Here is a 56,027-nt window from a genome sequence, read left to right as displayed (position 1 = left end):
GCGACTCATGGGGGGTTCACTCAGAATCAGATCTTGCATCTTTACCAGCATTATTGCTTCTTTTCTCGATCATGTCTTTTATTGCGAGTCCGATAGAACTTGCGGTTTCTCGGCATGCTGAGATGGAGGCAGATGAATATGCCATTGAAATGACCAGTGATGTGGATGCAGCGATTGGTTCCTTTCAAACACTGACGGTTAATAGTTTAAATGAAGTAAATCCGCCTTTCATTGTGAAATATTTTAAATATGGTCATCCAACGATGATGGAACGGTTGATTATGTTGAATGACTATGAAGAAGATGCCCCCACGGAGTGATGGGGCATCTTTTTTCATTGAATCATCTTTAGTTTGAGAGGGAATCCTGTTTCAAGATACATACCTTCACTTTTAACAGAACCTTCACTTTAAGAATGAGTGGAGATAGTATAGGATGAAGGTAGAAGTCAATGAAGCAAAGCAATTTACATGATGAGGTGGCAAACGTGAACGAAGATATTAAGAGAGTACTTGATGCTGGAATCTATGGTGCGCCAGAATTAAAACCGGCAGAAAAAGCGTTGTTCTTATCAACTTTTAGAGAGCGTGTATATGTTGCTCTTACAAAAAGGCAGGTTGCACAAAACAACGTATATCAAGAAGTGATTAATGAAATGAAGCGCATTCGGAATGGCATTCTATATTTAAATGGGGATTTATCTTACTCCATGCTTTCAAAATATATTAAAGAAGCGAGCAAAGCTTCTCTATCATTCACGATTGTGAATGATAAAGAAACAGATACTCCACTTGGACTTGTCCTAGCCTCAAAGCAGGATGCGATTGAACGAGAAGAGATCTTTGTTCATGATGATCGCTTTTCGTTGGACTAGAGCATGAATAAAAAAGATCGAATGAAAATGATTAAGAAGTTTGTGCTAATCGTTCTTGCTGTTGCTCTTCTATGGGGGATTTATAATACAGTTATCGCCGATCGAAGTGTAGGAACGGAAGTTGGCGATAAGGCAGCAGATTTTAACTTAGAAACCCTTGATGGGGAAGAAGTGAGTCTTTCAGATTATGAAGGGGAACCCGTTTTTCTCAATTTCTGGGCGACATGGTGTCCACCCTGTGAAGAAGAAATGCCGGATATTCAAAAATTTGCTGATGTGCATGGTGAAGAAGTAACGGTTCTATCCGTTAATTTCACTAAATACGAGCCAAAGAAAGAAGCGATTCCAAAATTTGTTGAATCACATGAGCTTCGCTTTCCAGTTCTTATGGATCAAGAAGGTAAAGTAGGTGAGAATCTCTACCAGGTTATTTCCATGCCAACTTCGTTTATGATTGATGAAGAAGGAATTATTCGTGAGAAACGAGTGGGACCTCTTACGCTGAAAGATATGGAAACATGGCTTGATCAAGTAAAATAATAGCAAAAAACGGTCTCTCTGGTGAGACCGTTTTTCTCATGCCGATTTCTAACGGGGCTATTCATGTGAGATCGGATGAAAAGCATCTTGAAAACCAGTTGCGTTCGCGAGTCGTTCAAGCTTTTCATTTATATAGCGATGATCGAACTTATCGAGCACTTTTGGATCAAATCCTCTAATTACAAATTGCCCGAATTCCCATATAGTTTCGTGCGTATCATGTTTATTTCCGTCTGCTGCTAATTCTAAAGAATGAAGAATCGAGCCAAGAACGGATACATCTTCTTTGGCATAATGCCTAATTTGATAGAAGCTTTTATAGAGGTACGTATCATACGTAATAGGTTTTGTGATCACGCGTAAGTTTTTCTTTTCATCATGATACAGGGGGTGTGGGATGTGTTTCTGGCCAAGACGTGATAAGACTCTCCCAAGTCGGTTGATGCAATTAATGGCTGTATTGGGATCATTAATTCCAGGTGAGATCGCTCTTAATGCAATTTCAACTAGTTTTTGGATGCCATATTCTATGTCTTGATCAGTTGTTCGTTCTGTTCCAAGAGATAACGTATTAAGAAGGATATGAGAATCAGGAGAAGAATCCATTGATGCCCAATAAGAAAAAATAACCGTACCTTCATCAATATATTCTCCGATATCTCTCTCGAGTCGAATGATAAAATCTTTGTTAGTGGCAACCGAAATCAAATCAGGTAAATCAATATTTTGTAAGTACCCTGATTTAGTGGATCGAATGGCAATAGGTTTTTTCATCTTAATTTCATCTAATTCCCAAGAATCCCAAGAGGCGATATCACCATGGTTGGCTTCTTCAAAATCTAAAAAGGTACGGTCGATTGTTGTTAACGTATTAGTAGTGATATGTTGTATCAAATTTCCAACGAGAATCCAATTCGATACGTGATGGATAAAGAAAACGAAATAGGCGACACAGACAATGGCATAGATCACAGCGAAAACAGGTGCAAGATAGACAACATCTTCTTGACTGCTTTGTTCAATTAGGAGAAGAAGAATAATAAAGTAAATAATTCCTCCAACAAAAATTCCAAGGACTCTTTTCGTAATACGATCGGTAATGAAATTCTGCAATGTTCGTGGTGAGAAGTTGGATAAATACGTTGTTAAGACAACCATAATTGTCGAAAAAGTAATGGTTGTCATTGTTAACATGGAAGATACGAGCGTACTTAAAATAGTGACGCTTGTTTCATAGGAAGCAAAGAAAAAATAGGGAAGAACCATCGCACTACCTTGGATGATCGTTCGGTCTATAATGAGCGTGATAATAGCTGCGAGAAAAGCGCCAACACCATAAAAAGTTGGAATAAACCAGAAGCTTGATCGGATTCGCTTGAATTTATTGTGCTCCATACCCCTTTTCCTCCAAAAAAGAATGATTTTGGATAGTATGTGAAGAAGGGGCAGTGTTTCATGCATCAACATTCTAAACGTGATAAAAGTAAAATAGGTAATTAGACATCATTTAAATAGGGTATAGTCATAGAAATGATACTAAGGAGGAAAAGCAGATGAAGATCGATCGGACGGGCATCATTGAAAATTTCTCCGAAAAGAGATATGAGTACTGGGTAGTTGAGAATGAAGAAGTTAAGGTTATGGCTTCATGGATTAGCTGGGACCTTCCTCAAGAACAAATAAATAAATGGATGGAAGAGATGCAGCTATCAGGAACATCTTCTTGAACGAATGATTCACATTGATGAGAATAGTGACTCGTTAGTTAATGTAGTCTAGAAACCTCCTTTTTAGGGAGGCATTTTTTTATGCTTTTTTAATAACTTCACTCAGTTTTCTTAGAAGAAGAATCATCCACCTTCTCTAGTGCTTTCTCTTTCTCCATTTTTTTCTTAACAATTTCTTTTGGTTCCCAACAGTTAAACTGGTAGGTAGGCTTCGTTTCAAAGCCGAGTCTTGCGCATCGATAGCTTGTTTTTTCTGCTTTCACCACTTCAAAATGAATGCAAGTAGCGCAACAGTGGAAACGAGAATAGAGTTGAGACATTACAATGGTTCCCCCGATAACTTAACGTTTTGAATGGATTCGATCGTATTATTATGAAAAGTAAGGCAGAAGACGTCTGGATTCCGAAGTTTCTTCCATGTGTTGAACTGATAATCTGTATTAAAATGATGCAGTATTAAGGTTAATAAATTCCCATGTGTCATGACAAGACAATATTCTTTCGTATAGAGAAGGGCGTCATTTAAGACCGCAATACTCCTTGAAATGGCTTGCTGGCTTGATTCTCCGCCTTCAATGGTGTAAGACAGATCTACAAATGTTTGCTCTAGTTCTTCTATCCAGTTTTCAATAGGCACAGCAGATAACTTTCTCTCTTCTAGCCGATCATCAATAGTAATTGGTTTATCTAATTGAAGAGCGAGTGGCTCGATCGATTGAAGGGCACGTCTATAAGGGGAACTATATAATTTATCAAATGGAATATGTCCAAGAGATTGTGCTAATTGAGTCGCTTGATCACGTCCTTCTGCCGTTAAGGAAGCTGTAGATTCTTGTCCTGAGGCGAGACAATGTCTGACTAAGTATATTTTTTTCTTCAATATGATCACTCCTAGAATCGTTTGAGCGTGCTTATGATCTATTTTACCATTCAGATAGAGTGAAGAAAATTATTCATAGAATATTGAAACTTTTAATAGCGCTGATTCGTTATAAGATAGACCCCTTTTTTAAAAGATGTTTTACCCCCTGATTGCTTAAAGAATGCCAGCCATTCTTTAAGCATTTTTTTATATGAAGTGTTATGAGGTGCAAATAATTCAAACGAGAAATAGGAGTGGATGGCATGGAGATGGAGAGTTTTCCAGAACTAACTACAAATAGCTTAAGATTAAGAGAATTAAGAGAAGATGATGCTCCTGTGTTATTGTCGATATTTTCGAATCCGCACACGATGAAATACTACGGAAGTGAGCAAATGAGCGGTCTTGAAGAAGTAGAAGGAATGTTGATGAGTTTTAAGAAAGGATTTGAGCAAAAGCAGGCGATGCGATTTGGAATAGAGGTGAGAGAGAGGGGAGAATTGATTGGTACTTGTGGCTTTCATAATTGGACTAAGCGAGTCAATCGTATTGAAATGGGTTATGAATTAAAACAAGCTGAAGAAGGAAAGGGGTATATGACGGAAGCTTTATCAGCCGTCATTCCCTTTGCCTTTCAGCAGTTAGATATGAATCGTATTGGTGCACTGATTCATCCAAACAATGCACCTTCGAGGAAACTTATAACCAAACTGGGATTCCAACAAGAAGGACTATTGCGTGATTATGTTCTCGCAGGTGGTGAGTATATGAATCTAATCATGTATTCTTTATTAAAAAGTGAATGGGGATCTTCTCGTCCGTAAAACCTGATTAAAATCATGCAGCCACAAAGTAATACAAATACCTCAGGTTGATGGTACCTTCTCGTTATAATACTGGTGAAAACAGTCGGGCGAAAGATTCTTTTGTGCGGTGCTTAAGTCCACGCTTACTATAAGAGTCTTTTGTCACGCTGACTGAATCATTCAAATCATTTTGATAAGCTTCTACAAGGTCATGAACCGTTTTTGATTGAAATAGAAACATATTCACTTCGAAATTTAAATTCAATGAGCGCATATCCATATTTGCTGTGCCGATTGTGGCCAGATCATCATCAACAATCATAATTTTTTGATGGAGAAATCCTTTTCGATACATATAGATTTCTACCCCATAATCAAGAAGCTCTGAGAAGTAGGATCTTGTTCCGTATTGGGTAAGAAAGCCGTCACTTACTTCAGGAACAATGAGTCTCACTTCAATACCTCTCATAGAAGCCATGGCTAGAGCAGTACGGATGGCTTTGTTTGGAACAAAGTAAGGAGTAGCAATCCAAACTCTATTTTTTGCAGAAGTAATCAGACTGAAATATAGATCTGACATAGCTCCTCGTTTTGTATCTGGCCCACTAGCCACAAGCTGAGAGCCACCATCACCTTCGACATCATATGTTTCGAGGTACTTACCATTTAGAAGTTCCTCACCACACATATAGGACCAATCCATTAAGAAAACGCCATGGAGGGCAGAAAGCACCTCTCCTTTAACAAGTAGGTGAGAATCACGCCAGAAACGCATTTGATTCATATCCCCAGCATACTCGTCACCGATATTTAAGCCACCTACAAAACCGACTTTTCCATCAATGACAATGATCTTGCGATGATTTCGAAAATTAATAGTTTGATTGACGAATCCATATTTAATGGGGAGAAATTGCTGTACACTTGCACCAGCTTCCCTTAGGGCTGTTTTAGAAGCTCTTGAAAGGTTATGGCTTCCGATTGAATCATAAAGTACCCTTACTTCAACGCCTTCTTTGGCTTTCTTAACGAGTAAGTCAATGATCGAGAGTCCTAGTTCATCAGAACGAAACGTATAATATTCCATATGTATGTACGTTTCAGCTTTTTGAATTTCATTTTTTATCGCCGTGAACGTCTCTCTACCATTTAGTAAGAGGTCCGTTGTGGATCGCATACTAATAGGACTTGCAACCATCGTGGCAATAAGGTTTGAGAAATTTTGGTTTCGCTCACTTAGGTCATGCCATTTTTCAGAAGCTGGAAAGTTTACGTACTTCTTGAAAAATTCAAGACCGTTAGTACGTTTCTCTTTAAATAAATGTCCCTTTACTTCCAGTTGACCAGAAAATAAAAAGAAAACATAACCTACAATGGGAAAGAAGATTAATACGTATATCCATAAAAGCGATTTGTATGGTGATCTACCTTCTAGTAAAAGTACGAATAAAATAGAAACTAGAATCGCTACATAAAGAATACCGGCAGCCCATTTCCATGTTGGTGATAGCGATGTGAACAAGATGATCGAAAGTGAAGTTGTCATAAGAAGAAAGAAAATGATTTGTCTTGCTTGTTTCATAATATAGCCCACCTCATTTGAATTTGACCAAAAAAAGTAAGGGCATAGCCCTTACTCCGCATGTTTTGATTTCCGTTTAAGACGATATCTTCCCAATAAGTCAACAAGTTGATCACCAATTTCAGTTAACTGTGAATCTCTTGCTTCACGCTGCGGATTTGGCGTGTTTTTAATTGATGAAACAAGGTTTTTAAAGGGTTCAGGTGTGCCTTTGGCAACTTGAATAACGCCTTGAACAGTTTCTTTTTTCGATTGGATGCCTTCAGAAATGGTTGTAGTGGTCGCTGTTAATTGATTTGTTTCCTCAGTAATTTTATCTACTTTTTCTTGAAACCTCGCTGCGGTCTCAGATAAATCATTTAAAGATTTTTTGGTTTCTTTGAAATTTTGAAGGGCTATGTATCCCAGGTAAATAAGTGAAAGAACTACGATTGCAATACTAATGTAAACGATAACCATATGATAACCTCCTACTCGCGATTATAGTTAATGTTACCTTACCCTTAACATGATATGTGCAAACAATTTGATGAAAAAGAGATGAGTATGAGCAGAATTTATTTTTTTGTTCATATAATACAAAAAAATCGAGTTGTAAGAGTTTGTATTTAACTGAAAATTAAGTAGAAAGTTGAAACGTTTTGCAGTACCTATTCGTAATAGTTAATTAGAAGGAGAGATGAAAATGAATCGATACTCAATAGAAGAATTTATTCAATCAACAGAACAACAAGATAAAGGGGAAGGATTTTTCGAGTTAGAAACGCCAAGAATGTTAGAAGTTAATCTCGCTGGGCGTGTGTGGGCGAAATCTGGTGCTATGATTACTTACAACGGTCAGATTAAATTCGAGAGAGAGGGAATTCTTGAACACGGCCTCGGGAAGATGTTTAAAAAAGCCCTTACAGGTGAGGGAGCTTCGTTAATGAAAGCTGAGGGAAATGGCAAGTTATATCTGGCGGATTCTGGGAAGAAGATTTCCATCCTACATTTGCAACATGGAGAATCAATTAGCGTAAATGGAAATGATCTACTCGCATTTGAAGATGGCATCCAGTGGGATATCAAAATGATGAAACGAATTACTGGAATGATGGCAGGTGGATTATTTAATGTCACTTGTCAGGGTCCGGGAATGGTTGCTATTACAAGCCATTATGAACCACTTACAATCCGAGTAACTCCGGGAAAACCAGTCATTACAGATCCTAATGCAACGGTTGCCTGGTCAGGTCAATTGCAGCCGAATTTTCAAACGGATGTGTCGCTGAAGTCCTTCTTTGGAAGAGGAAGTGGTGAATCGGTTCAAATGAGATTTGAAGGAGAAGGGTTTGTTGTCGTTCAACCATTTGAAGAAGTATATATGCAAAATAATCAGGGGTAACGTATGGTTTTCTCATTGAATGAACATGAAGAACAACTAGGTGTCAAATTACTTGATGGAAGACCTTACTATCTTTCAATCGAAGGTGTAGATAAACTCAAGCGTAGTCCTGAATTTGATTTGTTACTTGATCGATTGAGTGTTGCTCTAGAATCAAAAGAGGTTCTTCACTGTACGGTAACGGTAGAAGCATCCTCCGAATTAAAAATACAGGTGCTAGAAAATAATTTTTTTGCTTTAAAGTCTGAGTCCATCGAATATTATAAAAGTTTTCATATGGAAAAAATGCATTTTAATCACAATAGTAGTATTACTTATAAGCTAGTTGATGAGAGGGATATCAAACTCTTTCTTGAATTGTGGCAAGCATGTTCAGAGGGAACACTTAATGCTCCTTCCGCTCACCCTATCGAAATGCAGTATGAAGCGATGAAGCAAGAAATTGGTGAGCAGTACAAATCTAGCTGCTACTCTGTTTATTGGAATAAAAACCTCTTAGGCGTAGTTATTCCAATTATTGAACCGGGCACGGAAGAAGAAGGTAGACTATTTTACATGGGTGTATTGCCCCAGCAGCGTGGGAAAGGATTCGGAAAGCTATTACATCAGCTAGGTTTGTTTCTTTTGCAAGAAAAAGGCGCAACTTATTATATAGGTAGTACAGGTATAGAAAACAAACCAATGCAGCAAATATTTCAATATAATGACTGTCATCCAGTTTTTCATGCAGTTACGTATACAAAAGCGAGTTCAGAAGTGCGAAACTTATCATAATATGCTGAAGGAAGTAAAATATTCCTATTGAAATTAATAGAATTTTCATTATAATCATACAAAAGGGTTCTTTACGAAGGAGAGTGCATGTATGATTCGTTTTGAAAAAGGCAACCTTCTTAAAAGTGACTGTACTGTAATTGCACATCAATGCGACTGTTTTAATGCAATGGATGTTGGCATTGCAAAATCAGTAAAAGAAACGTACCCTGAAGCCGCTAAAGCAGATGAAGACTTTCCGTTTTCTCCGAAGAAGAAGTTAGGTAAATGCTCGTTTGCTTTAAGTCGAGATAATAAGCGTATTATTGCTAATCTGTATGGACAGTATAAGCCAGCTGGACTTCAAACCAATTATCCCGCCTGGTTGAAATCATTTGAACACATGATAAAGGAACTGAAACCGTTCGAGGAAAAAGGATTTAAAATCAAAATCGGCTGCGGCATAGATAAAGACGATTTGATCAATGTCAAAAAGTCTCTTGAGAAACTTTCAAAGAAATATGAGAAACCAATCCATGTTTACTATTCTTAATTTAAACGCTCCCAATTTTGGGAGCGTTTTTTGTCGGATAATAACTAGTATTAGTAAGATAGAATCAAAAATGTAAAAAGAAACCATTTTCCCGTTTATCAATTGAGGAAGGTGGAATACAACAAGTGTAGCGCAAGATGTAAAAAAATTACTAAAGGAGGATTTTTAAATGGCTAACAATAGTAATGACAAAATGAGCAGAGAAGAAGCAGGACGTAAAGGTGGCAAAAAAACATCAAGAGAACATAACAAAGAGTTTTATCAGGATATTGGAGAAAAAGGTGGAGAAAAAACAGCAAAAGAGCATGATCAAGAGTTCTATCAAGAGATAGGAGAAAAGGGCGGTAATAAAACGGCTCAAGAGCATGATAAAGAATTCTTCGAGGAAATTGGAGAAAAGGGTGGTAAGAAAACCGCTCGAGAACACGATAAAGAGTTTTATCAAGAAATTGGAGAAAAAGGTGGAAACCAAACATCTAAAAATCAAGATAAAGAATTCTATGAGGAAATTGGGAAAAAGGGTGGAAAAAAGAGCGGCGGAAACAAATAGAAACAGTAAAGAGCGAAGGGATTTCCCTTCGTTCTTTTTAATAAAATCCTTTTGAAAATAGATCTTGTGACGATTAGAAATAAAAATAAAGAAGCCCTCCGTAAGCTACGGAGGGCTTCTTTATGTAGATTAAAATGAGCGTTCTTCTTCAACTTCATGCTGTTCATTTAAAATCAATAGGCGACTTGGAGAATCTCCTTTAGCCATTTCCTCTGCTTTTTCAATAGCTGTTGAGCGCATATCGTAGAGGTCTGTTGGAGCGACGTCCTCAATTTTAACGTACCAACCTGTTACATCTTTATTTGGTGCTACTGTAAATTCCTTCATGAATAAATCCTCCTTTAAGCTGTGTATAAGGAACAATTCCCATCATATGTAGTGATAAAACCTGCTTTTAAGAGAATTAAAAAAACCAGCGCATTGACGCTGGTTTTACTGGGGACGTGAAATTATGTAGAAACCAATAACAAAAGCAATAGGAACGATCCAAACCATAAAGGCAAGTGCCCATACAGTAAAACGGTTCCATTCTTTTTCCTTAACAGCCAAGAGCAGACCCTCCACATCATAAGTTTAGTTTCATTATAACATGGACATACCTAAATTATGTGTAAACGCTTGAAATTCTTGAAAATTCAAGATACAAATCGAATGGTTAAGGGGTAGCGATATAAAGTGCCCTGATTCGACTTGACCGATGCAATCACAATAAAGATAAGGTGCATGACAAGTAGAATAGGGAGAAGGATAAGCCCTATAAGGACTAGACTTAAGATCCCAGCAATGACGAGATAGAGTGTCATACTTATTTGGAAGTTAATGGACTCTTTTCCTTGATCATCGATAAACGGTTCATCTTCTCTTTTAATTGACCAGAGGATGATTGGACCAATAATATGTCCCAGAGGAATTAAATAACCACTCAATGCAGAGAGATGAACATACATAGCCCATTGTCTTATTGTTTGATCAGGAACCGTTACGTCTTTATTATCCATCTCAATACCTCCCCATATAGCTCATTTATGATCAGCATATTACTCATTATTTTGAGATATGCCTTTAATAAAGTAGGCAACAAAAAAAGGAACCACCTTTGGTTCCTTTAATTGGAATTGTAGTTGATGTGATAAGATGCGCGTTCTGTAAGTACGATCAGCTCGTCTGAATGCTTTTTAACATCGTTTATATCTTCTAAAGGAATTTCAAAAGTGGAGTGTGGAAGAGGGGCTGTAGCTTCGTCTGAAATGACTTTACCTTCGCCTTTAAGTTGAAGGAGTGTCGAAGCCGTGTAATCATCGACGGTCTCCCCCCTGTGTTGAAATACAAAATCTTCGAGTTTCATGATGGTTTTATCGAGATCGTCTTGTTCTTTTTTCTCAATGATAAGATGTCCGCCTACCCATTCAGTAAGCGTGTTACGAACTTCTGTTAGCATAGTTGACGCATTCATTGTATCACCTCACTATCAAATTTCCCCATTTATACATTGGATAAACAGTACAAATGAACTTGGCAAAGAGATGATGATATACTTGTGCTATGTAAATATATAAAGGATGAGTGTCATGAAAACAATAACAATCGATGAAGTTTTGGAAAGAAAGATGCTCTTATTGGATGTTCGTACACCGGCAGAATATGAAAAGTTTCATATCCCAGGTGCTGTGAACCTACCTATTTTCTCTAATGAAGAAAGAGAAATTGTCGGAACAACATATAAGCAAAAAGGAACTGAAGCAGCGAAGGAATTAGGGATTTCTCTTGTTTCGCCCTTACTTCCTGAGTTTTATAAACGAGCGAAGGAAATAACAAAAGGTGAAGAAATTGCTATTTACTGCTGGCGAGGAGGAATGAGAAGTAAAAGTTTGACAGTTATTTTTGACATGATGGGACTGCCATGCCGACAGCTAGAAGGAGGTATTCGTTCCTACAGACAAAAAGTGACGGCTGGTTTAGAATACTTTGCGAATCAGACGACACCCTATCTTGTTTTGGAAGGACTAACCGGTACATCTAAAACTGAAATACTTAATGATTTAGAAGAGAAGGGTTATCCTGTTCTTGATCTTGAGGGACTTGCAGCTCATCGAGGTTCTGTATTTGGAAGAGTTGATTTGCCTGAAAGAAGTCAAAAAGAATTTGAAGCCATGCTGTACCATAGATTAGGAGAAATTGGAGAAACGTCTTATTACATCATTGAATCTGAAAGTAAGCGACTTGGAAATATTATCATTCCAGAGTTTATTTTAGAAGGCAAACAAAAAGGGACGCGTATACAAGTCCACGCCCCGCTTTCTTATCGAATTCGTACGATCTTAAATACGTATCATCCTGAACATCATCACGAAGAAATCACAGGAGCTATTAACAAAATTGAGAAGCGATTTTCGAATGAAGATAAAGAAGTAATTGCCGATGCTCTTGCTGAGAATGACTATGCCTTGATTGTTGAACGGCTCCTGATTTATTATTATGATCCTCGTTATGAATACAAAGCATATGAGAACGAAGGTAACATTATTAACCTAACGTATGATTCACTTGAGGAAGGAACTAAACTTGTCCAGAATGAAGTAGATCGCTTCGAGATTAAGCTTCGATCAGAAGGCGAGAAAGTTTCGCTTTAATGGATTTTCTTTCTTCAGGAAGCTGTTCATTGTTATACCGTTCAATAAGGTCATCAATGCGTTTAAAATACAAGTGACTTACCCACGCGACATAGCTTCTGTAAACGGGCGACTTTAGAAAATGAATCAACATATTGTCGTCGGGGCCAAAGTAGTATGTTTTATCATCAAAGAAGGTAGAAAAGCGTCTGAAAGATAATTTAGTGAATGAGTTGTCCAATTCAAATCGAAATTTGTTGAGGGCATCCGGAATCAAACGAATTGTGAACACATCATCATTATCAAACATTTCCTTAGGCGTGGGTAAGATTAAATATGGATATTCTCGATCATCAAGGGCAATGAAGAAATCCTCAGGCGTCTCGTGACAGCTAGGCACTCGTTTGACGGTTGTTTCAACAATCAATTGATAGACTGAATCATTCATAAGATATCCTCCCTTTGTAATCTATCATCATTGTTACCGTACTAGTAAACTTGTATACCCCTTTGTCGAAAAGTAGTTATTACAATCTATTATCCAATCTCTGAAAAAATTCCTCTATTTCAAATATTACAAATATTTTTAAGAACCTTATAGGAATGATATTTTCCTGAGTCGTTAATCAGTTAGAAAAAAATAAAATTTGGATGAGCAAAAGACTTGAAAGTCAAAGATAGTCAAATTATAATATAGTTACAAGGTCAAAGATAGTCAAAGTCAAAGCGAGTATCTTTTACCTTTTATCTTAATTTCATAAAATGTACGTTATATATATTATAAGGAGGCCATCATATGCTTTGTGATCATTGTCAACAAAATCAAGCATCGGTTCAACTTAATGTCCAGATGAATCAGAATAAGAAACAAGTACACCTTTGTAGTACGTGTTACGCAAAAGTGATGAATGGTCAAACTGCATCATCACCAAAAGGTCAAATGGATGAGTTCTTTCAATCCTTTATGAACCAATCAGGTCAACATGGATTTAACGCACAACAGGAGGGGCCGCAAACCGAGTTTGGAAATGGAAAAGGTGGCTTACTTGATGACTTGGGACGAAATCTTTCTGACGCCGCAAAAGCTGGATTAATTGATCCGGTTATCGGGAGAGAGAATGAAGTATCGAGAGTGATTGAGACGTTAAACCGCCGAAATAAAAACAACCCTGTCTTGATTGGGGAAGCTGGTGTCGGGAAGACAGCCATAGCGGAAGGCCTTGCTCTTCGGATAACAGAGGGCAATGTCCCTTCTAAGCTAAAAAACAAAGAAATTTATTTACTTGATGTAGCTTCACTCGTTTCAAACACAGGTGTTCGTGGCCAATTTGAAGAGCGGATGAAACAGTTAATTTCTGAGCTTCAAAGTAGAAAGAATGTTATTTTGTTCGTGGATGAACTACATCAAATCGTTGGAGCTGGATCTGCTGAAGGCTCAATGGATGCAGGTAACATTTTGAAACCAGCGTTAGCTAGAGGTGAACTTCAGTTAATTGGGGCAACGACTCTTAAAGAGTATCGCCAAATTGAGAAAGACGCAGCGCTTGAGCGTCGCTTCCAACCAGTTATGGTTAATGAGCCAACTGTAGATGAAGCCATTGAAATTCTGAAAGGTTTGCAGTCTAAGTATGAAGACTATCATGAAGTCAAGTACACAGATGAAGCCATTAAAGCATGTGTAACATTGTCTAATCGTTTCATTCAAGACCGTTTCTTACCAGATAAAGCGATCGACTTAATGGATGAAGCAGGAGCAAAATTGAACTTAACGTTTGCAGAGTCTAGCCACGATGAAATTCAGCAACGTCTAACAGAAATAGCTGCTGAAAAAAATAAAGCAGCCGAAGCAGAAGATTATGAGCGTGCTGCCAAGTTAAGAACTGAAGAATTACAGCTTGAGGAGCAGCTTGAGCAAACGCTGAAAAATAAATCAAGTGTGAATCATTTAGTGTCTCTTGAAGAGATTCAACACATTATAGAAGGAAAAACAGGTATTCCAGTACGGAAACTTCGCGAAGATGAACAAACGAAAATGAAAAATCTTGCGGATCGACTTAATGCGAAAGTAATTGGTCAGGAAGATGCCGTAAATAGAGTCGCTAAAGCGATTCGCAGAAGTCGTGCCGGATTGAAACGTCAAAATCGCCCAATAGGTTCCTTCTTATTCGTTGGACCAACAGGAGTCGGTAAAACAGAGCTATCCCGATCACTTGCAGAAGAAATGTTTGGTGATCGTGAAGCCATGATCCGTCTTGATATGAGTGAGTATATGGAAAAACACTCTGTATCTAAGTTAATCGGCTCGCCTCCTGGTTATGTTGGTCATGAAGAAGCTGGGCAATTAACCGAGCGAGTAAGACGTAAGCCATATAGCATCATATTAATTGATGAAGTTGAAAAAGCTCATCCTGATGTTCAAAATATGTTCTTACAAATTCTTGATGATGGACGTTTAACTGATAGTCAAGGTAGAACTGTTAGCTTTAAAGATACGGTTATTATTATGACAAGTAATGCTGGAACATCAGAGCGCAGAATTACAGTTGGTTTTGAATCAGCTGAAAGCTACACGGATGTGATGGAGAGTCTTGGTGGTTACTTTAGACCCGAGTTCTTGAATCGATTTGATGGAATTATTCCATTTAAATCACTCGAACAATCCAGCCTCGTTACAATCGTTGATTTAATGATTGAAGATTTGGATGAGAGTCTCGAGGAACAGAATATTTCTCTTACAATTAGCGATGAAGCGAAAGAGAAGTTAGCTTCACTTGGCTATAATCCGCAGTTTGGTGCGCGACCACTTCGCAGAGTGATCGAAGAACATGTTGAAGATGGTATTGCCGATATACTAGTGGATGAAGGAGACCTTCAGTCAGTTACAGTTGAAGTTGTAGAAGATAAACTCGTCGTATCAAAAGAAAAATAAATCACATTCTTGAAAGTCGTTCCAATGGAGCGGCTTTCTTTTTTATTAGCTATAGTAGCTTATATTGTTGATATCTCGATTTTTGGCTCATTCGCGAGTGAATTCAAAAAAAAGAAAAGAAAAAACTTTGTTTCTATGGATTTTTTTGTTACTTTTTTACAAAAAGAGGGAAGGTATAATTATGGTATCCTGACTGTACTTTTTCTATAGCGTTGTCGAATGGTAAAGTATTGTGACTTGTTTTGTATTTATAGGTCGAAAAGTCAGAATATTAGTTAAAATTAGTCTTCAAATCTGCTACGTTAGATAAGGAAGGTCAGGAAAGACTTCTCTACTATTTCATAAAGGAGCGAGAACAAAATGGAACTGGATCAACTAGAAATGAACCAGACGTTACAAGAAAGTCAGCCAGAAGGAAAGACAATTCCATATTTAACAGCATTGATTGGATGGAGTCTTCCCGCAATTGAGGCCTGTGACAAGTTGAATCGGCCTTTTGTAGTGGTTGGTCCTCCTGATTTTAAGGATTATGCCGAGAAGCATGACATCACTTTCGTAGGTTGGGAGTTTGATAGATTGAATGAAGGATCAGACAAACTCTATAAGCAACTTAAAGCTTTAGGCGCAGAGGTTGCTGTCCCCCTTTATGAAGAGTGTGTGGAATGGGCAGGAGCTCTGAATTCTCGCTTTAGAGAAGAGCCTAGATTATTTAACCGTTCTCTATTGTTAAGAGATAAAGGAATGATGAAACGAAAGGCACAGATGGCTGGTATTAAAGTAGGTGTTTTCGAAGAAGCAAGAGACAAGGAAGATGTAAAGCGCTTTCTTAAAAGAGTCAACGATGCTCTTTTGAAAGTGGATGGAGATAAATACGAGCCGATTCATTGCAAGCCTTTAGATAAGGCTGGTTCAGTAGGACATCGAGCCATCGATGATCCTGCAGATATTGATGCATTAACAGATACTGATTTTCCTTTATTAATGGAAAGTCATTTGGATGGGCAGGAATTCTCATGTGAGGTTTTTGTACATGGTGGGAAAATTCAATTTCTTAATATAACAGAATATGTAAAACTTGGGTACTCAAACTTTGTTCCCCCTTCTCCTTCTCTTGAAGAGAAGCGTCCCGTTATCCGGAAAGCGATTGAACAATTAATCGAAGCGTTCGAAGTGGAGAACGGCGTGATTCATCCTGAGTATTTCATTATGCCTGATGGCACACTTCACTTCGGAGAAGTAGCTGCTAGAGTACCAGGTGGCCATATTTTTGATCTAATTGAACGCGCTTACGGTTTTAGTGCTTATGAAGCTCAAATTCTATGTAGTGATCCAAATACGACTGAAGAAGAGTTAAGAAAATTCTTTCCTGGCGAAGATGAAGCTATGGGATATGCGGGTTGTTTAATGGTACATCCGCATGTGAATTACATTGAGGAATTAAATATTCCTGAAGAGCTTGAGGAACATCAATTCTTTGAGAAGCATGATATGTTTACTCCTCCACAGGGGAAAGTAGCTGAGCGGGTCGGTTTCGGTAATCATTATGGGACCATTTTCTTCTTCGGAGATGACAGTGCGGAGATGACGCGGTTACTTGTAGACTACGAAAAATATGATTTCTATCTGTAGATAATTATTTTTACCATAAAGGAGAATTTAGCATGCCATCTGAAGTAACAGAAGGAAAGATTGCAAGGTTTTCCAGATCACTCACTCGTCTTGAAGAAGCACCATCCTATGCGAAATCTCGCTATCAGACAGACGTTTTCCAGGAAGCGAATCGGCTTTTGGAAACCGATGAAGGTCTTGAGTTTCTATATCAATACGCGCAACGTTTTGATGAAGCGGGCGTATTCCAGGATGGTCCGTGGGAAGATCCCTCAAAGCTCCAGCCGCCTCTTGTTGCAGGATCGCTTCAAGCAAAGGGTCTTCCTTACGTGATCGAAATGCTTAGCGATCTGCGTATGCTTGCGATTGCGGAAGGAAAGGGAAGTCATCCAAAGGTCTCACAAGAAATGGCGATGGACTTCTTAAACGAAGTTATGGCGTTAAATCTAGATATCCTTTTCCCAAATGCTTCAGAAGCTTCCCGAATAGAGGAGAAGGAGAATACGATTGAAACACAGAGGCTGTTTCAATTTATATCACAGTATCTCTCTTCAAGTGCTTTATCAGAAACACTGATCTATGAGATTGAACGTTTAACAGCTCAACGACCAATTACGGTTAAAAGAACAGTGTCCATGATTAAAATGGCTAAGGAAATGTTGAGGTCAGAAACCAGTGAAGAGCAGCGGTCTACTCTTGAAGGATACGTGGCTTCGATTGAAGGCCCTTCTGAATTAAGTCACACTTATCAGTTGCCGAATGAATACCGTAAACAACTGATGGGACTATCAACAGAAGAGCTTCGAAGAGAAAGTGAGTTACTCGGTCTTTCTATGAGAAAAACCGGTCTTTGTTCTCCACACCATAGTGTGCTTGCTCGCTTCTTAAGTCGAAAATCACCTCACCTTCTACCTGTACTACTTCAATTAACTGGGAAGGGAAAGGCGAATCTTGAAGAACATGGGGAGCTTATTCATCAGCTCATTAAAGTTGCGCTTTTTCCGTCTACTTGCCAATCCGTCTATGGATTAGCATTGTTATTAGAGAGAGGGGTGCTTTCGGCTTCTCCAGTTATGCCTGGATTAAGACGTATGATTGAGCTAGATATACGTCCAGAAGTTCGAAGCGCATTATTCAATACAGTTGGAGAAGGTGAAGGGTTAACGGCTAATAGCATTTTGCTTGCAGGTGTCATTAGCGTCCTTGGACAGCCGCTTGGTGTTGGTCAAGGACTTAATCCAACATGTCAAGCGGCAAGAGGAATAAGCCTATGGGCTCAGCATGCTCCTGGCTATCTACTTGAGATCATACCAAGAGCTGCAAGAGATGGTGACATTGATATGGTGTTTGAAGGTGTTCAAATTCATTCGAAAGATCTTCAAGGTGGTCTCGCTCCTGATCTTCACCCAGAGCTTGACCCGGTGTCGCTTGTACTCGTTCCACATCTCGATCGAATATACAGTGAGATGATGAGCAGAGTTGCGCTAAGAGGAGAAGATGGACATCGCTGGGTCAACCCTGCTTTTTATGGAAATTGGGTTCAAAAAGGCTTTAGTACCGTTATCGAGCCGATTACTGGCAGCGTAACAGACTATCCTGGTTTCGTCAGATTGTTTTATGCGACGCATCATCCTGAATACAACGATGAATACGAATTAATTTATCCGAATCCAGTTGGGATTTTTATTACGAATGTTCATGGAAAAATGCTTGGGTTCCATGCTGTTTCGATCCAAAGAATCGCAAAAAGTCCTGATGGAGAGTATCGTGTTTATTTTTATAATCCTAATAATGATGGTTCCCAGAATTGGGGTCAGGGAATTGAATCCACTGTTATGGGGAAAGGGGAACTTCCAGGAGAAAGCTCGCTACCATTTGAAGAATTTACATCGCGTTTATATGCGTTTCATTATAATCCTTATGAGCAAGGAGATGCGTATGCGGTTGAAGCCGAACACATCTCAATTGTGAAATCACTCGCCATAGATAGCTGGGGACACGAGTATACCTGGTTAAGTAAATAAGAGGTTATAAATTACGGTTTTGGGGAAATATATAAGCAGAGGTGCCAGGGATATCATTTGTTTCCTGGCACTTTTTTTGATTAACTTAACTTGTCATATTGAATTGACAGGCTTGATATAAGAAGGAGGAAATAGAGTGATTGAACACGTTGTTTTATTTAAATTCAGTGAAGAAACGACTATGGATCAGAAAGAAGAGGGCATGAGAAGATTAATTGAAGTGAAGGAGAAAATTCCTGGAATTATTGACATTCAAGCAGGAAATAACTTCACCGATCGTAGTCAAGGCTACGAAAGTGCTCTAACGGTTCGGTTTGAATCAAAAGAAGCACTAGAAGCATACGGTCCACACCCGGCGCACCAAGAAGTAGTCGCATACTTGAAAGAGGTTGGAATGAGAGATGTCCTTGCACTAGATTTTGAATGTCTATAAATATGGAAAGGAGCTTTTACATATGAAAGGATTTGTTCACGGCAATGAAGCAGGTCAAAAAGGGCTATCGTTTAAAGATCATATTGTCGAGTCGGAGCCGCGCAAAGGTGAAGTGAAGATTAAACTAAAGGCAGCGGGGTTAAATCACAGAGATCTATTTATACCAGATCGTCACGATCCGAAAGATCCAGACGTTATTCTTGGTTCAGACGGTGCTGGTGTTGTTGTTGCAGTTGGTGAAGGCGTTGATGAGATTCATGAAGGTGATGAAGTGATCATTAACCCCGGTCTTGGTTGGGAAAAGAATTCTCCTGTTCCTCCAGCTGGATTTCAAATTGTAGGCTTTCCAGGTGATGGTACATTTGCTGAAACGATCGTTGTTCCAGCTGAAAATGCTGTGAAAAAGCCAGAAAACCTTACCTTTGAAGAAGCATCTGTCATAGGTTTGGCCGGATTAACGGCGTATCGTTCATTATTTACAAGAGGGCAACTTCGAAGAGGACAAACTGTTTTTATTCCTGGAATTGGTGGAGGCGTAGCAACGTTCTTGCTTAAGTTTGCGAAAGCGGCTGGTGCGAGAGTGATTGTTAGTTCCAGAAGTGAATCTAAGCGAAAGGCCGCTCTTCGACTTGGTGCAGATCGAGCTCTTGCCGATGAAGAGGATTGGACTGAAGCAGCTGAGGATGAAAACGTTGATTTGGTTATTGAAAGTGTCGGTGCAGCTACGTTCAATCGATCTCTCGGAGTACTGAAAAAGGGTGGAACCATTGTTATTTTCGGCTCTTCAACAGGGGATACAATTGAATTTGACTTGCGCTCATTTTTTTACGGCCAATATAACTTGCTTGGCTCAACGATGGGAAGCGCTGAGGAATTTCTAGAGATGGTATCTTTCGTAAATGAACATTCTATCAAGCCAATTATGGATGAAGTCTATTCTTTTGACGATATTCAAAAGGCTTTTGCTCATTTGAGTGAGAGTTCCCAATTTGGGAAAATTTCATTAAGAATGGAGTAGTGTTTTTTGAATTATTCATAGAAAAAAGGAAGCCCTTTGGCTTCCTTTTTTCTTAATAGTAATATGGCGGATAGCCGTAGGGGTAATACGGGCGATAGAAAGGAACGAGACTAAGAGCTGCAATTCCAGCTAAAGGAAAGAAAAAGCGCCCGAATCTGCGATAGCGATAGCGCCCATATTGTCTATCCGTATCTTGGCCTTCGCTTTCTTCTACTTCTTGAGGGATCATCATACCCATGTGCTCATCATCTGAGTCCATAATAATTCCTTCATACTCCATCCCATCCTGCATTCTTACTTTAGCATGATAGGTGTTATACCTTTTGCATAACTGTTTCATATCACCCATAAGCTGTTTTTCTTCTCCAAACATTGCCCCTTGAACGGCGTTGTTTTGCATATTCGGCCCCTGCATGGCTCCTTGCACTGCCTGGTGAGGCATTTGATTACCCTGCATGGCTCCTTGAACTGCCTGATTCGGAGAATGTCCCTGCATCGCACCTTGAACGTTCTGATTCATTTGGTTCCCGTACATGTTCATAAGCGATTCCTCCTTTACACAACACAGGATATTCACCTAGATATGAATCAGTTACTAACACAAGTGCAATTTTGAGCCCAAATATCTCATTTATGTGTGCCCTTCTTGAAATTTCCATAAAGAAACTATACGATAAGTTCAAATGACCTTAAATGTAGAGGTGGAAGATGAGAGACTTTTATTTAACTAGAACTGAAATGGGAAATATTCTTCAAACGATTCGCGCAGAGGAAAAGCCAGATGAAATTTTATTGAGAGCGATGAAAAGGTCCGGAAAAGGAAGAACAGAAATACCAGCTATTTTTGATAAGTTATTGAAAGTGACTGAAGGTGCTTTCGGCTTATCTATTAATGAAATTGTGACGCTTGGTAATCAGCTAGAGTATGCAAGTTTCCGATCCACTGCTGTTCAAAATTGGGTGAAAAGAGATATTAAAGAATGGATTGGTCCACCACAATTAGGTAAGAAATACGCAATAGAACAAGCGGCAATTTTATTTATTGTAGAAGATTTAAAGAATACGCACGATTTTGAAAGCATCCGCCTTCTATTGAAATTTGCTTTTAATAACCCGGCGGATCGAAATGATGACTTAATCGATCCATTAATCTTTTATACTGCGTACTCGCAGCTTTTTGAAGTGATTCATACGAAAATAAAACCTTCAAAGGAAGAGTTTAAAAAGAAGTCAATTGAGTTGTCTAATGTTTTCCATGAAGTAACGGAAAATCAAAAAAAAGATATTGAGAAACTACTTATTTCTGCCGCACTCTCTGTTCAAGCTGCTTACTATCAAACGTTGTCGAAGCAATATCTTGATGATGTTTGGAAATAAGAAATGATGAATGAGGAAGAAAGAACGAGCTGGAACCTCATAAAAGGCGCCAGCTCGTTTGGTTTTAATCGATTGTAAAATCAATGGATTGTTTGAACTGGCCATCTCCATCTGTTGCTAGCCAAACTTCTAGTGTATAGGATCCTGGTGTAAGTTCATCTACAATAATGGAGTACTCGAGTGATTCAGCTTGTTTTAATGTAACGTTCTCTTCTTCTTTCAAAAAGCTTTTGGTAGCGGAATAGGTTTTAATTACTTCTCCTTGCTCATTCGAAAGTTTATAGTCATACTTTTGACTACTTGGAAAGTGGATAGATTGGACTCTCTCTGTTTGGTTTTGAATACGATATAAGAAAGTTGCCGCTCCGCTTTCCGTTGTTTCAAGCTGAAGGGTAGGTTCAAGAGATCCAGCTACTATGCCAGAAGAACCAGATACTTGCTCACTTGTATTGTTATTTGTATTCGTATTCATAGTTGCGTTCTCCTCTCCACATCCCGTCAAAGTAAGGAGTACCATTGTTCCTATCATCACATATTTAAGCATCCCATCACTCCTTTGTTTATTAGACGAGGTGACATCCTAGAAAGTTACAATTCAAAGGAATGAACTTAAAACCTTATTTCAATCTTCAGAGACAAAGTGGAGGATATACCGTTATAAATGCCATATAATAGAGTGAGATAAGTTCTACAGAAGGAGTTCGATAGAATGAAGGCATCGTTAGTAGATATTCAAGCTAGGATAAATGGCAGAAGTGCAGAAGTCCTTGGAAATGAGCGCTTTTATAAATTTGCCGTTCTCTTGCCTTTAATAGAACGGAATGGAGAGCTACATGTATTATTTGAAGTACGAGCACGGTCATTAAGAAGACAGCCGGGAGAGGTTTGTTTTCCGGGTGGTAAAGTAGATCAGCACGACAAAAACCCGAAAAATGCAGCAGTAAGAGAAACTTGTGAAGAGCTCGGGGTTTTAGAAAGAGAAGTTACTGTAATGGGGGAACTTGATTTCCTCGTTACATCATTCCAATCTATCGTATACCCGTTTGCGGGGATGATCCAATCAGACTCTGAATTATCACCTAATCCAGATGAAGTAGAGGAAGTGTTTACAGTTCCTTTATCTCATTTTAAGAATCACCCACCAGAGCGACATGATATACGTGTACATGTACAGCCAGATGAAGGATTCCCGTTTCATCTTATTCCGAATGGTGAAGAATATAATTGGTCATCCTCAAGTATGCCAGAGTTCTTTTATTATTATCATGACTATGTCATCTGGGGGATGACGGCAAGGATACTGTATCATTTCATTCAATTGGTGAATGAGGAATAAGAGAAGAAGCGTTTTTCCATTAAAGGACTATTGTCAATTGAAGCAAACATAGGTAAACTAGAAAAGGTCGATTTATGTCGGATTTTTCTAGTTTTTTTGTGATTTCCTTTTCGGAATGTTGTAACTTTGAGGATTTTACTAGGTTATATATTTATTAGGTAACATAACTTATTTACTATAGGTGATAAGTTTAAATTAAAAACGACAAAAACCTACAGGTCGACGCGAAAGAATTTAGTTGGATTATAATAAGTGCAATACATAGAGAGAATGCCAAACATTTAATAGGGGGAAAAGCAATGTTAACGATTATTTTTGTTTTACTTGCCGCTTCACTTGGTTTCTTTATTTACTCGTATTTTGTTAAGGACTACGCTAAAGAAGTGAAAGGTCAGGTTGATGACGTTTATATCAACTTAATGAAAGAGTTGAAAACGGTAAAGAAACGTACTGAAATGCTAGAAAGCAAAACAAAATCTGTAAGTGGTGGTCCTAATGAGTAAGCAAGAAGCAAAAGGAATTGGGGCTGGTCTTTTATTCGCTGCGCTTTTGTTAACGGCATATTACTTTTTATTTTCTCCAGCAAAAGCAGAGGAAGGCAATAAGCTAACAGAAGCTGCCGTTGAACAGCATTTAGAAGAAAAAGGCATGGTTATGGTTAAAAAGGAAGAGTATGATTCTTTGAAAGAAAAAGAAGCGACTCAGAATCAACAAGTGAGCGAAAATCAGGCTACAAAAGAAAAGGTAGAGAAAGAAAAAGTCTCTGATCAACCTGAGAAAATCACCTTTACTATTAAAGAAGGAATGACCAGTCAGGAAGTTGCTCAAAGTCTAGAAGACAAGAAGCTAGTAAAGAAATCGGATGATTTTATTAAATCGCTTCGAGACATGGACAAAGAAATGGCAGTTCAGCCAGGTGAATATGAACTTCAAACGGATATGTCTTCTGCAGATATAGTGGAAGAGGTTACGAGATAAACGAAACACCCGGCATAAATTGCCGGGTGTTTTGTTTATTTTCATCTCGAAATAGCATTAGGAGATGAAGGAATGGTTAGGGATTGATCAAGTGAATATCCACCGATTTGATCAAAGCCAGTGTTCTCAAAACGAATCGTCTGATAGTTATATTGAGAAGCAGTAAGCATTAAGGCTTCGATTGTTTGCATCGCTTCCTCTTTTGATTGAAATTCACTTTCTTCCGTAAAGGCAATTGTTGCTTCAGGACCGTCTCCTTCGAATGAATAGATGCCTACGTTAGGAGGGATCGCTGGCATGTAATAGGGCACGTTAGGATCGCCTTCTTTCATAAGCGAGAGAGCGACATCGAGTTCAGCACCTTCTTCACCTGAAAGGGCTGGTCCTTTTACGAGGAAACGTGATTCAGAACTTGATTCATAAAGGTAATATGGAGAAGGCTTTTGATTCACTGTCGTGTCAGCTGAACCGAAATTTCCGAGAGTGTAGCCTTCCTCTCCATTCGTTTGCCAATTGATTTGATCGGCACCGAGACTTTTCGCTAACTGTTGAACACTATCGTTTATCATAATTGATTCCGTCGATGAAAGGCTATCACCAGGCTCTTTAAAGCTAACTATGAGTGTTTTAATTCCATCAGTATCAATCAAATCTAGAGTTGCATCAACTAGTGGTGAGCGTTCAAGACCAAATTTCGAAACATCAAAAGTAGATAAAATTTCTTCTAAGTTTTCTTGTATGCTTTTGTTTTCATCTAAAGTAAATGAAAGCGGAACGAGAAGTAAGCTTTCAGGATCTGGGAAAGAAACGACAACGTTTGCTCCTTCAGACTGCTGAAATGCTGGAATGTAGCTGTCAAAAGTAGTCGGTTCTTTTGTGAGTGTTGGCGGCTCTTCCTTAACAGTATCACTCGTTTGATCTGATTTCTCACCAGTAGGTGCTAATGTTGTGCTTTCAGATTTTGAATCATCTCCTGAGACTGAAGAGTTTGCTGTATCTGAATTGTTTGAGTCTGATTGTGTAATGGCCATATTAGAAGAGTTATCATTTTGATTGAAGAGACCAGGCGTAATTAGAACGGCCAGGAATAGGACCACAATAGCGGCAATACTGGGAATGATCCATGGCGTTTTCTTCTTTGTTCGTTGTCTTTGTGATTGTTCATTCTTTTTTTTCTCGATGTTGTGATAGATCGATTCTTTGCTTCTATGATCTTTGACTTCAGGTAGTTGAGAAAGAAGGGATTTTGTTCGATCACTCATCATAAGACCCCCTTTAGTTGGTTTTTGGATGGATCATCTACTAGATCGCGGAGCGCTTTAATAGCCCGATGCTGAGTTGTTTTCACTTTACTAACACTCCAATTTAATATTTCGGCTGTTTCGTTTATCGACAGCTCTTGAATGTAGCGAAGGATTAGCACCTGTTGCTGATCAAGTGTGCATTCTCTTAAACATTTATAAATGGCTTGCACTTCTTCTTTTTGAAGTAGGATTTCTTCCGGAAGTGGAGATTCATCAGTTGGCTGCTGCTTGTTAAAATCGAACTTACTAAGCCACCTTGAGGTTCTTCGATTGTGTGTACGTAAATAATCAATGGCTATATTTCTCGCAATGGCAAACAACCATGTCTTCTCATTGCTGCGTTCTTCATACTTGTCATAAGAACGTAGCACGTTAATATAAACCTCTTGCACTAACTCTTCCGCAATTGCTCTATTTTTTACCATATAGAATAAAAATTGAAATAAGTTCGTGTGGTAGCGATCATATAAACGTTCAAATGTCTTATCCATTCTTCAGCCCTCCTTCTTCTATTTATTAAAACGATATATCTACTTAAAAGGTTACAGCAAGATTACAAAAAGAAATAGAACAATCTATTTTGAGGTTGTAGGAATGAATGAAAATAATGATATATGGATGACAAAGCAAAGTGTTTTAGTATTTAGCTTTTCTTCGATAGAATGTTATTTAATGACAGCTTGAGAGGAGCTATTGGATGCAGTTATTTTCGAAGCAGCAAAACTCATCCTTTTTTTATGGATGGTATATTGTGATGGCAGCAGCCATTGGCGTCTTTTTTTCAGGACCAGGTCAAACTTACGCCGTATCTGTGTTCATTGACTATTACATTCAAGATTTTGGCTGGGGACGATCGCTTGTATCAGGCATTTATTCTTCTGCTACGCTGGCGGCTGGACTATTGTTATTTGTTGTAGGGAGATTAGTAGATAAACATGGACAGCGGCGAATGATGCTCATAATGGGGGCTTTGCTGGCAGTCGCATGTTTTTGGAATAGCTTTGTTATTGGACCTGTCATGCTATTTATTGGTTTTTTTATGCTTCGTTTATTCGGACAAGGTTCAATGACGTTAATTCCGAATACACTTGTGCCTCAGTGGTTTGTAGTAAAACGTGGGCGAGCACTTAGCTTTATGGCTATTGGTGGGTTTTTAAGCTCAGCTTCTTTTCCTCCACTTAATACATGGCTAATCGCATCGTTTGGATGGGAAAGTGCCTGGAGAATACTTGGATTCGCACTCATTGTTATTTTTCTACCTGTTGTCTTTTTCATTGTTAAAAATAAACCTGAAGACATCGGACTTCTTCCTGATAATGCCATATCGAAGAAAAGACTTGCACAACGTCGAGAAGAGAAAATGGAGGAAGAGGAGCAAGAAGAGGGCTTCGAAACGAATTGGACTGTGAAAGAAGCGATGAGAACGAGAGCATTTTGGTTTATTCTTTTTTGCGTTAGTATTCCTGCACTTGTCAATACCGGTTTAACTTTTCACTTATTTTCTATTCTAGGAGAGCAAGGTGTACCAGGAAGTACAGCTGCCATCATATTGAGTATCATGGCGATTGTTGGCTTTCCTGTAACAATGGCTTCTGGATTTATTCTCGAGCGCGTGAACGTTCATATTGTTCTTGGTTTATCGTTTATTGGCCAAATGGTATTTATCTTATTGTTAACTCAGGTGCATACTTATTTACTTGCTATTGTGTTTGCAGTTCTTTGGGGAATTATTGGAGGTATTGAACGGATTACATTAAACATTATATGGCCGAATTATTTTGGTAGGGAGCATCTAGGAAGTATTAAAGGAATTGCGACAACGACGATGGTCATAGGCTCTGCTTTTGGACCACTCCCATTTGGTATTGCTTTTGACGTTTTTGGAGGGTATACAGAAATATTATTGATTATACTTATCTTTCCAATTCTCGGTACAATTGCCGCATTTATGTCTCCACCGCCTAGTAAACAAGTATAAAGAAACGCTTCTTCAGGTATATCTGAAGAAGCGTTTTTTTTGCACATTTAAGGAGATTAGGTGGAAGTAAGGAAATTACCTATTAGATTTTATTGGAATAGAGAATAAACGAGCACATGATAATACTGATTTCTTAAATAGACGTGATCTATAAAGCGTCCTTCTTTATGAAAGCCAAGCTCATCTAAACGCTTAACAGCGGCACGGTTGTCTTCTATTGTTTGTGCATAAATTTTGTGAAGTTTCATTTGTTTAAATCCGTATTCTATAACGGCTTTTGCTGCTTCGGCTCCATAACCACCGCTCCAGTAATTTCGAGACAGAATGGCACCAATTTCTGCTTTAGAAGAGGTGCGATCCCAGTTTTGGAAACCCGCCGTACCAATTAAGGTGTTTGAAGACTTCAATCGGACACCCCAACGTATTGTATTGGTCAAAGATATCGATGTGGTATCTTTGAAAGCACGTATATAGTGAAGGGCCTGTGTAGAGGTTTTCATAACTTTTCCACCATCATAATAGGTGACAAGTGGATCTGCGAATATGGAAAAAAGTGAACTACGATCTTCTTCTTTAAGTGCTGTTAAAACTAGGCGTTCAGTTTGAATTTCAGGGAATTCTTTCAATGCGTTCACCACCCGTTACTCTACCATATGCATATGTGAAAACGGGGTGGAGGGCTTATGACCCGGGAGTTAGCCTGATTTTATTCAAGAGCTATTTCCAATTCGTATCGTTATGAAGTTTTTTAGAAGTTCTTCATGCTTTTCTTCATATTCATCAATTGACATTGTAGATCGCTGTAAGGTGTCATCGAACAACATAATAGGCGTTGTTCCTTCTTTTCTATTGGATGAGAATTGATACAAGTAGGAAAACCCAGGTCTAGTAGCAGGAAGCATTAAATAAGGCATCCGCGTCGCACCCGGCCGTCTTCTTAATGCAAGGGCTTCAATCATACCTTCAACGGTTCGAAAGCCTAAACCGTGTCCAAAAAAAGTACCATCCCCTAAATCTACAACATTCTCACCTTGCCATTCTGGCGTAAGAGGATTCACGTCAGGATTTTTTACATATCGAATATCACCAGGAAGGTAGTCAGGAGGGATGTTGTGAACAATTTGCAAATCCTGGTCGTATTTCCATCCCCAAAGCCGTATGTTTGAAAATAGTCGATTAAACTGTGCTGGAGGGAGCATTTTGACTGCTGCGTGATAGAGAATAATAATCATAGCGGTGGCACATTCAAACGCATATAGTCTCCCATTTCGGTAAATATCGAGTATTGCTTCAGATGCCGGAACGCCCATTTTTAATTGAAAGGCGCCATCTGGTAGGAGGTTCCAGAACATAGGGTTACATCGCGAACGATAAAAGTCTGCAAATTGAACACCGCTATAGTAAAGTTCACGTGAACTGTCTGTGATGGCTACTCTAAATCGAATTTCAAATAATAATGCATCCATCGAGCGATAGGAATACGTATAGGGACTTGCATGCATGACATGAAGTATCGTTTGTTCAAGAGGTCGTACAATGCCAGCGTTTATCGCATCGTCTTTATTTACACTATTACCTCCTATAGTAATCATGCTGAACCTCCTCAATGAGCGTCAGTTGGGCATCGAGAGGTCGATTGATCCACTCCTTCCATTTGTTTCGAGATCTTTTTCTCATTTGATAGGAGAAGTTGGCAAGATCTTCTTTTTCATTTTCGGTTAACGTATGAAATCCTTTATCTCGATGGTATTCCGATGAAGTGTTTGAATGATGTTCACGGTATTTTGTGTAGTGATCGATAATATAAGGTGAAAGTTCAGCTGTTAATTCATAGCTATTTTCATTATGAAGAAGGTATGGGAGGTTCTCTTCATACCAACCCCTAAAATAGGCATACTGATCAGAGCTTTCTTCTAAACCGGAAATGAAATGAAGCAGTTCTCTTGCAAACTCAACTTCTTCTTCATGAGAAGATAATAGCTTTTCACCAATAGGGAGGAGACTAGACATGTTTCGTGAAGAAAAATAAGACCATGTTAAGTAATGTGTAGAGTGGCCTTCGCTGTTTCTCTTGAATAATAGGTCTGAAACAAGGGAGAGGTCTTCCGGGTTTTGATAGATGGTTGTCAATAGCCCAGCAGCGCGGTCAATAACAAGTCGATAGCGAGCGTTCAGTTTATCCTCTTTCCCAGTTTCGACCATCCATCTGAGTACAGAGTGAATGAACTGTGGAAGATCGCAGATTGAATATGGAAAAGGAGTTGCTGGTGTGCGTTCTGTAGCTAGAATATCTCTTTGGATGGACAAAGCTACTTTATTCCGATCTGATAAGTTCTTTGTAAGACTGTGCTCGCGAATAACCTTTGATAAGACATAGAGAGTGGGATAAGTAAGGTCCTCGTCATTGATGCGTGTAATGGCTAATTTTGTATCATGCTGAATCAACTCTCTTATATACAGATCAAGACGTTTAATGCCTTCTGTTTTCCGGATTATCTCAAGTGAGGTAGACATGTTTAAGGGTGGCCTCCTTTCGAAAGTGCGCTGTTAACAGCGTATTCGGGAGGGAGGAGTTTCATCACATGTAATAAAAAATGATTCTTTATGGTCTATTTGAAACTTTTATTTGTTTGCTCCGTCTTTAAATAGACTATGTTAAATCAAGATATCTACACGATGAGCTATTAAAGAAAATTGAAATCATAAGGGGGATACCGTATGGAGAATAAGGCTGTTCGAACTGGCCTTAAGTTTATTACTGCTTTTATTGGTGTGCTGTTACTAGGGGCGTTACCGGGGTTATTCAATGGCATGAAGCTTGATTTTTCTGGATATTTGAAGAGATTAGTTGAGACATTAGAGGAGTTGATCCACTATCAAGATATAACGTTTCGCTCTGGGAATGCGAATTATCAATTGTTCCCAGAGGTCTTTGATTATGCGACATATTCCATAGTCATTTTATTCAGTGCCTTATTTCTTTCGTTTGTTGTAGGATTTGTTTTTACATACGTTACCTACAGATTTACGCCTCCTATGCGAAAATGGTTTAAACGATTTGCATTTCTAACTGAATCTTTTCCAGATGTATTTATTCTCGTAATTGTTCAAATTGGAATCATCTGGTTTTATAAAAAAACAGATATTTTGTTAATGGATATTGCAGCATATGAACGAATTTACACGATGCCTATTTTAGTGCTATCTATATTACCAGCTTTCCTATTCTATCGAATTATGATGCAAGTGTTCGAAGAGGAATTTGAAAAGCCTTATGTTGAGCTTGCACGAACGAAAGGCGTGCAATCAACAGCCATTTTCCTTGTCCATGTTTTTCGGAATGCGATCTTATCGATTTACTTCCACTCGCCCTCCATTGTCTGGTTTACGTTATCTAATTTATTTATTATGGAATTCGTCTTCAATTTGAACGGATTAATCCGCTTTATGTATGAACATCCTACGCCAGAAATTTTCACGATAGGCGCTTTATGTCTATTTATCCCTATATTCTTGGCGTTGACACTTTACCAGTTTGTAGCGGAGCGAGTTTCAAAAGAAGAAGCGTTACTATAGTTCGGAAGTGAGGGAAGAAGGATGTTGAAAAGTGCGTTGCGAAATTCAATGTTTATGTTCGGAATGATCATTATCGTTCTCTTATTAGGTAGCAGTATTTTTTATTCGCTCGTTTACCATGATGACATTCCTCAAACGTTTATGCTTTATGACGACGATGGAAATTTAATTGACCGATCGCCTCTTTCACCTGTACAAGTTCTTCCATTTGGTACAGATAAGTTCGGCTACCATTTGTTTGAGCAAATTATCATTGGTGCAAAATATACAATTGGAATTGCCTTTCTTGTTGCTTCAATGAGAATGGCGTTATCATTTGTTGCAGGTGTAATTGGAGGGACTTATTTTCGCCGAACGCTTAGAAGCACAGCTGGAGTGGTGGATGCGATGCAGTATATCCCTATTTCGTTATTATGTTACTTTATCCTCCATGTAGTATTAATGGAAAACGGGATGGAAGGAACGTTTTCATTCTCTTTCACTGAACGCATGGTTTTTGAAGTGATCATCTTGACAGCGGTCGCTATTCCTACAACGACGATTCTTATTTCAAATGAAACAAACGCCATTTGGGGTAGAGAATTTATTGAAGGAGCACGAACATTAGGAGGCTCAAGAAGGCATATTCTTTCAAAGCATGTACTACCGCACTTAGGACCACGAATGATGATTATTTTTCTTCAGCAAATTGTTAACGTTCTGATTCTTTTGCTACATCTTGGATTGTTGAAGTTGTTTTTTGGTGGAACGTTCTTTAATCCAGACCCTATGTTAGGTGATGAATATCGCTCGGTTTCTGGAGAATGGTCAGGGTTAATTGGATCCACCTTTAGATTCCTTTCATATGAAACATGGATTCCGTTGATTCCCATCCTATTTTTTGTTCTTGTCATACTGGCACTGAATTTTGTGTTAGAAGGCTTCAAGCAAGTGGTAGATAAGCAGTCGAATAGTAGAAGGATGAAGAATGTTGAACTTCCTGATACAAAGACAGAGATCGATTCAAGTTCCTTTTCTTTTGTTCATAATCATGGCGAAATGATGGAGAGGAAAACGGCAAGTAGATAAGAAAAAGCACAATTCAAGATTGTGCTTTTTCTTTTATGTTTGTTTTACAACGTTACTATGATCTTCGAGTAGCGGATAAAAATTCATACAGGTTAGTTAATTAGAAGGAGAGGACCAACTCATACTTGCTTCCTTTATCCTCTTAGAACCTTTAAGAAAAAAGGTACTATCTTCTTCATCCATAAAGGCTAAAGAAGGGTAATCGCTGTTTGGTTTAATCGTAATTTCTAAATGATAATAATCCCATATTTCCCCCAGTTGATCATTTTTCAATTGATATAAATGAGATAACACCTCCAAATATTGTATTGTTAACTCCTTCATTTTTTTATTTGAAAAACTGTCTGACACCGTGATATCCAGATAAATCGTTTTATCCATTGAGAAATAGGTTACATCGAGAATATCTAGGTCACGATGAGCAATTTCTGATGCCCGCTTCATATAAGCTGCACTTACGTATGGGGCCTCTTGTAACTGGTTAGAAGCTTCATGTTTTATAGGAGGATCCAAATCAATATCAATGACTGTGAGAGTGACTGTCATAAGTAGTGCCAAACAGACCGCAAATCCAACCAATTCTAGAAAGGTGCTTCGTTTCTTCTTATGGTCAGCGTAATGAGCAATAAGGATATTTTCCATGATTCTTTCTTTTTTTCTTTCTGTTAAATGCTCTTTAATGAATAAAGATTCTTTCACTTTTTCTTTTAATCTATTTTGGTTCATTTTTCATTCACTCACTTTCATTATTCAGTCTTGATTCAAGAAGGCGACGAGCCCGGTGCAATCTGGATTTTATAGTTGCCTCTTTTGTGTCAAGGAGTGAACTAATGTCCCTAATGGATAAATCTTCATGATAGTAGAGAATAAATGTTTCACGATATTTTAATGGAAGTTGTAAAATCGTTTGACGTAACATATAAGATTCTTCTTTTGTTATCGCAATAAGTTCTGGGGAAGGCTGATGATTCTTAATGAAATTTAAGATCATGTTACTTGGAATGATGTTTTTAAAAGACCAGCTTCGTACATAGTCATGACAACGGTTAATCGCAATGCGATAAAGCCAGTTCTTTAGAGAAGCTTCTCCTCGAAAAGTATTTATCTTTAAAAAGCAAGTCAGAAAAACCTCCTGTATGATATCTTCTGCTTTACCCCAGTCCTTTACATAAGTATAAGCGAGTCTTAGCAGAGCTTCGCCGTATTGATCCATTAATTCTTCGACTAATTCTGTTTTTTGGAGTGTTGAATAGGTAGAGAAATCTGTATTCAGTTTAAGTGGGGAATTATCGTTCATATTATCATCCTTCGAAGGTCATTTAGGATTGGCACTGAATAGCAATTGAAACTAAGACCTTTCCTATTAAGACGAGGGATGAAAAGAAAGGTTGCGGAATTTGTAAAAATTATCTGTTAATGCCCCTTTTATCTTTTTCAATTCGATATATAGCATAAGGAGGCAGCAATTGGTATCGAGAATAATCGATACGAAAAAGGAATAGAGGGGGAATGAATAGTGATTATCATTGATGCAGGACATGGCGGGAATGATCCAGGAGCGGTGGCGAATGGCGTGAAAGAGAAGGATTGGACTATGGAAGTAGCGCTTCATCAATATGAGTTTTTGAAGAATCTTGGTATACCTTGTGCTATTACAAGAAGGACAGATATTGATCTATCTTCTGAAAAGCGTTCTTCACTTGTTAAAGGATCGGGTGCTTCAATTTGTTTGAGTAATCATTATAATGCGGGGGGAGGAAGTGGGGCTGAAGTTATTCATTCAATTTACGCAAAGAGTGATTTGGCAGGCAGTATAGCAGAATCTTTGAAAAAAGCGGGGATGGGAGTGCGAAGAGTTTTCTCTAGAGTAGGAGCGGATAGAAAAGATTACTATTATATGCATCGTTTAACTGGGGATGTAGAGACAGTAATAATTGAATATGGCTTTTTGGATTCTTCATCGGATGTAAATAAATTAAAGGCTCGCTCCTATCGCCTCCAGCTTGCTGAGGAAGCTGTGCTTGCGGCCGTGCGGTATTTAAAAGGTGCGCCACAGTCACTGTATTACGTTCAGGCCGGCGCTTATAAGGAGAAAGTTAACGCTGATCAATTATGCCAGAAATTGAAAAAGAATGGGTACGACGCATTTGTGAAAAAGGTTTGAAGAAGTATAAATACTTGCATAAATAAGGAGCCATGCAATCAGCATGGCTCCTTAAAGTCATTATTTAAGTAGATCAGGATTTTCGCTCTTTGCCCTTTTCACTTTAGGCTTACGAATTCCTCCGGCAATATCTGCTTTCTTAAATTCTTTCGCATAAGCTACTTCTTGAGCATCACTTAGTGAGAAACCACTCTCATGAATTGGTTGGTATTGAGAATTCTTAGCCATTTGTAATTCCTCCTTGTATCGTCTCTTATAATAAATGGTACCCGTGTGAAAAAATCATTAAACATCCTAATCTAACTTTGTTAAAATACTAATATTTGTGGTAACTTAATACTAAACATGTTCAATACGGAGGCACTATGAATAGAAAGAGAGCATTAAATATATCGATTGCAAGTATCATTGTACTTGTCAGCCTTTTTTTAATTGGAAAGTATACCTATGTTCATGAAAAACATATTGAACATGGTGAAGTGATTAAAAAGGAAAGCACAGATCATCATTTCTATGTTTTTGTTCAGCCTGAAGGAGAAGGAGAAGCCATTGAACTTTTGGTTGAAGATGAAATGGCCTGGAACCTTGTCGATGAAGGAGAATATTATGAAGTAGCCTATTCCTGGTACGGTGCAAAAGAACCGGCAATTGAAGAGATGAAGCAAATAGAAAGAGAGTAAGCGAGTGTGCTTACTCTCTTTCTATTTAATTATTCCTGTTTCAGCAATCTTTACCTTTACGTTAGCCTGAAGATCTAGTTTTGGATAGTCATTGTCCCACTGTTCCCCGTCCCATGCTTTGTGGTGATAAGCATTTAAATCACGACCAATTCCAAGGAAATCACAGTTTGCTTCCTGAATTTTATTAAGTAAATCATTTGCTCTTTTTGTTAACCTGGTTGATAGCTCATCTGCTATTTCTTCCACTTGACTTTCTTTAAAGAGGTGGTTTTGAGGATACTCCTCTATATTTCCTCTTACTTCAAGATTGACAACCGCCTTCGTTAATTTCTGATCCTTAAAAGAATAAGCAATATCTGACGTAGAGTCCCGAATATTGATTGTAACGGTTTCAGTTAGATAGCCTTTTTTATGGTTTTCGCCTAAGTTTTCAACTAAACTAGCCTTTTTACTTTTAGCATTACTCAGAAGGAGCAACAGCGTAGCGTCTAGTGGTGGAATCTTAACGCCAGTATAGTTGGAATGATGAAATAGAGCCAGTCCATCCATTTCCGGTGCACCTACTTCATCATTAAAACTAATATAAGGCAAAGCATAATCCTGACCTTGATCGTGGGAATAGCGAAATGTTTTCTCAATAGTCATACGAGGAGCTTCTGTTTTATTCTCTGCTCCTTTAATGAGATTCGTAATAAACTCAGTTACAAGCGTATCACCAATGTGATCCAATTTGAACATATCTGTTGCGCGACCTTCTACTACGCCAACGTGCGCATCTAGTGGACTTTTGGGGTCACGGTACAAAATATCAAACATATGATCAACGTTGTGTTTTGCTACTTCTTCCCCTAAAAGCAGTAGTTGATTTTTTGAGGCGGTTACTTGTTTTGAAATAATTCGATCCATTTCTATTCGAGTAGCTCGAGGGGAGGGGCCTGCAATAGAAATAATTCGATTGGAATAAACACCCCCCTGGCTTACAGGGACACCAAGATTACGGACGACAAAAGTGGTGCGAATCTCATCTTCGTTCTCATAGTCAAATCCAGCTCCGTAAATGAGCTTAGATTCCTTTAATAATTCCTGATCCCAGCAGGAAGTTAGGAGTATGAGCATACTAAGCAAAATAAGGCATTGATAAAGTTTTTTGTTCATGGCGACTCCTCTTTTTTCTTAAATAAAAGACTCATGAGGAAAAGAACGAGGGGAAAACCAAGGGCAAAAAAATAGCTTGCTTTCGCATGATAGCCGGAAAGCATTTCAACAGTATATCGATCATGTGAGAACATAGCTAAGATTAGTGCAGTAAAGGCAGCTACCAAAATAGGACCAGTTGTTTTTTTTCTTTTTGTTAAATGTTGAATCCCTCTTCCTGCAATATATAAATACGACACATAAGAAGTCATCACAGAAACAATCCAGATAGAAAGAAAAATCAAGTCGACCCTGTCAACAATAACAAAGGACACGCCTTTTAACATATAGACCAAAGGTTCTGGAATCATTTCAAGCTGAGCGGGGCTAAAGAACACATATGTGGTAAACGTTAAAAAGCTATATAGAAGTGTCACCGCTACGTTGGCAAGAGTTAAACTCTTAAGTGCTGTTTTACCCTTAGTCTGAACAAAAGGGTATATAAATAATACAATTTCAAATCCCAGCATGGACACAATCCCTTGCTGTGTTGCTTTCAATATTGTTCCTATGCCATTTTGACCAATTGGCATGATGTAACGAATGTCGGCATCCTTTAGTGTATAAGCAGACATTATGACTAGAGGTACAATAAGGATTGAAACGAATTGATAAAACCTTCCCATTACTTTGATTCTACCTACTGCAAGATAGGTACCGCTTACCGTTAACAATAAAAGGATGACCAACATGGGTGTACGAAATAAAATCCACGTTTTGATCGTTGTCTCAAACAATTCCAATACAATAACCGCTGTAGAAATAGCGAATAAGATGTAAAGAAGTGAAACGATGCATGCTGCATATTTGCCAATGATTTTTGGCCCATATTCAAAAAGCGTTAATGATGGGAAACGGTTGCTTAAAAAGTAAAGTATAAAAATAATTAGTTGGATAGCAACACCTGTAACAAGAAGAGTAATCCATCCATCTGTTCCAGCTCCTGCATATAAGGATGAAGGAAGCGAGAGAACTCCTACGCCAACCTGTGTTTGGAAAATGATAAAAAAAAGCTGCGCCGAATTAATTTGGCTACTCGTCTTCATTTTGTTTCCACCTTCTTGAGATCCACTCTTGTGTTCCATGCTGAGCACGTACATCTGATGGTCGCCTTCCGAGTAACCATCGTGGTAGGCGAATGATTGAATCTTTTAGTTCGTTGAAACGAAATGGTGCAAGCGGTGAGAAATAAGGTGTGCCAAAAGTTTCTAAGCCACATAAATGGATTAGAATGATGGCCAGGCCAAAGACAAGACCAATAAATCCGAATGATGCAGAAAGAAGCATGAGTGGAAAACCAAGCAGCCTAATAGACATACTCATTTCATAGGATGGAACGGCAAAGGATGATATAGCTGTCAATGCTACGACAATAATCATCATATTAGAGACGAGATTAGCTTCTACAATCGCTGTTCCAATAACTAAACCTCCTACAATACCAATCGTTTGGGCGATAGGACCTGGAAGTCGTATCGCAGCTTCTCTTAGTAGTTCAAGGACAATTTGCATAATTAAAGCTTCTAGTAATGGAGGGAATGGCACGTTTTCAAGTGAGCTTTTAATATTTAAGATTAATTCGGCAGGTAGTACTTCCGGATGAAAAGATACAGTTGCGATGTATAAGGAAGGCAGCCCCAATGCAAAGATAAAACTGGCTACTCTAATTAATCTTAAGATTGACCCAATATACCAGCGGCTATTGTAGTCTTCGGGTGATTGATAAAAAGCAAAAAAAGTAACCGGCAATATTAATGTGGAAGGGCTTCCTTCCATTAAGAGACCGATTCGTCCTTCTATGATATGTGCGGTCATTCTGTCAGGTCGCTCTGTACTTAGCATCTGAGGGAATGGAGAAAAAGGAGAATCCTCGATAAATTCTTCTACATACCCAGGTGTTTGAATGGAATCGGTTTTAATAGCTGTGATTCTTTTTTCTATTTCAGCAACAAGATCGGGGTTAACCAGGTGCTGTAAGTAAATAACAGCTATTTTCGTGTCTGTTGTTTTACCTACTTTAAAGAATCTAATCACAAGGTTAGGATTCTCAATTCTTCTACGAAGCATTTGTAGGTTTTGCATAATATTTTCGACAAATCCTTCATGTGAACCACGAACGACTTGTTCATTAATGGGCTCAGATATTGCTCTAGAATTTCCTGAGAAGGCTTCTAATAAATAAAAATGTTAATACCCGTTCATTAGTAGAACTACGAATCCCTTAGTTAATCCTGAAACAGCATCATTTAGATTCTTTGATCGTCGATATTCTTTTGAGGTTACCGTATCCTCGATGTTTAATTGATTGGTCTCAAATAATGGTTTCATAATCGTATTTTGAAGCTTCTTTTCATCAACTAACGGATCTAAATAAGTAAGTAGGCATTTCACATCCTGAACTGTAATATTTCTGAATTTGATATCTTCTGTATTATGGAATTTGGATTTTATATATTCTTTGTTTTCTTCAAGTGAATAGTATGCATCATGTGATTCAGTAGCAGTTGGAATTTGGTAGGACTCATTTCGAATTGATTTTCGTTTACTACGTCTCACAATGCACCCTCCTCAATAAAATTAGATAGGTATAGGTTGTTATAATCATTGAAAAGTTATGTATACGAATTAAAATGAATCATTCATGAAGGGCTTAAAAGAGTTATAAATGCCCTGGGATAGGTCTATAGTCTTTGTTATCTCGTGATTGATCTCGTCGTTTACTGGTCTTTGGTATGGTTTTAACATAATTCAAATCGAGTCTTGTCGAATGAGTGCAAATTCATTGTTAGGGTGGTGTATAATACGGATAACTTATCCGGAAGGTGGTTCTAACGATGACGATTAAAAATGTTCAAAAGGAAAAATTGGCAGTTGATCGGTGTATGAAGCATTTAGAGGTCGTGAACGTAGAGCCAAAAGTAAGACAGCTGATTTCCATGTACTTAACATCGATTTATCGAGAAGGGTATCAGGATGGTATTGCTGATGGTGAAAAAATGGATATTCTGAATCGGAAAAAGGACTTATAAAATAAGTGGTTGAAATTATATGGAAGTCGGCTATAATAAGACTAATATTGTATCGTCAATGCGAAAGAGAGTAGTGCTTGTATACGGATGAAGCGATCCGGGGATGGTGAAAGCCCGGGGCCTTAGCAAGCATGAACCGGACTTTCAAGACACTGTTTTGAATAAAGTAGAAGCAGTCGGGCTCCCCGTTATAGAGTGAAGTTGGCTCAATTCGTTTATTGAGCAATCAGAGTGGTACCGCGGAATTCATCTCCGTCTCTTTTATAGAGACGGAGATTTTTTTATAGACAAATGGATATAAAAATAGGAGGAAACGTATGAATTACAAAGAATTATTTGCACAACAACTTTATGAAGCATGTGAAAAAGAAGTGAGCTTTCTTAATATTATGCAGAGAATTGAACTCCCTAAGCATGACTCTTTAGGTGACTATGCCTTTCCATGCTTCGATCTTGCCAAAGTGAAACGAATGCCTCCTCATCAAATTGCGATGGAACTTGTTTCTGAAATCAATCAGGCAGTCTTTGAAAAAGTAGAAGCAGTCGGACCTTATATTAATGTGTTTCTTGATAAGAAAATGGTCAGTACTGAAGTAATAAGTCGCATTCTCCGTGAGGGAAGTGAGTACGGGGCTTCTAAGGTAGGAAAGGATGGGGCCGTGACGATTGATCTTTCCTCTCCTAATATAGCGAAGCCTTTCTCAATGGGTCATTTACGCTCAACCGTTATTGGCAATTCACTAGCGCTAATTGTTGAAAAAGTCGGCTATCGCCCCATTCGAATTAATCATCTTGGGGACTGGGGAACTCAGTTCGGAAAATTGATAACGGCCTACCGAAAGTGGGGGGAGGACCAAAAGGTTCGTGAGCAAACGATTAAAGAACTCCTTAAGCTCTATATTAAATTTCATGAAAAAGCGGAATCAGATAATGGTCTTGAAGATGAGGGGCGTAAGGCATTTAAAGAATTAGAAGAAGGTAACCCAGAAGCCGTTTCATTATGGAAATGGTTCCGTGAAGAATCTCTTAAGGAGTTTGATCGAATTTATGAGCTTATGGGGATTACCTTTGATTCAACAAATGGAGAAGCATTTTATAATGATAAAATGCAAGGCGTCATTGATCTACTTGAAGAAAAAAATCTCTTAGTTGAATCTCGTGGCGCCATGGTAGTAGAACTTGGAGAGAGTTTACCACCTTGTCTAATTAAGAAGAAAGATGGCGCCACACTTTATGCAACCCGTGATCTCGCTGCGGCCATTTATCGCTATGAGACATATGGATTTAGTAAGGCTCTCTATGTTGTAGGGAATGAACAGAGTCTACATTTCAAACAATTATTTGAAGTATTAAAGAAAATGGGGTTCGATTGGGCAGATCAAATGCACCATATTAACTTTGGAATGATGTTAAAAGATGGAAAGAAAATGTCGACAAGAAAAGGGAAAGTAGTATTGTTAGAAGAAGTGTTGACTGAAGCAATCGAGCTTGCAAAAGTAAATATTGAAACCAAAAATCCTAGTTTAGAAAATAAAAACGCGATTGCTGAACAAATTGGGGTAGGGGCCGTATTGTTTCATGACTTAAAGAATGATCGTCGTAATGATATAGAGTTTTCACTTGAAGACATGCTACGTGTCGAGGGTGAAACCGGTCCGTACGTGCAATATACTCATGCACGTGCCTGTTCTATTCTACGCAAAGGAGATTTTCAATCCAATGATCATATAAAAGATCTTGAAGATGAAGAAGCCTGGTCAGTTGTTACAAAGCTGCTTAGTTTTCCAAATGTAATCGAAAGAGCAGCAGCTGAATACGACCCTTCTCAAATCGCAAAATTTGTCTTGGAACTTTCACGTTCTTTTAATAAATACTATGGACAGGTTCGTATCTTAGATGGCCATACTTACAAACAAGCGAGACTGCAGCTTGTGTCAGCTGTATCTATTGTTTTACAAGAAGGCTTACGATTGCTAGGCTTACATGCACCAGAAGAAATGTAATAAAGCAGCCCGCTTATTGCGGGCTGCTTTATTAAATGAGGTCACTATCCTCAATTGTACCCTGACTTGCCTTCAGATCATGATCATCCAGTAAGTCTTCATAACGTTCATGCCGTTGATTTGGAATAACTCCAGATGGTTTGCCATCTAGATCGGCTGATAAAAATGATTCGATTTCCTCGACATATCCGACAGGCTCATCGGAATCAATATACATTCTGTCATAGTTCATTTCCGGAGCGTTAAAGTCTGATGGAGTTTCGGATGTGCCATACTTCGCAGCTCGTTGCCATGAATCTTCAGCGTCAAAAAAGGTAGCATCGTTAGAGTCGTTTACATGTTCCTCGAAGGAATTGCCAAGTACCCCTTCTTCTGCTGGTCTTTTGTCTGATGTCTTTTGTGATGGACTATGTTCTACACATGTTGAAGCAGTTAGAAGGACAGCGAGTCTTTCTGTTGAAATATCATTTCCACAAACTTCACATATGCCGTATTTTCCATTTCCAATTCGTTCAAGGGCCTTTGTTAGTTCTGCTAATTCTGTTTTTGCATGTTCATTTAGTGATAGATCTTTCTCGCGTTCATATAATTCTGTCGCCGTATCGCCAGGGTGATTATCGTAATTGGATAGTTCACCTGTAGAATGTTGAGCAAAAGACTGAGAAACACCAAATTCATCGTTTTCATCTAATTCATCACTAAGAGCCAGGATGCGTTCTTGAATCATTTTCTTATATGAACGAAGTTGGTTCGTTGTTAACATAGTCATTTCTCCCTTCTTTTTCTTATATCCGTAGTATGGATCAAAAAGAAGGGTGCTACTTCTGAAAATAATTCCATGAGAGTTGGATGAAATACCAGTAATATGGAAAAGGTAAAAATGTAGCTGAGACAATAAGAAGCTGGTGATGGGATGAACAGAAAAGTAAATCCAATTGAAGTTCTCTTGTGGAGTATTGCCTTTCCCGGGTTTGGACAAATCATTAATAAGAATTACATAAGAGGTGCTTTTTTTATTGGGCTTGAGTTTTTGATCAATGTGAATGCAAATCTTAATATGAATATTCTCTATAGTTTTCAAGGTAAGTCCGTCCAGGCAATTTCAGTTACAAATTATGAATGGGCTATGTTTTATCCTTGTGTTTACATGTTTGCGATTTATGAAAGCTATCTAGGTGCTATCGAAAAAGCAGGGGAACTACCAGGTGATTACCTGTCTTTACCCTTTGTATGTGGAGCGTATTTTTCTACGGTGGCTGTGATTGTATCGAATTTAAGAACAGAGCCTTTTGTTATTCCACCGACCTTTGTTGCTATTATAGGTATTGTTATTGGGGTAGTAATTGGGGGCGGATTACGACAATTGTTAAGACGGAAGGGTATGCAATAACAAAAGCCATGAAGCAAAGTGCTTCATGGCTTTTTTGAACGGGGGGTTCTGGTTTTCGGTGTCTAGCTACAGTGGGCAGACACTCGGTCACTTCACCTTTTCATCCGAACACAAAGACCGTGTTCAAATGAAAAGGCTCCAGTGCCTGCCGTGTCTAACCGCCCACTTCCGCTTTTCGGTGTCTAGCTACGACTCGCAGAAACTGCGATATTTCACTCTTTCACCAGAACACAAAGAGCGTGTTCTAGTTCAAGAGCTCCAATATCTCCGTTTCTAAACGCTCGTCTCCGCTTTTCGGTGTCTAGCTGCGCGGGCCAAATCCTCCGGCTGTTTCGCCCAATCGAATGAGACAAAGAGCGTCTCAATCTCATGGGCTCCAACATCCTGCGGATTTAGGCGGGCCCGCTCCGCTTTTCGTATTAAATCTCACTGATTCGGAATTCTGGTGATTGTAGTTCTTCGGCGTCTTTTTCTCGTTCTCTTCTTGCCCATTGGAAGAAGATGTAGCCTAGTGCGGTGCCGTATGAGAGTTCTTGGATGATTTTCATGATGATGCCGCCTAGCTGTTGGTCTTCCATGATGCCTAGTGGTTTGAATTGGTCAAATAGTTCAGGTGAAACGGTCGTGCCGGTTGGTACGCAATATCCCATTGCATTTGCCCAAATCGTTGGATCCGTATATGTAGCGTATAATGGAGTAGTTGCGAAAATAATGAGAGCACATGCTGGTGTGAGTAGGACACCATCTGCGAAGATGTATCCAAGTTTTTTAACACCTGATAACGTATCGTATTCTGGTATTGGGCAAACAAGTGGCCACCACATAGCAAAGGCTGTCAGGATTAGAGCGGCTTTATAGAAATTCTGAGCCGTATAGTGCACCATTAAGTAATCAAAGATTTCTGGGATATGATAGAAAGAAAATAACCCGTTAAATAAAAGCAGTGAAATAATAGGGAATGTGAAAAATTTAAAGATTTTACGAATCACTTTGATATTTAGCAGTGGACGTAGCAACCATGCTGGGGTGCCTACTATCATGAGTGGTGGAGCGACTAAATATACGAGCGCCATCTCAGTCATATGGATGCTGAGTAATAAATGCCCCATAAGTGATAGTGGACCGCCAAGTCCGAGATAAAATAAGAAAACCCCGATTAAGAAAAAGATCTTTTTGTAAAGGGGAATCGGTGCCGAGTCTTTAAAGCTATTTTTCCAAGGTCCTGTTAGAAGTAAGTAGAATCCAGCAATAACGATTGCAGCTACCATAATTCCAGGACTCCATAAAGCACTAAACGAAAATGTGCTCGATAATTGTTCCCACATTAGGAACACCTCCATCTATGATCATAATGCCTGACAGTAAATGTTGACCGTTTTCATCATACCATATCATCTTCTTGCATCCTATCTAACGATAAGAAAGCCTTTACTTTTTCTTCTTACTCTATTGTAAAAAGGATTTCCCATTAACTCAAGGCGGGTTCTACATTTTGTGTGAAGGAATCGTGACAGGCTTCCTCATCTAAGTTGACAATAGTGAAAGGTCTTTCATACAATGGCAACAGAATGGTATATGAATGTATGTTCATGTAATGAGGGAGAGGGGATCGTTTTGGATAATCATGGGCAGGATGTGGCAAAAGAACAATTGGATCTAGATGAAGAAACACTTTTTATTGTTTCGCAAACTTTTAAAGCTTTGGGAGATCCAACGAGGATTCGGATATTAAACTTGTTGGCAGATCGGGAATGTGCTGTAAGTGAAATAGCGGATGCTCTGCATCTTTCTCAATCGACTGTTTCTCATCAGCTTCGCTTTTTGAAGAACTTACGCTTAGTAAAGTTTAGAAGAGCCGGCACGAGTATTTTTTATTCTCCTGATGATCAGCATGTGATGGCACTGCTTCACCAGGCGATCCACCATGCCTGTCACGATTAATCGCTCTGTATGGTAGAATTGTACGGAAACGTTCAAGAAAAATGGACGGTAATGAAGTGAAGTTTCGTTATACTATTATTTGAGTGATTGATAAAGTGAAAGGAGAATGGCTTCTTGTTATCTAAAATTAAACAGCATAAAACAGAATCCGCTGTTATTTTCCTGGCCTTTGTTCTGCCTTTTATAACGATGATGGTCATTGGAGTATTATCCATCTATTTATCATACAGCGGGTAGTACGGAATTAGAAAGGTGGACAAAATATGGATATAGGGTCGATTCTAGTTTATATGTCAACAGGGCTATTTTTTGTAGTGTTTGGTTTATTTGGGTTTTTCTTGTATATGTTAAAGAGAAAAGAAAAAACGGTAGAACATGGGGAGATGGACAACCATGAGAAATAAAAATATTCGCCTTCTTATTATTTTATTAGTTCTTTGTGCTGTCTGGGGTGTAGCCTTCTGGGTTTGGGCGTTTGCCACCGCATAAAAAGCCTTTTCGAGAGATCGAGAGGCTTTTTGTTTGATTTCAATTCTTTAGGAGGTACTATGGACTATATTCAACAAATAAGAGCGTTAGTTGGGAGTCGGCCATTAATTCTACCTGGTGTTGCGATTTTATTATTTGATCATACGAAGAGCAGGCTACTGTTACAGAAGAGAACAGATAATAAGCTATGGGGATTAACAGGTGGATTTATGGAGCCGGGAGAATCTTTTGAAGAGACGGCTGTACGTGAAACGTTTGAGGAATTAGGAGTAGGTATTAAGGAGTTAACGTTTGTTTCCCTCTTTTCTGGTGAAGAGTTATATTACCGATATCCAAATGGAGATGAGGTTTATAGTGTTATTGCTGTTTATAAGGGACAATGTGAGAGTGAAGCTTTTAAATTAGATGGAAATGAAGTATCAGAAGTGAAATATTTTCCACTAAACGAGTTACCTAGCGAAATGAACCCAAATCATAAGGTAGTCTTGGAAAAGTTAGGTTATTTATAACCGTAACCGTTTATTGACAGGATAGAAAGATTCCTATATGCTGAAATTAGGTTATATGTTTAAACACTTAAACGAATAGGAGGCTTTCTGCTATGAATCAGAAAAATGACCATCAGGAAGCGATCCAACTTTTTCGCAAAAGCACACCAATCTTCCAGGCGCTTGGTGATCCCTATAGACAGGATATCATTATGCTACTTAGTGAACACGATCCATTAAGTGTGAATGAGATTACGGAGCGATCGACTTTATCACGTCCTGCTATTTCTCATCATCTGAAAATTTTGCGTGAAGTTGGGCTTGTTTCTGTTGAGCAGAAAGGCACAACGAGATTCTATTCTCTACAATTAGAGGATGGTGTCACAACGTTAAAAATGCTGCTAGCAAAAGTAGAAGAGACTTGCTATTAGTCCTTCTACTCTATTTTAAATACTTATAGTTCAAAAGTTTAAACTTTTAGACCCAAAAAAAGAAAGAGGCTTTTTTGAGAGATACAGCTTTTTGTTCATGAAATTCTCAAAACCGATATTTACGTCGTATAGCATCTTTCCTTATTTTGAGATAAGGTAAAGAGAGCGCTTAATTTTATTTTTATTGGAGGTAACCATTATGAAGAATCGACTGTTATTAGTAACAGTAATAACTCTTCTTGTCGTACTAGCTGCATGTGGGAAAGAAGTTCCTGACGATCTCGATTGGAAAGTACAAGATTTTACATATACAGACCATACAAAAAGTGAGTTTGGATTAAATGATTTAGAAGGAAAAGTGTGGATAGCTGATTTTATTTTTACAAATTGTGAGACGGTGTGTCCCCCAATGACAGCGAATATGTCACAGCTTCAGGATAAGCTAAGTGAAGCGGATGTAGATGTAGAACTCGTTTCATTTTCAGTAGATCCTGAACGGGATACTCCTGAACAGCTTGTGACATTCTCTGAAAAATTTGATGCTGATCTATCTAACTGGCACTTCTTGACTGGATACAATGAAGACGAAATAAAAGGTTTTGCGGAAAGTAGTTTTAAAACGGCTGTAGATGCTGACCCAAGTTCAGATCAATTCATTCATGGTACTAATTTCTACCTTGTTAATAAAGAAGGGATTGCCGTTAAGAAGTATTCTGGCTATTCTAACGTTCCATTTGAAGAGATCGTGGACGACGTCAAAGCGCTTCAATAATGATCAACCAGTCCTCTTCCTTTAGAGGCTGGTTTTTTTTGAAGCGGCGATGACAGAAACTCTGTAAAATTGACAAAAAAGCACATGATTTCTATAATAACCTTGGAAAGCGATAACAAAATGTTGGTTTATTCCATGATTCAAGTCCAGAGTTGAACGATCTTGAGAAATGGATATTTCACTGTATCTGAAAGATCCGGTGTTCTCTAATTGAGCCTACCGGGTTTTTCAATGTGTATTGATAGACCAGAGAGAAGGAGAGAAGATCATGGCAGAAAAGCGCCCAATTACGGTAGCAACAGGAGACGGCATTGGTCCAGAAATTATGGAAGCAACCTTGCACATCTTAGAACAAGCTGGGGCTGAAATTGAGCCTGAATTTATTGACGTTGGAGAGAAAGTATACCTTTCTGGAAATTCAACGGGAATCCCTCAGGAAGCATGGGATTCGTTGCGTCGAACTAAAGTACTTCTCAAAGCACCTATTACAACACCACAGGGTGGAGGATACAAGAGCTTAAATGTAACCATTCGTACCGCTATGGGTCTATATGCAAACGTTCGCCCTTGCGTTTCTTATAACCCTGTTGTAGAAAATAAGCATCCTGACATGGATCTTGTCATTGTTCGAGAAAATGAAGAAGATCTCTATTCAGGAATTGAGCATCAGCAAACACCGGACGTTGTACAAAGCTTGAAGCTTATTTCACGACCGGGATCTGAGCGTATCATTCGTCATGCATTTGAATATGCTCGTAAAAACAATCGTAAGAAAGTAACATGTCTCGTGAAAGATAACATCATGAAATTAAGTGATGGTCTTTTCCATCAGGTTTTCAAAGAGATTGCGGCTGAATATCCTGAAATTGAATCTAATAGTTATATTGTTGACATTGGTATGGCGCGCTTAGCTGATTCGCCTGAAGAATTTGATGTAATCGTTACATTGAATTTATACGGTGATATCGCTTCTGATATTGCCGCTCAAATTGCTGGAAGTGTAGGTTTGGCGGGATCTGCCAATATCGGTGATCAAATTGCGATGTTTGAAGCTATTCACGGAAGCGCTCCTGATATTGCAGGTAAAGGTATTGCAAACCCATCAGGTCTTCTGCACGGTGCGATTATGATGCTTGTTCATATTGGACAGCCTGAAGCTGCAGAGAAAATTCACAATGCATGGTTGAAAACAATTGAGGATGGCGTGCTAACAGGCGATATTGCAAAAGGGAAAAATGCTGTTGGAACGAAAGAATTCTCTCATGCAGTAGTTGAACGTCTTGGTCAATCTCCTTCAGTACTCGAACCGGTCGTATATCGTAAAGAAGTATTGGAAGAGAAAGAAGAAACGAATCGTCCCAATTATGTTCCTGAACGCGAGCTTGACGGAACAGATGTATTTTTATTTAACAACACCCTAACAATTGATGAAATTGCAGAGAAGCTAACGCGTGCAGCGGCAGAAAGCAATCATGAATTTGTGATGATGACAAATCGTGGTGTGAAAGTATATCCCAATGGATTCTCTGAAACATTCTTATCTGATCACTGGCGCTGCAGGTTCCAACCAGTTGAAGGTAAAAAAGAAACTCAAGGAGCGATCCGTGAACTACTAACACAAATTGAATCAGAAGAATTAGATTGGATTAAGATCGAGAACTTATATCGCTTTGACGGTAAGATTGCATACTCCTTAGCACAAGGGCAATAAAGGAAAAAGCGTGTCGTAATGACACGCTTTTTTTATTTGGTTTGATTTCATTGATGAAGCCTGGAGGTGGATAAATTGATGTGACTTGTAGAAACTACAAAGAGAACATGAGAATGTGTGGTGACTGAAAGTGCTTCGATGGTTTAAAAAAAGTCGATCTCCCGATAAGCTGAAAAACTTGCCTGAGCTAATTAAAAGCTTAAAAGACTCCGATGATTTTTTGCATTTTGAAAATAAACAGGATAACAGCTCTTTCTTTTTATATTATTTTAAAACGCTTATTCATGAGAATGAATTCAACGACCACATTTTACCCTATCTCGTGAGAGAACCATTGAAGTCACTTGATGAGGTGAAGAAAAGGGTACCCGTGCCAGGCGTCATCATTACAGAAGATCTTAAGGTAATTTGCGAAAAAGTAATGATGGGTTTTATTATTATTCGCTTGAATGAATCTGCCACAAAATGTGCGATGATACCTTGTCAGGTAAAAAAGGCCAGAGCGATCACACAACCTGAAGTCGAGTTTACAGTTGTCGGGTCAAAGGAAGCATTTGTAGAAGCACTAGATACTAATTTACATTTAATCCGAAAACGGTTACCTGTACATGAATTAAAAGCATATGAGTTAACGATCGGAAAGCTAACAAATACGAAAGTAATCGTTCTCTACCTTGAGGGAATTGCAAACGAAGAGAATGTAAACACCGTTAAACAGCGTCTCGCAGATCTTAAAGTTGATCAGGTTGTCGATAGTTCCGTTCTTATGCAATTAATATCCGATAATAGAAATTCTCCATTCCCGCAACTCATTGATACCGAAAGACCTGACCGCGCTACATCCGTGTTATGCGAAGGGAAGATTGTGATTCTTTCAGATGGATCACCTCAGGCTCTGATTGGGCCAACGACGCTTGTCGAATTCTTTTCAGCATTTGAAGACTATTTTGTGAATTGGATCGTCGCCTCAAGTGCTCGCATGATCCGCATTTTTGCGATTTTATTTTCAATACTTGTGACACCGGTTTATGTAGCAACATTAACCTATCATTACGAACTGATACCGAAAGATCTACTCGGCACCCTCGTTAGCTCCAGGCAACGTATACCGCTACCTCCCATTCTTGAAGCCATATTTTTGGAGTTAGCCATTGAGTTGCTAAGAGAAGCTGGAGCACGATTGCCGACAAAAGTCGGTCAAACGATCGGTATTGTAGGCGGTATTGTTATTGGGACTGCTTCAGTTGAAGCAGGATTAACAAGCAACGTCCTATTAATTATCGTGGCACTTTCTGCCCTTGCCTCCTTTACAACTCCTGTCTATCGAATGAGCAACACTATTCGCTTAACAAGGTTTCCTTTCCTGTTTTTCGCTCATCTGTGGGGGCTCCTTGGTGTAACGATCTGCTTTAGCTTTTTAATAGCTCACCTTCTCAAATTAAAATCGTTAGGTAGACCATTCCTAGAGCCAATCTACCCATTACGTGTTCAGGATTTAAAGGATGCTCTTATTAGGCTTCCATTGAAATTTCAAAATAAGCGACCTATTCAATTACAAACAGAGGATACAGTACGATTTAACCCAGTAACGAAGAAAGAGAAAAATGATTTCCATGAGTAAACGGAGAAAGGAGATGCTTTTATATGGCTGGACCAGAAGTGAAAGATGAGTATAAAGTATCTCCATTTCTAGTGTTTTACCTTGTTCATTCCGTTCAAGTAGGGGTAGGAGTCATGGGGTTTCAAAGAATCAGCGCAAAATACGCAGGAAATGATGCTTGGATCTCGGTACTAGTTGCTGGCCTTAGTCTTAATGTGATTATTTATTTGATATATAAAATCATGCTAAAGGAAAAAGGGGACCTCATTTCGTTACATCAAAATCTTTTTGGAAAATGGATAGGAGGATTATTTAGCTGGATTGCTATTGTTTATTTCATTGCGATGAGCGTGACTATTCTACGTACATATATCGAAGTGGTTCAAGTATGGATGTTTCCAGACTTAAATAAATGGATCTTCGGTTCTGTGTTTCTACTTTTAGTCTATTACTGTTTATCTGGTGGGTTTAGGGTAGTTGCCGGTATAGCTTTCTTTGGTGTCGTATTGCCATTTTATCTTATTTTAACGATGATCTTTCCGATGTTTTATGGACATTTCCGAGACCTTCTGCCGATATTCAACCACTCTATAATTGAAATGTATGAGGGAGTTAAGGGGGCTTCCTTATCTTATTTAGGTTTTACAACGCTTTTTATGTACCTCCCATTTGTGAATGACCCCGAAAAATCTCATCGATGGGCGCAGGCAGGGAACTTATTTACGGTTTTTATTTATACAACAGTCATGATTACAACGATCGCCTTCTTTAGTACCGAACAGTTACAAAAGACCATTTGGGCGACGCTAACAACATGGAAAATTGCAGAAATGCCTTTTGTTCAGCGTTTTGAGTACATTGGTATTACCTCGTGGGCACTTGTGATTCTTCCAAATCTCTGCATTACGATATGGGCTGGAGGTAGAGCAATTAGGAGGTTATCAAATATCAGTCAACGAAATGTGACGATCCCTCTTCTTTTTGTCATTTTATTGGCTAGCAGTGCCTTTGCTAGGAGAGAGAGCATTGATTTACTAAATCAGTATACGAGTCAAATGGGGTTCTACTTTGTTTATCTCTATGTACCATTCTTATTTGTAGTTCAGTATATCAAAAGTAAGGTGGGGAGGTCAGAATGAGACTGATCCTGGTATTCGTAATATGTAGTGTCCTACTTACAGGGTGTGTGGAAAGCAGTATTCTAGATGATATTCAAATGGTGACGATTATCGGTTATGATCTCCCTGAAGATGACAATGAAGAAAGTTTTATTAAAGGAATTGCAGTAGCTCCCCAATACCAAGCTAATGGTAGGGTTGATAATAGCATCTTTATTCAAACAGCTGAACTTAGTAAAGAAATTCGCAGTCAATATAATTCCGAGTCATCAAAATCATTTGTAAGTGGAAAACTGGAGGTTGCTCTCTTTAGCAGGGAAATGGCAGAATCAGAAGGTATTATTGAATTGGTTGATACGCTCCAAAGAGATCCGTCAATTGGTTCAAGAGTGTTCTTGGGCATTTCTAACAGTGACATGGAAACATTATTAAGTACCAATTATGGGAACGTGGATACTGGTACATTTATCCATGATACTTTAAGTCATAATACTAAGCACGGCATGCTGCCACAAACGAGTTTGCATAACTTTCTGTACCATTACTACTCAGAAGGAAATGATCCGATCCTTCCGTTGGTTGAACAAGATGGAGATAAGGTGAAGATTATTGGGCTTGCATTATTCAATGGAGATAAAATGGTTACTACCATTGACTCACAAAGTTTGTTTACATTCAAAATTCTGTATGAGAAATTTTCTAGTAACGATTCATTTACTGTGAAACTGAATGATGAAGAGCATGCTGCTATTTATAATATTGCTTCTAAAAGAAACCTTAACTTAAAAAAGGTTAGAAGCAATAAGGTTCAAGCTCATGGTGAGGTTTTAGGAGTAATCAAGGAGTACTCAGGAAAGCAGCTAACCCCTCAGAAGCTTAAAGAAATTGAGAAAACGATGGAGAAGGAAATTGAGAACAGAGGAAATGAGATGATTCAAGAATTCCAACGGCTAAAGATCGATCCTCTTGGACTTGGGAATGCGATTCGTAGTGTGACTCGAGGTGATTTCAGTCATGAGGATTGGATGGACCGTTATCCTGATATGGATATCGAATTTCATATGGATGTGAAAGTAACAGAGTCGGGAGTCATAGAATAGGCGAAAAGAACCCGATAGAGAAACGCTATCGGGCTCTTTCTTACTGTACTTCTATTTTATTTTCTATAGTTTGGGATAGGGAAACTAGTTCATCTATAACGATTGTCAGACGTTCTTTCGCTTTTGTTTCCACCATGTAACCTTTCTCATCAAAGCATGTGGGATCTGCGCAGAATTGATCAGGGAGGACGAGAGCATATAACCCTCTCATAACTGTTCTCATATTGTTCAATGCGTTAATACCGCCTTTTCCACCACCGCCAACAGAAGCAAGAACAGTTGGCTTATGTTTGAAATGAGAACCACCTAAAAAATCGAGTGCGTTTTTTAAAGCTCCGCTCATGCCATTGTGGTATTCAGGAGAGCAAATAACAAATGCATCAGCTTTTGTTGCATGGTTTATGAGGCGCTGCACCTCTGGATGATCAAGATCTTCTTTTCTCCCTTTAAACAAAGGGAGGTCATGGAATCCTGCGTCGAATGTGAGCACTTCAATTCCCTTTTCATCTAATTGATCGGTAACTGTATTTGTTAAATTCCTCGTCATAGATTTGTCTCTTGGACTACCGTTCATCACCATTACTTTCATAGGAAAGCTCCTTTCTCATACCTCTATATTCTTTTATTACCTCAAATGTGAGTATTTCAATCTAAGTGTATTTTAAATTCTTGTATCGGGCATCGGAGGGAAGAAGGAATTCAGTCTCAGCCTTTAGTTGTAGATTTAATTTTCAAACCAGTTCTGCTTTGTCGCGAAGAGAGCAGCCTGTGTCCGATCGTGGAAATTTAATTTGGAAAGAATACTACTTACATGAGTTTTTACTGTTTTTTCAGTAATATATAAAGCGGCAGCAACCTCTTTGTTGCTCTTCCCAAGAGTGATTTCTCTTAATACCTCTTTCTCCCTTGGTGTAAGGTTTGTGATTCTGCGTTCATCATCGACTTGATCTTTCTTAGTCATATGAGACATCAGCTGATTTGTAGCGAGTGGATGAAGTTGGCGTTTACCGCTAAATGCTGCGCGTATTGTATAAACTAACTCATCAGGGTCAATATCTTTTAATTGATACCCTTCAGCACCAGCGCTAATGGCTGGAAGAACATGATCCTGATCTGAAAAACTTGTTAAGATAATAATTTTGATGTGTGGGGCGTTTTTTTTCAATTGCTTAGTTGCTTCAATTCCATCCATTTCAGGCATAACTAGATCCATTAAAATAACGTCAGGACTGAGCTCATAAGCAAGCTTCACGGCTTCAACTCCATTTTTTGCTTCCCCAACAATTTCAATATCCTCCTGTGTTTGTAAGAATAAGCGAAGTCCTTTTCGAACCATAAGATGGTCATCAGCAAGAAGTAATTTAATTTTCATCATATCCTCCTCTCATATCGGCAGTATAACTTGTACTGTTGTCCCAAAGTTTCTTGTACTTGTGATGGATAAATGGCCACCGAGTATTGCCGCACGTTCCTTCATTCCTCTAAGACCAAGTGTGCAATCCCCAACAGTCGTTTGATCAAAGCCAACACCGTGATCCACAATTGTTAAGCTAGCATCGGTTTCAGAAAATGCCAGCTGGAGTGATACTTCTTTTACAGCAGCATGCTTATGTATATTGTTGAGCGCTTCTTGACCAATCCGGAAAAGCGCCTCTTCTATTGGTCTAGGGAGGAGTTTAAGACCTGAAACATCACAAACGGCTTGCAGACCTAGTCCTAGTGCATAAGTTTTAAGGGACGTCATCACACCGGCTTCAATTCCCACAGGTCGAAGCTGCCAGATTAATGTTTTCATTTCTTGCATTGCTTGCTGAGATAGCTGTTGAATATCGACTAATGCCTCATTAAGAACTAGAGGGTTGTCTTGAATACTCTGTGCACCACGTGCTGTCATTGATAATGAGAACAGTTTTTGGCTAACGGAATCATGCAAGTCTCTTGCAAGTCTGTTTCGTTCTTCAGAGAGGATTAGCTCCTGTCTCTTTTCATTTACTCGTGATTGCTCAATCGCAAGAGCCGTGTGATCAGCAACAGCTTGTAAAATTTCTTCATCCATTTTTGAGAGCCTTACATCCTTGTGACTAAGAGCAAATAGAATACCTATTTGATCATTTCGAATCGTAACCGCTCGGGCATGAATTTCAGTGATTTCCGCATCAATTGGAAGATGAAACGTGTGAGGTGTAACTGGAATTTCTTTATCCACTGCTTCTATAACTTCTTTTAGTGTATCATCAGAATAAGGCATGTTCAGTACGTTTAATTTGTTTTGATCGTACAAAGAGTGGAGAACATGCTGATGACCGCTATTATGGAAATAACCGACGATAGGCCAGTTAAAAGATTGAGCGGTTTGCCGTACAATCCCGTTAATGATCTCCTCAGTATGTTGGCACTTCCATAATTCTCTTGTAAGTGATTCAAGTTTCGAATAGTTTTCTGCACGTTTTTGCTCATCTTGATATAATCGTACTCGTTTAATAGCTGTTCCAATTTGAAAAGCAACCGATTCAAGTAGAGTAAGTTCTTCCTCAGTAAACTTTTCTTTACCAGGTGAACCAACATTTAAAATACCAAATGATTCCCCGGCGGCTGTTAATGGAACGGTCGCATGATGAGTTAATCCTTCTGTATCACCGGTTTTGTGATGGATGGCATCTTCAATTCGTTTACATTCAATGATGTTAACTGCCTCGTTCAGTCGTCCATCCCAAAATTTATTTAAGCACCAGCAAGTTCCTTTACACATTGGTTCCTTTTCTTTCAATGCAAGAGCTTCAGGAAGTCTTGCATCGGCTGTACAAGTAAACTGCTTCTTATAGTTTGATAAGAAAATCCATCCTGTTTTGAGTCCGGTGACGTTCAAAAGCTCTTCAAGAACAGATTGAAGCATCGTCTTCAGGTCAGTTGAACGATTTAATGTTTCGGCAATGGTTTTCAAGGTGAGTAATTCACGCTCGTATCGTTGATCATCCACAGTAGTTCCCCCAATATTTAAACAATTGACATTTTTTATTATACTATTAAGAGGGTTATTATCTAAACAGTAAGATTTACAAGAATACGATGTCCGAAATAATCTATTCATAGATCAGAGAGGCTGAGGAGGAATAATATGAAAATCAAAGAAAAAGCAACAGAACTTTCTTCCGTCCAGCTGATTGTTCTTTTCTATTTTGCGGCTGTAGCATTATCGACGGTTCTCTTAAGTCTTCCGATTGCCCATCAAGCTAATGTTGAATGGAGCTTTATAGATGCTTTATTTACGGCTGTAAGTGCAATTAGTGTTACAGGATTAACAGTCGTTTCTACTGCTGATACGTTTAGTACAACCGGAACATACATCCTTGCTTTCGTACTTCAATTCGGTGGAATTGGGATTATGACCCTTGGAACTTTTGTTTGGTTGTTAATGGGAAAGAAAATAGGGATGAAAGAACGTCAGCTTATTAGTACAGATCAAAATCGTGGTACATTAGCTGGTCTTGTAAGTCTAATGAGACAAATCCTCGGGCTTATTCTCTTATTTGAAGCGATAGGGACAATTATTCTTGGGATCTATTTGTTAAAGTATTATGATGCGTGGCAAGATGCCTTTTTGCAGGGATTCTTTGCTTCAGTAAGTGCTACGACAAATGCAGGATTTGATATTACTGGGAGTTCACTTATTCCATATGCAAATGATTATTTTGTGCAATCCATTAACATGATTCTGCTTATATTAGGTGCAATAGGGTTCCCTGTTCTTATCGAACTGAAGGATTACTTATTCCAAAAGAAAGAAACGGTAGCGTACCGCTTTACGTTGTTTACAAAGGTTACGACGGTTACTTTTTTTGCTCTAATCTTAATCGGTACCGCCCTTATTTGGATTTTAGAAGCAGGAAATTTCTTGGCTGATAAGTCATGGGATCAATCGCTATTCTATTCATTGTTTCAATCCGTTACGACGAGAAATGGTGGTCTCGCGACTATGGACGTGAGTGAATTCACTCTGTCTACGCAGTTAGTGTTAAGTTTACTTATGTTTATCGGCGCATCTCCAAGC

64 protein-coding genes, 1 pseudogene and 1 other annotated feature (1 of these 66 running past the window's edge) are annotated in these 56,027 nt (G+C 38.7%); of the genes and pseudogenes, 38 read left to right on the top strand and 27 right to left on the bottom strand.

Going from position 1 to position 56,027, the window contains the following annotated elements; all coding sequences use genetic code 11:
- The 3 genes from IQ283_RS10990 to IQ283_RS10980 form a co-directional block, all read left to right on the top strand.
- On the top strand, positions 1-320 hold the 3' portion of the coding sequence (locus IQ283_RS10990; protein ID WP_194220227.1) for a M48 family metallopeptidase. The gene continues 949 nt to the left of window position 1, outside the view; only the last 320 of its 1,269 coding nucleotides appear in the window; the start codon falls outside the window, past its left edge; its stop codon occupies positions 318-320.
- A 131-nt stretch (positions 321-451) separates the two neighbouring features.
- Positions 452-874: a YueI family protein gene (locus IQ283_RS10985; protein ID WP_194220226.1), complete on the top strand. Its 423-nt coding sequence runs from the start codon at positions 452-454 to the stop codon at positions 872-874.
- 3 nt (positions 875-877) lie between these two features.
- Positions 878-1,414, top strand: a complete 537-nt coding sequence (locus tag IQ283_RS10980) for a redoxin domain-containing protein (protein WP_194220225.1) — start codon at positions 878-880, stop codon at positions 1,412-1,414.
- A 57-nt stretch (positions 1,415-1,471) separates the two neighbouring features.
- Here the strand turns inward: IQ283_RS10980 and IQ283_RS10975 are convergent, their stop codons facing one another.
- A complete protein-coding gene (locus IQ283_RS10975; protein WP_194220224.1) occupies positions 1,472-2,809 on the bottom strand; it encodes a DUF2254 domain-containing protein in 1,338 nt (445 codons plus the stop codon).
- A gap of 158 nt (positions 2,810-2,967) precedes the next feature.
- On the opposite strand from IQ283_RS10975, the gene IQ283_RS10970 reads away from it, so the two are divergent.
- A complete protein-coding gene (locus IQ283_RS10970; RefSeq protein ID WP_194220223.1) occupies positions 2,968-3,141 on the top strand; it encodes a hypothetical protein in 174 nt (57 codons plus the stop codon).
- 98 nt (positions 3,142-3,239) lie between these two features.
- Here the strand turns inward: IQ283_RS10970 and IQ283_RS10965 are convergent, their stop codons facing one another.
- Together IQ283_RS10965 and IQ283_RS10960 are read right to left on the bottom strand one after the other, a co-directional pair.
- Positions 3,240-3,461, bottom strand: a complete 222-nt coding sequence (locus IQ283_RS10965) for a hypothetical protein (RefSeq protein ID WP_194220222.1) — start codon at positions 3,459-3,461, stop codon at positions 3,240-3,242.
- Complete coding sequence (locus IQ283_RS10960) at positions 3,461-4,021, bottom strand: histidine phosphatase family protein (RefSeq protein WP_194220221.1); 561 nt, start codon at positions 4,019-4,021, stop codon at positions 3,461-3,463. Before IQ283_RS10960 ends, IQ283_RS10965 begins: the two co-directional genes overlap by 1 nt.
- A gap of 245 nt (positions 4,022-4,266) precedes the next feature.
- Here IQ283_RS10960 and IQ283_RS10955 point away from each other — a divergent pair, with 245 nt between their 5' ends.
- Complete coding sequence (locus IQ283_RS10955; protein ID WP_194220220.1) at positions 4,267-4,827, top strand: GNAT family N-acetyltransferase; 561 nt, start codon at positions 4,267-4,269, stop codon at positions 4,825-4,827.
- Between the two features lie 64 nt (positions 4,828-4,891).
- On the opposite strand, the gene cls is transcribed toward IQ283_RS10955, so the two are convergent.
- A complete protein-coding gene (cls, locus tag IQ283_RS10950; RefSeq protein ID WP_194220219.1) occupies positions 4,892-6,391 on the bottom strand; it encodes a cardiolipin synthase in 1,500 nt (499 codons plus the stop codon).
- A gap of 51 nt (positions 6,392-6,442) precedes the next feature.
- Positions 6,443-6,850, bottom strand: coding sequence for a DUF948 domain-containing protein (locus IQ283_RS10945; protein ID WP_194220218.1), 408 nt, complete (start codon positions 6,848-6,850; stop codon positions 6,443-6,445).
- A 226-nt stretch (positions 6,851-7,076) separates the two neighbouring features.
- Between IQ283_RS10945 and IQ283_RS10940 the strand changes: the two genes are divergently transcribed.
- From IQ283_RS10940 to IQ283_RS10925, 4 genes are all read left to right on the top strand, one after another.
- Positions 7,077-7,775: an AIM24 family protein gene (locus tag IQ283_RS10940; protein WP_194220217.1), complete on the top strand. Its 699-nt coding sequence runs from the start codon at positions 7,077-7,079 to the stop codon at positions 7,773-7,775.
- 3 nt (positions 7,776-7,778) lie between these two features.
- Positions 7,779-8,549 (top strand): GNAT family N-acetyltransferase, encoded by a 771-nt coding sequence (locus IQ283_RS10935; RefSeq protein WP_194220216.1) that lies wholly within the window; start codon positions 7,779-7,781, stop codon positions 8,547-8,549.
- 91 nt (positions 8,550-8,640) lie between these two features.
- Positions 8,641-9,081, top strand: a complete 441-nt coding sequence (locus tag IQ283_RS10930) for a hypothetical protein (RefSeq protein ID WP_194220215.1) — start codon at positions 8,641-8,643, stop codon at positions 9,079-9,081.
- A 169-nt stretch (positions 9,082-9,250) separates the two neighbouring features.
- On the top strand, positions 9,251-9,631 hold the full coding sequence (locus tag IQ283_RS10925) for a KGG domain-containing protein (protein ID WP_194220214.1): 381 nt from the start codon (positions 9,251-9,253) through the stop codon (positions 9,629-9,631).
- A 129-nt stretch (positions 9,632-9,760) separates the two neighbouring features.
- Here IQ283_RS10925 and IQ283_RS10920 read toward each other — a convergent pair whose 3' ends face one another.
- The 3 genes from IQ283_RS10920 to IQ283_RS10910 form a co-directional block, all read right to left on the bottom strand.
- The gene (locus IQ283_RS10920) at positions 9,761-9,958 is read right to left on the bottom strand and encodes a DUF2188 domain-containing protein (protein WP_194220213.1); all 198 of its coding nucleotides are present in this window, start codon (positions 9,956-9,958) and stop codon (positions 9,761-9,763) included.
- Positions 9,959-10,266: 308 nt separating this feature from the next.
- Positions 10,267-10,629, bottom strand: coding sequence for a DUF4870 domain-containing protein (locus IQ283_RS10915; RefSeq protein ID WP_194220212.1), 363 nt, complete (start codon positions 10,627-10,629; stop codon positions 10,267-10,269).
- Positions 10,630-10,736: 107 nt separating this feature from the next.
- Positions 10,737-11,084, bottom strand: a complete 348-nt coding sequence (locus tag IQ283_RS10910; protein WP_194220211.1) for a hypothetical protein — start codon at positions 11,082-11,084, stop codon at positions 10,737-10,739.
- Positions 11,085-11,199: 115 nt separating this feature from the next.
- On the opposite strand from IQ283_RS10910, the gene mnmH reads away from it, so the two are divergent.
- Positions 11,200-12,261, top strand: coding sequence for a tRNA 2-selenouridine(34) synthase MnmH (gene mnmH / locus IQ283_RS10905; RefSeq protein ID WP_194220210.1), 1,062 nt, complete (start codon positions 11,200-11,202; stop codon positions 12,259-12,261).
- Here the strand turns inward: mnmH and IQ283_RS10900 are convergent.
- On the bottom strand, positions 12,224-12,688 hold the full coding sequence (locus IQ283_RS10900; RefSeq protein WP_194220209.1) for a hypothetical protein: 465 nt from the start codon (positions 12,686-12,688) through the stop codon (positions 12,224-12,226). The two genes, mnmH and IQ283_RS10900, sit on opposite strands and share 38 nt — an antisense overlap.
- Positions 12,689-13,036: 348 nt before the next feature.
- Between IQ283_RS10900 and IQ283_RS10895 the strand changes: the two genes are divergently transcribed.
- From IQ283_RS10895 to IQ283_RS10875, 5 genes are all read left to right on the top strand, one after another.
- Complete coding sequence (locus tag IQ283_RS10895) at positions 13,037-15,169, top strand: ATP-dependent Clp protease ATP-binding subunit (RefSeq protein ID WP_194220208.1); 2,133 nt, start codon at positions 13,037-13,039, stop codon at positions 15,167-15,169.
- Between the two features lie 360 nt (positions 15,170-15,529).
- Positions 15,530-16,798, top strand: a complete 1,269-nt coding sequence (locus IQ283_RS10890; protein WP_194220207.1) for an ATP-grasp domain-containing protein — start codon at positions 15,530-15,532, stop codon at positions 16,796-16,798.
- 32 nt (positions 16,799-16,830) lie between these two features.
- Complete coding sequence (locus IQ283_RS10885) at positions 16,831-18,801, top strand: hypothetical protein (protein ID WP_194220206.1); 1,971 nt, start codon at positions 16,831-16,833, stop codon at positions 18,799-18,801.
- A 136-nt stretch (positions 18,802-18,937) separates the two neighbouring features.
- A complete protein-coding gene (locus IQ283_RS10880) occupies positions 18,938-19,234 on the top strand; it encodes a Dabb family protein (RefSeq protein ID WP_194220205.1) in 297 nt (98 codons plus the stop codon).
- A 22-nt stretch (positions 19,235-19,256) separates the two neighbouring features.
- The gene (locus IQ283_RS10875; protein WP_194220204.1) at positions 19,257-20,252 is read left to right on the top strand and encodes a zinc-binding dehydrogenase; all 996 of its coding nucleotides are present in this window, start codon (positions 19,257-19,259) and stop codon (positions 20,250-20,252) included.
- Positions 20,253-20,304: 52 nt separating this feature from the next.
- Here IQ283_RS10875 and IQ283_RS10870 read toward each other — a convergent pair whose 3' ends face one another.
- Positions 20,305-20,793, bottom strand: a complete 489-nt coding sequence (locus IQ283_RS10870; protein WP_198427146.1) for a hypothetical protein — start codon at positions 20,791-20,793, stop codon at positions 20,305-20,307.
- Between the two features lie 167 nt (positions 20,794-20,960).
- Here IQ283_RS10870 and IQ283_RS10865 point away from each other — a divergent pair, with 167 nt between their 5' ends.
- Positions 20,961-21,629, top strand: a complete 669-nt coding sequence (locus IQ283_RS10865; RefSeq protein WP_194220203.1) for a DUF1836 domain-containing protein — start codon at positions 20,961-20,963, stop codon at positions 21,627-21,629.
- Between the two features lie 64 nt (positions 21,630-21,693).
- Here IQ283_RS10865 and IQ283_RS10860 read toward each other — a convergent pair whose 3' ends face one another.
- A complete protein-coding gene (locus IQ283_RS10860; protein WP_194220202.1) occupies positions 21,694-22,101 on the bottom strand; it encodes a BsuPI-related putative proteinase inhibitor in 408 nt (135 codons plus the stop codon).
- 237 nt (positions 22,102-22,338) lie between these two features.
- Between IQ283_RS10860 and IQ283_RS10855 the strand changes: the two genes are divergently transcribed.
- The 3 genes from IQ283_RS10855 to IQ283_RS10845 all read left to right on the top strand — a co-directional run bounded on the left by IQ283_RS10855 (position 22,339) and on the right by IQ283_RS10845 (position 23,943).
- Entirely contained in the window at positions 22,339-22,965 is a 627-nt protein-coding gene (locus tag IQ283_RS10855) for an NUDIX hydrolase (RefSeq protein WP_194220201.1), read from the top strand.
- 299 nt (positions 22,966-23,264) lie between these two features.
- Positions 23,265-23,468, top strand: a complete 204-nt coding sequence (locus IQ283_RS10850) for a hypothetical protein (RefSeq protein WP_194220200.1) — start codon at positions 23,265-23,267, stop codon at positions 23,466-23,468.
- Positions 23,461-23,943, top strand: a complete 483-nt coding sequence (locus IQ283_RS10845; RefSeq protein ID WP_194220199.1) for an endolytic transglycosylase MltG — start codon at positions 23,461-23,463, stop codon at positions 23,941-23,943. The genes IQ283_RS10850 and IQ283_RS10845 overlap by 8 nt, the downstream gene beginning before the upstream one ends.
- A 41-nt stretch (positions 23,944-23,984) precedes the next feature.
- On the opposite strand, the gene IQ283_RS10840 is transcribed toward IQ283_RS10845, so the two are convergent.
- Together IQ283_RS10840 and IQ283_RS10835 are read right to left on the bottom strand one after the other, a co-directional pair.
- Entirely contained in the window at positions 23,985-25,205 is a 1,221-nt protein-coding gene (locus IQ283_RS10840; protein WP_194220198.1) for a GerMN domain-containing protein, read from the bottom strand.
- Positions 25,205-25,738, bottom strand: coding sequence for an RNA polymerase sigma factor SigX (locus IQ283_RS10835; RefSeq protein ID WP_194220197.1), 534 nt, complete (start codon positions 25,736-25,738; stop codon positions 25,205-25,207). The genes IQ283_RS10840 and IQ283_RS10835 overlap by 1 nt, the downstream gene beginning before the upstream one ends.
- 206 nt (positions 25,739-25,944) lie before the next feature.
- Here IQ283_RS10835 and IQ283_RS10830 point away from each other — a divergent pair, with 206 nt between their 5' ends.
- Positions 25,945-27,225, top strand: coding sequence for an MFS transporter (locus IQ283_RS10830; RefSeq protein WP_194220196.1), 1,281 nt, complete (start codon positions 25,945-25,947; stop codon positions 27,223-27,225).
- An 89-nt stretch (positions 27,226-27,314) separates the two neighbouring features.
- Here the strand turns inward: IQ283_RS10830 and IQ283_RS10825 are convergent, their stop codons facing one another.
- The 3 genes from IQ283_RS10825 to IQ283_RS10815 form a co-directional block, all read right to left on the bottom strand.
- A complete protein-coding gene (locus IQ283_RS10825; protein ID WP_194220195.1) occupies positions 27,315-27,851 on the bottom strand; it encodes a GNAT family N-acetyltransferase in 537 nt (178 codons plus the stop codon).
- Positions 27,852-27,935: 84 nt separating this feature from the next.
- On the bottom strand, positions 27,936-28,817 hold the full coding sequence (locus tag IQ283_RS10820) for a protein-glutamine gamma-glutamyltransferase (RefSeq protein ID WP_194220194.1): 882 nt from the start codon (positions 28,815-28,817) through the stop codon (positions 27,936-27,938).
- On the bottom strand, positions 28,798-29,739 hold the full coding sequence (locus IQ283_RS10815) for a hypothetical protein (RefSeq protein WP_194220193.1): 942 nt from the start codon (positions 29,737-29,739) through the stop codon (positions 28,798-28,800). Before IQ283_RS10815 ends, IQ283_RS10820 begins: the two co-directional genes overlap by 20 nt.
- 204 nt (positions 29,740-29,943) lie before the next feature.
- Between IQ283_RS10815 and IQ283_RS10810 the strand changes: the two genes are divergently transcribed.
- Positions 29,944-30,801: an ABC transporter permease subunit gene (locus IQ283_RS10810; protein WP_194220192.1), complete on the top strand. Its 858-nt coding sequence runs from the start codon at positions 29,944-29,946 to the stop codon at positions 30,799-30,801.
- Positions 30,802-30,825: 24 nt separating this feature from the next.
- Positions 30,826-31,869 carry an ABC transporter permease gene (locus tag IQ283_RS10805; RefSeq protein WP_206759456.1) on the top strand — a complete coding sequence of 348 codons (1,044 nt, stop codon included), beginning with the start codon at positions 30,826-30,828 and terminating at the stop codon, positions 31,867-31,869.
- 96 nt (positions 31,870-31,965) lie between these two features.
- On the opposite strand, the gene IQ283_RS10800 is transcribed toward IQ283_RS10805, so the two are convergent.
- Together IQ283_RS10800 and IQ283_RS10795 are read right to left on the bottom strand one after the other, a co-directional pair.
- The gene (locus tag IQ283_RS10800) at positions 31,966-32,595 is read right to left on the bottom strand and encodes a hypothetical protein (RefSeq protein ID WP_194220190.1); all 630 of its coding nucleotides are present in this window, start codon (positions 32,593-32,595) and stop codon (positions 31,966-31,968) included.
- 7 nt (positions 32,596-32,602) lie between these two features.
- Positions 32,603-33,166 carry a sigma-70 family RNA polymerase sigma factor gene (locus IQ283_RS10795; protein WP_194220189.1) on the bottom strand — a complete coding sequence of 188 codons (564 nt, stop codon included), beginning with the start codon at positions 33,164-33,166 and terminating at the stop codon, positions 32,603-32,605.
- Positions 33,167-33,385: 219 nt separating this feature from the next.
- Here IQ283_RS10795 and IQ283_RS10790 point away from each other — a divergent pair, with 219 nt between their 5' ends.
- Positions 33,386-34,033, top strand: a complete 648-nt coding sequence (locus IQ283_RS10790) for an N-acetylmuramoyl-L-alanine amidase (RefSeq protein ID WP_194220188.1) — start codon at positions 33,386-33,388, stop codon at positions 34,031-34,033.
- A gap of 60 nt (positions 34,034-34,093) precedes the next feature.
- Here the strand turns inward: IQ283_RS10790 and IQ283_RS10785 are convergent, their stop codons facing one another.
- Complete coding sequence (locus IQ283_RS10785; protein WP_084006653.1) at positions 34,094-34,261, bottom strand: YfhE family protein; 168 nt, start codon at positions 34,259-34,261, stop codon at positions 34,094-34,096.
- 137 nt (positions 34,262-34,398) lie between these two features.
- Between IQ283_RS10785 and IQ283_RS10780 the strand changes: the two genes are divergently transcribed.
- On the top strand, positions 34,399-34,713 hold the full coding sequence (locus IQ283_RS10780) for a hypothetical protein (RefSeq protein WP_194220187.1): 315 nt from the start codon (positions 34,399-34,401) through the stop codon (positions 34,711-34,713).
- Positions 34,714-34,734: 21 nt separating this feature from the next.
- On the opposite strand, the gene IQ283_RS10775 is transcribed toward IQ283_RS10780, so the two are convergent.
- The 3 genes and pseudogenes from IQ283_RS10775 to IQ283_RS10765 all read right to left on the bottom strand — a co-directional run bounded on the left by IQ283_RS10775 (position 34,735) and on the right by IQ283_RS10765 (position 38,463).
- Positions 34,735-35,868: a Ger(x)C family spore germination protein gene (locus IQ283_RS10775; protein ID WP_194220186.1), complete on the bottom strand. Its 1,134-nt coding sequence runs from the start codon at positions 35,866-35,868 to the stop codon at positions 34,735-34,737.
- Positions 35,865-36,953 (bottom strand): GerAB/ArcD/ProY family transporter, encoded by a 1,089-nt coding sequence (locus IQ283_RS10770; protein ID WP_194220185.1) that lies wholly within the window; start codon positions 36,951-36,953, stop codon positions 35,865-35,867. The genes IQ283_RS10775 and IQ283_RS10770 overlap by 4 nt, the downstream gene beginning before the upstream one ends.
- Positions 36,940-38,463: pseudogene (locus IQ283_RS10765) on the bottom strand (spore germination protein). Before IQ283_RS10765 ends, IQ283_RS10770 begins: the two are co-directional and overlap by 14 nt.
- Before the next feature lie 278 nt (positions 38,464-38,741).
- Here IQ283_RS10765 and IQ283_RS10755 point away from each other — a divergent pair.
- Complete coding sequence (locus tag IQ283_RS10755) at positions 38,742-38,936, top strand: hypothetical protein (protein ID WP_194220183.1); 195 nt, start codon at positions 38,742-38,744, stop codon at positions 38,934-38,936.
- A gap of 49 nt (positions 38,937-38,985) precedes the next feature.
- Positions 38,986-39,199: a binding site (T-box leader), on the top strand.
- 54 nt (positions 39,200-39,253) lie between these two features.
- A complete protein-coding gene (gene argS, locus IQ283_RS10750; RefSeq protein ID WP_194220182.1) occupies positions 39,254-40,939 on the top strand; it encodes an arginine--tRNA ligase in 1,686 nt (561 codons plus the stop codon).
- Between the two features lie 31 nt (positions 40,940-40,970).
- On the opposite strand, the gene IQ283_RS10745 is transcribed toward argS, so the two are convergent.
- A complete protein-coding gene (locus IQ283_RS10745; RefSeq protein WP_194220181.1) occupies positions 40,971-41,702 on the bottom strand; it encodes a yteA family sporulation protein in 732 nt (243 codons plus the stop codon).
- A 150-nt stretch (positions 41,703-41,852) separates the two neighbouring features.
- Here IQ283_RS10745 and IQ283_RS10740 point away from each other — a divergent pair, with 150 nt between their 5' ends.
- Complete coding sequence (locus IQ283_RS10740) at positions 41,853-42,329, top strand: hypothetical protein (protein WP_194220180.1); 477 nt, start codon at positions 41,853-41,855, stop codon at positions 42,327-42,329.
- A gap of 419 nt (positions 42,330-42,748) precedes the next feature.
- Here IQ283_RS10740 and ctaG read toward each other — a convergent pair whose 3' ends face one another.
- A complete protein-coding gene (gene ctaG, locus IQ283_RS10735; RefSeq protein WP_194220179.1) occupies positions 42,749-43,654 on the bottom strand; it encodes a cytochrome c oxidase assembly factor CtaG in 906 nt (301 codons plus the stop codon).
- Between the two features lie 289 nt (positions 43,655-43,943).
- Here ctaG and IQ283_RS10730 point away from each other — a divergent pair, with 289 nt between their 5' ends.
- The 10 genes from IQ283_RS10730 to IQ283_RS10690 all read left to right on the top strand — a co-directional run bounded on the left by IQ283_RS10730 (position 43,944) and on the right by IQ283_RS10690 (position 51,979).
- Complete coding sequence (locus tag IQ283_RS10730) at positions 43,944-44,270, top strand: ArsR/SmtB family transcription factor (RefSeq protein ID WP_276511830.1); 327 nt, start codon at positions 43,944-43,946, stop codon at positions 44,268-44,270.
- Positions 44,271-44,384: 114 nt separating this feature from the next.
- The gene (locus IQ283_RS24280) at positions 44,385-44,507 is read left to right on the top strand and encodes a hypothetical protein (RefSeq protein WP_276511829.1); all 123 of its coding nucleotides are present in this window, start codon (positions 44,385-44,387) and stop codon (positions 44,505-44,507) included.
- 26 nt (positions 44,508-44,533) lie between these two features.
- Positions 44,534-44,674, top strand: a complete 141-nt coding sequence (locus IQ283_RS10725; protein WP_194220178.1) for a hypothetical protein — start codon at positions 44,534-44,536, stop codon at positions 44,672-44,674.
- A gap of 144 nt (positions 44,675-44,818) precedes the next feature.
- Entirely contained in the window at positions 44,819-45,268 is a 450-nt protein-coding gene (locus tag IQ283_RS10720; RefSeq protein WP_194220177.1) for an NUDIX hydrolase, read from the top strand.
- A gap of 92 nt (positions 45,269-45,360) precedes the next feature.
- The gene (locus IQ283_RS10715) at positions 45,361-45,678 is read left to right on the top strand and encodes an ArsR/SmtB family transcription factor (protein WP_194220176.1); all 318 of its coding nucleotides are present in this window, start codon (positions 45,361-45,363) and stop codon (positions 45,676-45,678) included.
- 199 nt (positions 45,679-45,877) lie between these two features.
- Positions 45,878-46,450, top strand: coding sequence for an SCO family protein (locus IQ283_RS10710; RefSeq protein WP_194220175.1), 573 nt, complete (start codon positions 45,878-45,880; stop codon positions 46,448-46,450).
- A 268-nt stretch (positions 46,451-46,718) separates the two neighbouring features.
- A complete protein-coding gene (locus tag IQ283_RS10705; protein WP_194220174.1) occupies positions 46,719-48,161 on the top strand; it encodes an NADP-dependent isocitrate dehydrogenase in 1,443 nt (480 codons plus the stop codon).
- Between the two features lie 130 nt (positions 48,162-48,291).
- Positions 48,292-49,782: a spore germination protein gene (locus IQ283_RS10700; protein WP_194220173.1), complete on the top strand. Its 1,491-nt coding sequence runs from the start codon at positions 48,292-48,294 to the stop codon at positions 49,780-49,782.
- A 23-nt stretch (positions 49,783-49,805) separates the two neighbouring features.
- The gene (locus IQ283_RS10695) at positions 49,806-50,900 is read left to right on the top strand and encodes a GerAB/ArcD/ProY family transporter (protein WP_194220172.1); all 1,095 of its coding nucleotides are present in this window, start codon (positions 49,806-49,808) and stop codon (positions 50,898-50,900) included.
- Positions 50,897-51,979 (top strand): Ger(x)C family spore germination protein, encoded by a 1,083-nt coding sequence (locus IQ283_RS10690; protein WP_194220171.1) that lies wholly within the window; start codon positions 50,897-50,899, stop codon positions 51,977-51,979. The genes IQ283_RS10695 and IQ283_RS10690 overlap by 4 nt, the downstream gene beginning before the upstream one ends.
- A 40-nt stretch (positions 51,980-52,019) precedes the next feature.
- Here IQ283_RS10690 and IQ283_RS10685 read toward each other — a convergent pair whose 3' ends face one another.
- The 3 genes from IQ283_RS10685 to IQ283_RS10675 all read right to left on the bottom strand — a co-directional run bounded on the left by IQ283_RS10685 (position 52,020) and on the right by IQ283_RS10675 (position 54,956).
- Complete coding sequence (locus tag IQ283_RS10685) at positions 52,020-52,568, bottom strand: NADPH-dependent FMN reductase (protein ID WP_194220170.1); 549 nt, start codon at positions 52,566-52,568, stop codon at positions 52,020-52,022.
- A 135-nt stretch (positions 52,569-52,703) separates the two neighbouring features.
- Positions 52,704-53,351 carry a response regulator gene (locus IQ283_RS10680; protein WP_194220169.1) on the bottom strand — a complete coding sequence of 216 codons (648 nt, stop codon included), beginning with the start codon at positions 53,349-53,351 and terminating at the stop codon, positions 52,704-52,706.
- 12 nt (positions 53,352-53,363) lie between these two features.
- Entirely contained in the window at positions 53,364-54,956 is a 1,593-nt protein-coding gene (locus tag IQ283_RS10675; protein ID WP_194220168.1) for a GAF domain-containing sensor histidine kinase, read from the bottom strand.
- 138 nt (positions 54,957-55,094) lie between these two features.
- Between IQ283_RS10675 and IQ283_RS10670 the strand changes: the two genes are divergently transcribed.
- Positions 55,095-56,027: TrkH family potassium uptake protein (locus IQ283_RS10670; protein ID WP_194220167.1), on the top strand; the 933-nt coding region annotated here is incomplete at its 3' end.

It is taken from the genome of Pseudalkalibacillus hwajinpoensis (assembly GCF_015234585.1).
GTDB classification, from domain to species: Bacteria; Bacillota; Bacilli; order Bacillales; family Guptibacillaceae; genus Guptibacillus; species Guptibacillus hwajinpoensis_B.
The sequence above is the reverse complement of the archived record's forward strand: the minus strand, read 5'-3'. Positions and strand labels throughout refer to the sequence as shown.

Excerpts from the sequence above, each read along its gene's own strand:
- IQ283_RS10865 (WP_194220203.1), top strand. The coding sequence starts at position 20,961 with ATGAGAGACTTTTATTTAACTAGAACTGAAATGGGAAATATTCTTCAA.
- IQ283_RS10835 (WP_194220197.1), bottom strand. The coding sequence starts at position 25,738 with ATGGATAAGACATTTGAACGTTTATATGATCGCTACCACACGAACTTA.
- IQ283_RS10690 (WP_194220171.1), top strand. The coding sequence starts at position 50,897 with ATGAGACTGATCCTGGTATTCGTAATATGTAGTGTCCTACTTACAGGG.
- IQ283_RS10800 (WP_194220190.1), bottom strand. The coding sequence starts at position 32,595 with ATGAACCAAAATAGATTAAAAGAAAAAGTGAAAGAATCTTTATTCATT.
- IQ283_RS10900 (WP_194220209.1), bottom strand. The coding sequence starts at position 12,688 with ATGAATGATTCAGTCTATCAATTGATTGTTGAAACAACCGTCAAACGA.
- IQ283_RS10975 (WP_194220224.1), bottom strand. The coding sequence starts at position 2,809 with ATGGAGCACAATAAATTCAAGCGAATCCGATCAAGCTTCTGGTTTATT.
- IQ283_RS10860 (WP_194220202.1), bottom strand. The coding sequence starts at position 22,101 with ATGAATACGAATACAAATAACAATACAAGTGAGCAAGTATCTGGTTCT.
- IQ283_RS10955 (WP_194220220.1), top strand. The coding sequence starts at position 4,267 with ATGGAGATGGAGAGTTTTCCAGAACTAACTACAAATAGCTTAAGATTA.
- IQ283_RS10970 (WP_194220223.1), top strand. The coding sequence starts at position 2,968 with ATGAAGATCGATCGGACGGGCATCATTGAAAATTTCTCCGAAAAGAGA.
- IQ283_RS10870 (WP_198427146.1), bottom strand. The coding sequence starts at position 20,793 with ATGAACATGTACGGGAACCAAATGAATCAGAACGTTCAAGGTGCGATG.
- IQ283_RS10745 (WP_194220181.1), bottom strand. The coding sequence starts at position 41,702 with ATGTTAACAACGAACCAACTTCGTTCATATAAGAAAATGATTCAAGAA.
- IQ283_RS10850 (WP_194220200.1), top strand. The coding sequence starts at position 23,265 with ATGTTAACGATTATTTTTGTTTTACTTGCCGCTTCACTTGGTTTCTTT.
- IQ283_RS10715 (WP_194220176.1), top strand. The coding sequence starts at position 45,361 with ATGAATCAGAAAAATGACCATCAGGAAGCGATCCAACTTTTTCGCAAA.
- IQ283_RS10855 (WP_194220201.1), top strand. The coding sequence starts at position 22,339 with ATGAAGGCATCGTTAGTAGATATTCAAGCTAGGATAAATGGCAGAAGT.
- IQ283_RS10915 (WP_194220212.1), bottom strand. The coding sequence starts at position 10,629 with ATGGATAATAAAGACGTAACGGTTCCTGATCAAACAATAAGACAATGG.
- IQ283_RS10725 (WP_194220178.1), top strand. The coding sequence starts at position 44,534 with ATGGATATAGGGTCGATTCTAGTTTATATGTCAACAGGGCTATTTTTT.
- IQ283_RS10720 (WP_194220177.1), top strand. The coding sequence starts at position 44,819 with ATGGACTATATTCAACAAATAAGAGCGTTAGTTGGGAGTCGGCCATTA.
- IQ283_RS10935 (WP_194220216.1), top strand. The coding sequence starts at position 7,779 with ATGGTTTTCTCATTGAATGAACATGAAGAACAACTAGGTGTCAAATTA.
- IQ283_RS10930 (WP_194220215.1), top strand. The coding sequence starts at position 8,641 with ATGATTCGTTTTGAAAAAGGCAACCTTCTTAAAAGTGACTGTACTGTA.
- ctaG (WP_194220179.1), bottom strand. The coding sequence starts at position 43,654 with ATGTGGGAACAATTATCGAGCACATTTTCGTTTAGTGCTTTATGGAGT.
- IQ283_RS10780 (WP_194220187.1), top strand. The coding sequence starts at position 34,399 with ATGAATAGAAAGAGAGCATTAAATATATCGATTGCAAGTATCATTGTA.
- IQ283_RS10740 (WP_194220180.1), top strand. The coding sequence starts at position 41,853 with ATGAACAGAAAAGTAAATCCAATTGAAGTTCTCTTGTGGAGTATTGCC.
- cls (WP_194220219.1), bottom strand. The coding sequence starts at position 6,391 with ATGAAACAAGCAAGACAAATCATTTTCTTTCTTCTTATGACAACTTCA.
- IQ283_RS10815 (WP_194220193.1), bottom strand. The coding sequence starts at position 29,739 with ATGTCTACCTCACTTGAGATAATCCGGAAAACAGAAGGCATTAAACGT.
- IQ283_RS10705 (WP_194220174.1), top strand. The coding sequence starts at position 46,719 with ATGGCAGAAAAGCGCCCAATTACGGTAGCAACAGGAGACGGCATTGGT.
- IQ283_RS10965 (WP_194220222.1), bottom strand. The coding sequence starts at position 3,461 with ATGTCTCAACTCTATTCTCGTTTCCACTGTTGCGCTACTTGCATTCAT.
- IQ283_RS10980 (WP_194220225.1), top strand. The coding sequence starts at position 878 with ATGAATAAAAAAGATCGAATGAAAATGATTAAGAAGTTTGTGCTAATC.
- IQ283_RS10755 (WP_194220183.1), top strand. The coding sequence starts at position 38,742 with ATGACGATTAAAAATGTTCAAAAGGAAAAATTGGCAGTTGATCGGTGT.
- IQ283_RS10775 (WP_194220186.1), bottom strand. The coding sequence starts at position 35,868 with ATGAACAAAAAACTTTATCAATGCCTTATTTTGCTTAGTATGCTCATA.
- IQ283_RS10830 (WP_194220196.1), top strand. The coding sequence starts at position 25,945 with ATGCAGTTATTTTCGAAGCAGCAAAACTCATCCTTTTTTTATGGATGG.
- IQ283_RS10680 (WP_194220169.1), bottom strand. The coding sequence starts at position 53,351 with ATGAAAATTAAATTACTTCTTGCTGATGACCATCTTATGGTTCGAAAA.
- IQ283_RS10820 (WP_194220194.1), bottom strand. The coding sequence starts at position 28,817 with ATGATTACTATAGGAGGTAATAGTGTAAATAAAGACGATGCGATAAAC.
- argS (WP_194220182.1), top strand. The coding sequence starts at position 39,254 with ATGAATTACAAAGAATTATTTGCACAACAACTTTATGAAGCATGTGAA.
- IQ283_RS10925 (WP_194220214.1), top strand. The coding sequence starts at position 9,251 with ATGGCTAACAATAGTAATGACAAAATGAGCAGAGAAGAAGCAGGACGT.
- IQ283_RS10910 (WP_194220211.1), bottom strand. The coding sequence starts at position 11,084 with ATGAATGCGTCAACTATGCTAACAGAAGTTCGTAACACGCTTACTGAA.
- IQ283_RS10770 (WP_194220185.1), bottom strand. The coding sequence starts at position 36,953 with ATGAAGACGAGTAGCCAAATTAATTCGGCGCAGCTTTTTTTTATCATT.
- IQ283_RS10785 (WP_084006653.1), bottom strand. The coding sequence starts at position 34,261 with ATGGCTAAGAATTCTCAATACCAACCAATTCATGAGAGTGGTTTCTCA.
- IQ283_RS10890 (WP_194220207.1), top strand. The coding sequence starts at position 15,530 with ATGGAACTGGATCAACTAGAAATGAACCAGACGTTACAAGAAAGTCAG.
- IQ283_RS10845 (WP_194220199.1), top strand. The coding sequence starts at position 23,461 with ATGAGTAAGCAAGAAGCAAAAGGAATTGGGGCTGGTCTTTTATTCGCT.
- IQ283_RS10840 (WP_194220198.1), bottom strand. The coding sequence starts at position 25,205 with ATGAGTGATCGAACAAAATCCCTTCTTTCTCAACTACCTGAAGTCAAA.
- IQ283_RS10795 (WP_194220189.1), bottom strand. The coding sequence starts at position 33,166 with ATGAACGATAATTCCCCACTTAAACTGAATACAGATTTCTCTACCTAT.
- IQ283_RS10985 (WP_194220226.1), top strand. The coding sequence starts at position 452 with ATGAAGCAAAGCAATTTACATGATGAGGTGGCAAACGTGAACGAAGAT.
- IQ283_RS10945 (WP_194220218.1), bottom strand. The coding sequence starts at position 6,850 with ATGGTTATCGTTTACATTAGTATTGCAATCGTAGTTCTTTCACTTATT.
- IQ283_RS10695 (WP_194220172.1), top strand. The coding sequence starts at position 49,806 with ATGGCTGGACCAGAAGTGAAAGATGAGTATAAAGTATCTCCATTTCTA.
- IQ283_RS10875 (WP_194220204.1), top strand. The coding sequence starts at position 19,257 with ATGAAAGGATTTGTTCACGGCAATGAAGCAGGTCAAAAAGGGCTATCG.
- IQ283_RS10685 (WP_194220170.1), bottom strand. The coding sequence starts at position 52,568 with ATGAAAGTAATGGTGATGAACGGTAGTCCAAGAGACAAATCTATGACG.
- IQ283_RS10940 (WP_194220217.1), top strand. The coding sequence starts at position 7,077 with ATGAATCGATACTCAATAGAAGAATTTATTCAATCAACAGAACAACAA.
- IQ283_RS10920 (WP_194220213.1), bottom strand. The coding sequence starts at position 9,958 with ATGAAGGAATTTACAGTAGCACCAAATAAAGATGTAACAGGTTGGTAC.
- IQ283_RS10810 (WP_194220192.1), top strand. The coding sequence starts at position 29,944 with ATGGAGAATAAGGCTGTTCGAACTGGCCTTAAGTTTATTACTGCTTTT.
- IQ283_RS10710 (WP_194220175.1), top strand. The coding sequence starts at position 45,878 with ATGAAGAATCGACTGTTATTAGTAACAGTAATAACTCTTCTTGTCGTA.
- IQ283_RS10885 (WP_194220206.1), top strand. The coding sequence starts at position 16,831 with ATGCCATCTGAAGTAACAGAAGGAAAGATTGCAAGGTTTTCCAGATCA.
- IQ283_RS10895 (WP_194220208.1), top strand. The coding sequence starts at position 13,037 with ATGCTTTGTGATCATTGTCAACAAAATCAAGCATCGGTTCAACTTAAT.
- mnmH (WP_194220210.1), top strand. The coding sequence starts at position 11,200 with ATGAAAACAATAACAATCGATGAAGTTTTGGAAAGAAAGATGCTCTTA.